Origin of the sequence: Paraburkholderia ribeironis (assembly GCF_900019265.1) — a bacterium.
GTDB lineage: Bacteria > Pseudomonadota > Gammaproteobacteria > Burkholderiales > Burkholderiaceae > Paraburkholderia > Paraburkholderia ribeironis.
Genome location: NZ_CYGX02000018.1, coordinates 1 through 56,758, shown reverse-complemented (window position 1 = coordinate 56,758; position 56,758 = coordinate 1). Strand labels below are relative to the sequence as shown.

At 62.2% G+C, this 56,758-nt stretch carries 52 protein-coding genes, 1 tRNA gene, 2 pseudogenes and 1 riboswitch (1 of these 56 cut by a window edge); of the genes and pseudogenes, 25 read left to right on the top strand and 30 right to left on the bottom strand.

Going from position 1 to position 56,758, the window contains the following annotated elements; all coding sequences use genetic code 11:
- A protein-coding gene (locus BN2475_RS09375; RefSeq protein WP_094779252.1) for a glycine betaine ABC transporter substrate-binding protein crosses the window boundary here: on the bottom strand, positions 1–554 show its 5' portion. 310 nt of this gene lie to the left of the window's left edge; the window shows 554 of its 864 coding nt (coding positions 1–554); its start codon is at positions 552–554; its stop codon lies off the left edge, out of view.
- 55 nt (positions 555–609) lie between these two features.
- Positions 610–1,866 carry a M24 family metallopeptidase gene (locus tag BN2475_RS09370; protein WP_094779251.1) on the bottom strand — a complete coding sequence of 419 codons (1,257 nt, stop codon included), beginning with the start codon at positions 1,864–1,866 and terminating at the stop codon, positions 610–612.
- Between the two features lie 160 nt (positions 1,867–2,026).
- On the opposite strand from BN2475_RS09370, the gene BN2475_RS09365 reads away from it, so the two are divergent.
- On the top strand, positions 2,027–2,941 hold the full coding sequence (locus BN2475_RS09365) for a LysR substrate-binding domain-containing protein (RefSeq protein WP_094779250.1): 915 nt from the start codon (positions 2,027–2,029) through the stop codon (positions 2,939–2,941).
- A 379-nt stretch (positions 2,942–3,320) separates the two neighbouring features.
- Here BN2475_RS09365 and BN2475_RS09360 read toward each other — a convergent pair whose 3' ends face one another.
- The gene (locus tag BN2475_RS09360; protein ID WP_094779249.1) at positions 3,321–5,210 is read right to left on the bottom strand and encodes a glycosyl transferase family 1; all 1,890 of its coding nucleotides are present in this window, start codon (positions 5,208–5,210) and stop codon (positions 3,321–3,323) included.
- Between the two features lie 282 nt (positions 5,211–5,492).
- Positions 5,493–6,512, bottom strand: coding sequence for a DUF3443 domain-containing protein (locus tag BN2475_RS09355; protein ID WP_245841230.1), 1,020 nt, complete (start codon positions 6,510–6,512; stop codon positions 5,493–5,495).
- Here BN2475_RS09355 and BN2475_RS35420 point away from each other — a divergent pair.
- Positions 6,490–6,825, top strand: coding sequence for a hypothetical protein (locus BN2475_RS35420; RefSeq protein ID WP_245841228.1), 336 nt, complete (start codon positions 6,490–6,492; stop codon positions 6,823–6,825). The genes BN2475_RS09355 and BN2475_RS35420 overlap by 23 nt on opposite strands.
- A gap of 8 nt (positions 6,826–6,833) precedes the next feature.
- Here the strand turns inward: BN2475_RS35420 and BN2475_RS09350 are convergent, their stop codons facing one another.
- Positions 6,834–7,304: a DUF2844 domain-containing protein gene (locus tag BN2475_RS09350; protein ID WP_094779247.1), complete on the bottom strand. Its 471-nt coding sequence runs from the start codon at positions 7,302–7,304 to the stop codon at positions 6,834–6,836.
- A gap of 486 nt (positions 7,305–7,790) precedes the next feature.
- On the opposite strand from BN2475_RS09350, the gene bamC reads away from it, so the two are divergent.
- On the top strand, positions 7,791–9,026 hold the full coding sequence (bamC, locus tag BN2475_RS09345; protein WP_094779246.1) for an outer membrane protein assembly factor BamC: 1,236 nt from the start codon (positions 7,791–7,793) through the stop codon (positions 9,024–9,026).
- 578 nt (positions 9,027–9,604) lie between these two features.
- Here bamC and BN2475_RS09340 read toward each other — a convergent pair.
- From BN2475_RS09340 to BN2475_RS09315, 6 genes are all read right to left on the bottom strand, one after another.
- Positions 9,605–10,531: a DMT family transporter gene (locus tag BN2475_RS09340; protein ID WP_094779263.1), complete on the bottom strand. Its 927-nt coding sequence runs from the start codon at positions 10,529–10,531 to the stop codon at positions 9,605–9,607.
- A gap of 353 nt (positions 10,532–10,884) precedes the next feature.
- A complete protein-coding gene (locus BN2475_RS09335) occupies positions 10,885–12,483 on the bottom strand; it encodes an L-lactate permease (RefSeq protein ID WP_094779245.1) in 1,599 nt (532 codons plus the stop codon).
- A gap of 426 nt (positions 12,484–12,909) precedes the next feature.
- Positions 12,910–13,389 carry a hypothetical protein gene (locus tag BN2475_RS09330; protein WP_094779262.1) on the bottom strand — a complete coding sequence of 160 codons (480 nt, stop codon included), beginning with the start codon at positions 13,387–13,389 and terminating at the stop codon, positions 12,910–12,912.
- 218 nt (positions 13,390–13,607) lie between these two features.
- Positions 13,608–13,820: a glycine zipper 2TM domain-containing protein gene (locus BN2475_RS09325; RefSeq protein WP_094779244.1), complete on the bottom strand. Its 213-nt coding sequence runs from the start codon at positions 13,818–13,820 to the stop codon at positions 13,608–13,610.
- A 276-nt stretch (positions 13,821–14,096) separates the two neighbouring features.
- A complete protein-coding gene (thiC, locus tag BN2475_RS09320; RefSeq protein ID WP_094779243.1) occupies positions 14,097–16,028 on the bottom strand; it encodes a phosphomethylpyrimidine synthase ThiC in 1,932 nt (643 codons plus the stop codon).
- Between the two features lie 90 nt (positions 16,029–16,118).
- Positions 16,119–16,237: riboswitch (TPP riboswitch) on the bottom strand.
- A 151-nt stretch (positions 16,238–16,388) separates the two neighbouring features.
- Positions 16,389–16,799, bottom strand: a complete 411-nt coding sequence (locus BN2475_RS09315; RefSeq protein ID WP_094779242.1) for a GreA/GreB family elongation factor — start codon at positions 16,797–16,799, stop codon at positions 16,389–16,391.
- 575 nt (positions 16,800–17,374) lie between these two features.
- Here BN2475_RS09315 and BN2475_RS09305 point away from each other — a divergent pair.
- From BN2475_RS09305 to BN2475_RS09285, 5 genes are all read left to right on the top strand, one after another.
- Positions 17,375–18,223, top strand: a complete 849-nt coding sequence (locus BN2475_RS09305) for a DUF1223 domain-containing protein (RefSeq protein ID WP_094779240.1) — start codon at positions 17,375–17,377, stop codon at positions 18,221–18,223.
- A 240-nt stretch (positions 18,224–18,463) separates the two neighbouring features.
- Positions 18,464–19,102, top strand: coding sequence for a cytochrome b/b6 domain-containing protein (locus BN2475_RS09300; protein ID WP_094779239.1), 639 nt, complete (start codon positions 18,464–18,466; stop codon positions 19,100–19,102).
- Between the two features lie 42 nt (positions 19,103–19,144).
- On the top strand, positions 19,145–19,936 hold the full coding sequence (locus BN2475_RS09295; protein WP_094779238.1) for a molybdopterin-dependent oxidoreductase: 792 nt from the start codon (positions 19,145–19,147) through the stop codon (positions 19,934–19,936).
- Positions 19,937–20,046: 110 nt separating this feature from the next.
- Entirely contained in the window at positions 20,047–20,295 is a 249-nt protein-coding gene (locus tag BN2475_RS09290; RefSeq protein WP_094779237.1) for a pentapeptide MXKDX repeat protein, read from the top strand.
- A gap of 390 nt (positions 20,296–20,685) precedes the next feature.
- The gene (locus tag BN2475_RS09285) at positions 20,686–21,615 is read left to right on the top strand and encodes an EamA family transporter (protein ID WP_094779236.1); all 930 of its coding nucleotides are present in this window, start codon (positions 20,686–20,688) and stop codon (positions 21,613–21,615) included.
- Between the two features lie 148 nt (positions 21,616–21,763).
- On the opposite strand, the gene BN2475_RS09280 is transcribed toward BN2475_RS09285, so the two are convergent.
- Complete coding sequence (locus tag BN2475_RS09280; protein ID WP_094779235.1) at positions 21,764–21,898, bottom strand: entericidin A/B family lipoprotein; 135 nt, start codon at positions 21,896–21,898, stop codon at positions 21,764–21,766.
- A 225-nt stretch (positions 21,899–22,123) separates the two neighbouring features.
- Complete coding sequence (locus tag BN2475_RS09275; protein WP_245841227.1) at positions 22,124–23,593, bottom strand: sensor histidine kinase; 1,470 nt, start codon at positions 23,591–23,593, stop codon at positions 22,124–22,126.
- 231 nt (positions 23,594–23,824) lie between these two features.
- Here BN2475_RS09275 and BN2475_RS09270 point away from each other — a divergent pair, with 231 nt between their 5' ends.
- The 5 genes from BN2475_RS09270 to BN2475_RS09250 all read left to right on the top strand — a co-directional run bounded on the left by BN2475_RS09270 (position 23,825) and on the right by BN2475_RS09250 (position 26,253).
- Positions 23,825–24,001, top strand: coding sequence for a DUF1328 domain-containing protein (locus tag BN2475_RS09270; RefSeq protein ID WP_094779260.1), 177 nt, complete (start codon positions 23,825–23,827; stop codon positions 23,999–24,001).
- 88 nt (positions 24,002–24,089) lie between these two features.
- A complete protein-coding gene (locus BN2475_RS09265; RefSeq protein ID WP_075643714.1) occupies positions 24,090–24,251 on the top strand; it encodes a DUF1328 domain-containing protein in 162 nt (53 codons plus the stop codon).
- Positions 24,252–24,362: 111 nt separating this feature from the next.
- A complete protein-coding gene (locus BN2475_RS09260; protein ID WP_094779234.1) occupies positions 24,363–24,935 on the top strand; it encodes a ferritin-like domain-containing protein in 573 nt (190 codons plus the stop codon).
- Between the two features lie 236 nt (positions 24,936–25,171).
- The gene (locus BN2475_RS09255; protein WP_094779259.1) at positions 25,172–25,804 is read left to right on the top strand and encodes a response regulator; all 633 of its coding nucleotides are present in this window, start codon (positions 25,172–25,174) and stop codon (positions 25,802–25,804) included.
- 20 nt (positions 25,805–25,824) lie between these two features.
- Positions 25,825–26,253: a response regulator gene (locus BN2475_RS09250; RefSeq protein WP_094779233.1), complete on the top strand. Its 429-nt coding sequence runs from the start codon at positions 25,825–25,827 to the stop codon at positions 26,251–26,253.
- 100 nt (positions 26,254–26,353) lie between these two features.
- Here BN2475_RS09250 and BN2475_RS09245 read toward each other — a convergent pair whose 3' ends face one another.
- From BN2475_RS09245 to BN2475_RS09215, 7 genes are all read right to left on the bottom strand, one after another.
- Positions 26,354–27,559, bottom strand: coding sequence for an MFS transporter (locus BN2475_RS09245; RefSeq protein ID WP_094779232.1), 1,206 nt, complete (start codon positions 27,557–27,559; stop codon positions 26,354–26,356).
- Positions 27,560–27,760: 201 nt separating this feature from the next.
- Positions 27,761–28,588 (bottom strand): phosphodiesterase, encoded by an 828-nt coding sequence (locus tag BN2475_RS09240; protein WP_094779231.1) that lies wholly within the window; start codon positions 28,586–28,588, stop codon positions 27,761–27,763.
- A gap of 54 nt (positions 28,589–28,642) precedes the next feature.
- Positions 28,643–29,689: an ABC transporter ATP-binding protein gene (locus BN2475_RS09235; RefSeq protein ID WP_094779230.1), complete on the bottom strand. Its 1,047-nt coding sequence runs from the start codon at positions 29,687–29,689 to the stop codon at positions 28,643–28,645.
- Positions 29,686–30,591, bottom strand: coding sequence for an ABC transporter permease (locus BN2475_RS09230; protein WP_094779229.1), 906 nt, complete (start codon positions 30,589–30,591; stop codon positions 29,686–29,688). Before BN2475_RS09230 ends, BN2475_RS09235 begins: the two co-directional genes overlap by 4 nt.
- 47 nt (positions 30,592–30,638) lie before the next feature.
- Positions 30,639–31,463, bottom strand: a complete 825-nt coding sequence (locus BN2475_RS09225; protein WP_094779228.1) for an ABC transporter permease — start codon at positions 31,461–31,463, stop codon at positions 30,639–30,641.
- Positions 31,460–32,551 (bottom strand): ABC transporter substrate-binding protein, encoded by a 1,092-nt coding sequence (locus tag BN2475_RS09220; protein ID WP_094779227.1) that lies wholly within the window; start codon positions 32,549–32,551, stop codon positions 31,460–31,462. Before BN2475_RS09220 ends, BN2475_RS09225 begins: the two co-directional genes overlap by 4 nt.
- Before the next feature lie 55 nt (positions 32,552–32,606).
- On the bottom strand, positions 32,607–33,677 hold the full coding sequence (locus BN2475_RS09215; protein ID WP_094779226.1) for a LacI family DNA-binding transcriptional regulator: 1,071 nt from the start codon (positions 33,675–33,677) through the stop codon (positions 32,607–32,609).
- Between the two features lie 218 nt (positions 33,678–33,895).
- On the opposite strand from BN2475_RS09215, the gene BN2475_RS09210 reads away from it, so the two are divergent.
- Positions 33,896–33,980 (top strand) — tRNA-Leu (locus BN2475_RS09210).
- Positions 33,981–34,152: 172 nt separating this feature from the next.
- Positions 34,153–34,497, top strand: a pseudogene (locus BN2475_RS09205) (Arm DNA-binding domain-containing protein); the annotation flags it as partial.
- Here the strand turns inward: BN2475_RS09205 and BN2475_RS09200 are convergent.
- Positions 34,498–34,893 (bottom strand): annotated as a pseudogene (locus BN2475_RS09200) (bestrophin family protein); the annotation flags it as partial.
- Positions 34,894–35,031: 138 nt separating this feature from the next.
- On the opposite strand from BN2475_RS09200, the gene BN2475_RS09195 reads away from it, so the two are divergent.
- From BN2475_RS09195 to BN2475_RS09185, 3 genes are all read left to right on the top strand, one after another.
- Positions 35,032–35,913, top strand: coding sequence for an RNA polymerase sigma-70 factor (locus BN2475_RS09195; protein ID WP_094779225.1), 882 nt, complete (start codon positions 35,032–35,034; stop codon positions 35,911–35,913).
- A 178-nt stretch (positions 35,914–36,091) separates the two neighbouring features.
- Positions 36,092–36,571 (top strand): carboxymuconolactone decarboxylase family protein, encoded by a 480-nt coding sequence (locus BN2475_RS09190; protein WP_094779224.1) that lies wholly within the window; start codon positions 36,092–36,094, stop codon positions 36,569–36,571.
- Between the two features lie 63 nt (positions 36,572–36,634).
- Positions 36,635–37,042: a cupin domain-containing protein gene (locus BN2475_RS09185; protein WP_094779223.1), complete on the top strand. Its 408-nt coding sequence runs from the start codon at positions 36,635–36,637 to the stop codon at positions 37,040–37,042.
- Between the two features lie 260 nt (positions 37,043–37,302).
- On the opposite strand, the gene BN2475_RS09180 is transcribed toward BN2475_RS09185, so the two are convergent.
- A complete protein-coding gene (locus tag BN2475_RS09180; protein ID WP_094779258.1) occupies positions 37,303–38,112 on the bottom strand; it encodes an SDR family oxidoreductase in 810 nt (269 codons plus the stop codon).
- A 613-nt stretch (positions 38,113–38,725) separates the two neighbouring features.
- Between BN2475_RS09180 and BN2475_RS09175 the strand changes: the two genes are divergently transcribed.
- Positions 38,726–39,934 (top strand): NAD(P)/FAD-dependent oxidoreductase, encoded by a 1,209-nt coding sequence (locus BN2475_RS09175; RefSeq protein WP_094779257.1) that lies wholly within the window; start codon positions 38,726–38,728, stop codon positions 39,932–39,934.
- Positions 39,935–40,050: 116 nt separating this feature from the next.
- On the opposite strand, the gene BN2475_RS09170 is transcribed toward BN2475_RS09175, so the two are convergent.
- The gene (locus BN2475_RS09170) at positions 40,051–40,551 is read right to left on the bottom strand and encodes an Ohr family peroxiredoxin (protein ID WP_094779256.1); all 501 of its coding nucleotides are present in this window, start codon (positions 40,549–40,551) and stop codon (positions 40,051–40,053) included.
- 778 nt (positions 40,552–41,329) lie between these two features.
- On the opposite strand from BN2475_RS09170, the gene BN2475_RS09165 reads away from it, so the two are divergent.
- The 6 genes from BN2475_RS09165 (at position 41,330) to BN2475_RS09140 (ending at position 49,308) form a co-directional block, all read left to right on the top strand.
- Positions 41,330–42,355 carry a LysR family transcriptional regulator gene (locus tag BN2475_RS09165; protein WP_094779222.1) on the top strand — a complete coding sequence of 342 codons (1,026 nt, stop codon included), beginning with the start codon at positions 41,330–41,332 and terminating at the stop codon, positions 42,353–42,355.
- A 1,197-nt stretch (positions 42,356–43,552) separates the two neighbouring features.
- Entirely contained in the window at positions 43,553–44,053 is a 501-nt protein-coding gene (locus tag BN2475_RS09160; RefSeq protein ID WP_094779221.1) for a lecithin retinol acyltransferase family protein, read from the top strand.
- Between the two features lie 90 nt (positions 44,054–44,143).
- On the top strand, positions 44,144–45,661 hold the full coding sequence (locus tag BN2475_RS09155) for an efflux transporter outer membrane subunit (protein ID WP_094779220.1): 1,518 nt from the start codon (positions 44,144–44,146) through the stop codon (positions 45,659–45,661).
- A 34-nt stretch (positions 45,662–45,695) separates the two neighbouring features.
- Complete coding sequence (locus BN2475_RS09150; protein WP_094779219.1) at positions 45,696–47,009, top strand: HlyD/EmrA/EmrK family protein; 1,314 nt, start codon at positions 45,696–45,698, stop codon at positions 47,007–47,009.
- A 105-nt stretch (positions 47,010–47,114) separates the two neighbouring features.
- Positions 47,115–48,665, top strand: coding sequence for a DHA2 family efflux MFS transporter permease subunit (locus BN2475_RS09145; protein WP_094779218.1), 1,551 nt, complete (start codon positions 47,115–47,117; stop codon positions 48,663–48,665).
- Between the two features lie 31 nt (positions 48,666–48,696).
- Entirely contained in the window at positions 48,697–49,308 is a 612-nt protein-coding gene (locus BN2475_RS09140; protein ID WP_094779217.1) for a YbhB/YbcL family Raf kinase inhibitor-like protein, read from the top strand.
- A gap of 190 nt (positions 49,309–49,498) precedes the next feature.
- On the opposite strand, the gene BN2475_RS09135 is transcribed toward BN2475_RS09140, so the two are convergent.
- The 7 genes from BN2475_RS09135 to BN2475_RS09100 form a co-directional block, all read right to left on the bottom strand.
- Positions 49,499–50,014 carry an Ohr family peroxiredoxin gene (locus tag BN2475_RS09135; protein ID WP_094779216.1) on the bottom strand — a complete coding sequence of 172 codons (516 nt, stop codon included), beginning with the start codon at positions 50,012–50,014 and terminating at the stop codon, positions 49,499–49,501.
- Positions 50,011–50,253: a hypothetical protein gene (locus tag BN2475_RS36505; RefSeq protein ID WP_174641905.1), complete on the bottom strand. Its 243-nt coding sequence runs from the start codon at positions 50,251–50,253 to the stop codon at positions 50,011–50,013. The genes BN2475_RS09135 and BN2475_RS36505 overlap by 4 nt, the downstream gene beginning before the upstream one ends.
- A 230-nt stretch (positions 50,254–50,483) precedes the next feature.
- Positions 50,484–51,509, bottom strand: a complete 1,026-nt coding sequence (locus tag BN2475_RS09125; RefSeq protein ID WP_094779215.1) for a LysR family transcriptional regulator — start codon at positions 51,507–51,509, stop codon at positions 50,484–50,486.
- Between the two features lie 422 nt (positions 51,510–51,931).
- Positions 51,932–52,936: a DedA family protein/thiosulfate sulfurtransferase GlpE gene (locus BN2475_RS09120; RefSeq protein ID WP_094779214.1), complete on the bottom strand. Its 1,005-nt coding sequence runs from the start codon at positions 52,934–52,936 to the stop codon at positions 51,932–51,934.
- A gap of 278 nt (positions 52,937–53,214) precedes the next feature.
- Positions 53,215–54,483 (bottom strand): DUF3734 domain-containing protein, encoded by a 1,269-nt coding sequence (locus tag BN2475_RS09110; RefSeq protein ID WP_094779212.1) that lies wholly within the window; start codon positions 54,481–54,483, stop codon positions 53,215–53,217.
- A 10-nt stretch (positions 54,484–54,493) separates the two neighbouring features.
- Positions 54,494–55,276, bottom strand: a complete 783-nt coding sequence (locus tag BN2475_RS09105; protein WP_094779211.1) for a 3-hydroxybutyrate dehydrogenase — start codon at positions 55,274–55,276, stop codon at positions 54,494–54,496.
- 15 nt (positions 55,277–55,291) lie between these two features.
- Complete coding sequence (locus tag BN2475_RS09100; RefSeq protein ID WP_094779210.1) at positions 55,292–56,071, bottom strand: acetoacetate decarboxylase; 780 nt, start codon at positions 56,069–56,071, stop codon at positions 55,292–55,294.
- Between the last annotated feature and the right edge of the window lie 687 nt (positions 56,072–56,758).

The following is a 56,758-nucleotide window of genomic DNA, read 5'->3' as shown; positions in this document are numbered from 1 at the left end:
ATCGCTCGTTCAAGCGACAGCACCATCGCAGACTCTGACGAAGACTGAACGTCATAGTCGAGCTGATAGGTCGTCTTCGCCTTTTCGGTCAACTGCATGAGGCTGCTGCCGGAATCGATTCCGACGATCTTGGCGCGACCACTGGAAGCGAAGAGACTTTTGTTCGCATTCAGCTGGTCGATGCTGTCGACTGCAACGTAGTCAGGCACCACGAGCCCCAGATTCGCCTCCTTGAACCACGGCCCAATCTGCACCACTCTGTCTTTGACCTTGTCGAACGCAGGCTTGTCGCCTGCAGGAAGCCAGACTTCGAAGGTCAGGTCGATCTTCCCCTGCGCGACGCTGTTGTAGATCAGCGCCTTGTCCGCGTTCTGTAACTGGACCTTGATGCCCCTCTCGTCGAGAAGGACCTTCCACATATTCGCGACGGCGATGTTCTCCGCCCAGTTGTTCACGCCGATCGTGATCGACTTGTCTTCTGCACGCACTGTGGCGCCCGTCAACAGAAAGACGACGGGCAGCAGCCACTTGCACAATCCCAGCAACTTGGTCATTTTCTACGCTTCCTTTTGAAGGTTGAAACCGTCCAGCACATGCCGAGCGTCTTGCTTATCGCAGCAGTGTTTCTTCGAACGGAAAAAGTGAAAGCAGGCGTGTTCCCGTCTCCGTCACGAGCAATTGCTGTTCGAGCTTCACGCCTTCCTGTGCGCCCTCTTCGCCGATGTAGCTCTCGACGCATAGCGTCATTCCCGGCCGGATCTCGCCGTCATAGCCGGACGCGCCGAAATCCGCGTGATGGTAGAGGTACGGATATTCGCCCGTCATACCGCAGCCGTGCGCCGACAGGTAATAGCGATTCGCGTGATATTTGTCCGGGATGTTCCAGGCCTTGTCGCTATACTCCCTGAACGTCATACCCGGACGAATGATCCCGATGTTGTGATGGACCTGCTCGTGAGCCAGCTTGTAAAGCGTGCGTTGGCTCTCGCTCGTCTTGTCCGGCCCGGCATGGAAGGTACGGGAAAAGTCGGAGTAGTAGCCATGACAGCCGACGACATCGGTGTCCAGCGCGATCAGCTGGTTTGGTTCGATGACATGGCTGGATGTTTCCTGGAACCAGGGGTTGGTTCGACGCCCGGCGCTCAACAAGCGCGTCTCGACGTAGTCGCCGTCCTGAGCAATAACCGATTGGTGCAGCACCGACCACAGCTCATTCTCCGTCATGCCGGGCTGGATCGCGTCCCGAAGCTTCCCGACGGCGACCTCTGTTGCCCGCAGAGAAGCGATGACGCATTTCAGTTCCTCGGCCGACTTAATGGCGCGTGCCATCTCGATCGGCTCCTGTGCATCCACCAGACGCACGCCATGCCCCGCCAGCGCAATCGCGGCTCCCGCGTTCATGCGCTCGATACCGACCGTGGGCTTCGGACCGACGAGTTCAGTCAGCGTGGCCGCCATGTCGGCCGCCCATGCCTTTTCGCGCGCCACTATGGCCGGGCCAGCCGCGACGAAACTGGCCGTTGACGATGAACGAACTTCGTCGATGGTCTCGAGGCCGTCGGCAAGGTGCTCGCAACCCGTGAACTCGAACAGAATCGTCCGGCTTTCCGTGACGATGAGATAGCGCGAAGGCGTGTTACGGGCGCAAAAAATCTGCATGTTGCGCGCTCCCGTGGCGTACCGGATGTTCACCGGGTCGCTGATGATCAAGGCCGCGATATCCCGCTTTCGCATTTCGGCCCGAACTCTGCCGAGGCGATACGCCCGCACCGACGGGAGGTCGATGTCGGAACTGGGAGAGATTTGATCGAGCGACTGAAGATCGGAAAGATCATGGCGCTCGCGGTGCCAATCTAGCGTAGTCATAAGGACGTCCGAATGGGAAAAATACCAACCTGGAGTTATGAACTGTGTGGCAGGAGATGACGCTCCGAATCGTCGAGCACCTCGCCTTTGAAAAGACTTTACGAGTTGCCAATTTCCCTGTACACAGATGAAATCTCATGTCCGTTGATAACTCCTGGTTATGAAGAGTCTGCGCCATCGCCTTCCGCCGCTGACGAGCCTGATGTTTTTCGAGGCCGCGGCCCGGACGTTAAATTTCACGCGGGCTGCCGAAGAGCTTCACGTTTCACAGGCGGCGGTAAGCAAGCAGATCCGCCAGCTTGAGGAGGGGCTTGGATTTGCACTCTTTGAACGGGTCGGTCGACGGGTACAACTGTCGCCGCGCGGAACGCAGCTTCATAACAAAGTCAGCGCGGCGTTCAATTACCTCGCTGATGCCGTGGACGAGATCAGCGACAAGCGGAACGCGAGTATGGTGACGGTGGCCGCAAACACGGCGATCTCGCATTTCTGGCTGAGTGAGGTGATGAGGGACTTCCGCGCCCGTAATCCGAGCTTCGCGGCGAGCATTCGCACAATCACGTCGGATCAGCCGTCTGATCTGTTTAACGACAGCGTCGACCTTGTCGTGGCCTATGACCCCGGTCAGCGAATCCACTGGACGGCGCAGTTGTTGTTCGAGGAAGAGATATTCCCCGTCGCGAGCCCTGCCTATATCGAGAGTCACCCGCTGCTCGGCGACGGTCCCGAAGCATTGCTATCGCAGGTGCTTCTCGAGTACGAACGCATCCAGCCAAACTGGATCAACTGGTCCATCTGGTTCAAGTCGCTGGGCATTGACCCGAGCCGCGTGAGGGCGACCGAGTACGGCAACAACTACAACGTGCTTGTCGATGCGGCCTCGCGAGGACGAGGCGTGACGTTGGGCACTCGCTATCTTCTTGACGCGGAAATTCGCAGTGGCAGACTGGCTCGCCTATCCTCGTTGAGCGTGCGTCCTGGTCGAGGCTACTTCCTGATGCGCAATGACCAGCGTCCACTCCGTCCTGAAGTCGAACAGCTGCATGGCTGGATTGCAGGCTACCGTGTGAACTAGGAATTCGCGAAGCACCTTGTCGATTCCGGGTCGCCGTTCCGATACGAGAGGCGTAGCAGCGATCGTCGAAATCACCCGACAAAGCAAAGCATCCACGGACGTCCCGGACTCATATTCGCCGTCGGTTCTGTTGCGTGAACCGGACGTTCGTTCCGCATACATCGCATGCGTGTGAATGGCGCCTTTTGGCCCGAACGCGGTCCGCGCGTTCCGGCGCCAGCGCGAGTTCGTTCGTGATTTTTCACTTTTCATGGCGCGAACTGCGCGCCTTTTCGCTTTCTCCGTCACGAGGACATCGCGACCCTGACGTAACGGTTGAAAGAGCCAAACGAAATCAGACGGCGAGTTTTCACTTTCTGTGGCACCGGACAGCTTGCGCTCAAACCACCTCCCGCACACGCCGCGTTCTTTTCTGCCGCAGCAGCTTCAACACACGTTCGCCGAACGCCTGAGGCCTCCCCTCGAAACATCGTTGCACCGCCTGTGTATCGATCAGCCGTTGCCGCAACGCGGTGCGTTCGGCGTGAGCGTCGATCATTCGCACGGCCGCGGCAATGTAAGCTTCGACACTGTCTGCGATAGTCCACGACGGCATTTGCACGCGCTCGAACAGCGCCCCGTCGATCCGCTCGAACACTTCCGGGCCGCGCTTGCAGATGCCGGGCAAGCCGAGCGTGAGCGCGTCGACGATACCGTTGGTATTGCCGAACGGAAACGGGCTCAGAAACAGGTCCGCCTGGTTGACGTGCGCCAGATAGCCCGCGTAATCGTGAAAGCCGTGCACGAGCGCGCCCGGCAGCGCCTGCACGATCACCTCGCGCATCCGTTCGAGCGGCAGCCCGGCCGGCACACCGCTCATGAAGTGAAACTCGATCGGCGTCGCCGCGTGCGTGACGATCTCGCGGCACGCGTCGAGAAAACCGGGATTGAGCTTCATGGCGCTGGCGGTGATCACGACGCGCAGCCGCTCGCGCGGTGGCGGCACCAGCGCGACGATGTCCGGCAGCGCCACCGACGGCCGGTACGGCTGACCATCCTGCGGCAGCATCATCAGCCGTTCGCTGAAACAGGCTGGGTTGCCGACATAATCTTCCTCGACGCTGATGCAGTCGATCCGGTCGGAATGCGTGGTGGCCGGGTGGCCGAGACCGGCGATCTGCAGCGGCGCGACGCGCAGGTTCGACATGAACACCGTCAGCACGAACATGCCGACGCTCGGCATATACAGCACATCCGGCTGCTCGGCCGCGGCGAAGTCGCGAATCGTCTTCAGACACTCGCCGATGTACTCCGGCTCTTCCAGTTCGATGAAGCGGTCGAACACCGCACGCCCGAGGTCGTCGACCGCGTAGCCGAAGCCGAAGCCCACCACCTCGAAATGCTCGCGTGCGGCTTCGAGCGTGCGCGAGTGCGTGCGGTAAATCGAATGGGCGCCGCTGAACCATTCCAGCACGACCAGCATCAGCGGCTTGCGGGCGCGCCGCCGCGTACCGCGCCCGCGTGGCGCCCCCCTGGCGTCCGGCTGCGGCGCCGCCAGGTCGGTCAGTCCCAACTGATCGAGCTTGCGGCGCACGAGCACGTTGATGTCCCGCTTGATCTCGTGGCGCCGCGGTGTGTCCGCGTAACTGCAGAACATGTAGGCGTTGTGCAGCAATGCTGTCGGCAGGTCGTCGAGATCGTCGATCTGCCGCAGCTTGCCGGGCAGCCATCCGATCAGCGCCTCGCGTTTGAGGTGCGCGTTCGCCGAGCCGTTGAAAGTCGGTGCCAGCAGGACGAGGGCGAGGCTGGCCGCGAGCACCTTGTCGTGCGTCCACAGCGCGGCGAAGTCGAGCTCCAGTTCGGACTCGGTCGAATAGAGCACGCAGAGTTTCTCGATGAAGCGGTCGCCGGCGAGAAACGCCGCGTTCTCCGGACCACGTGGATTCAGATGGCGAGCGACATGGTCCGCGTTGCCGAACGCGGTGCTCGAGAACACAAGGCCGATCCATTCATGCAGCGTTAGCAACAAGCGCAGGCACGCGGGCGCCAGCGTGAAATGCGGGTCGGCGAAGAGGGTGGAGATCGCGCTCGCGAGGCGCGTGCAGAAGCGCCGGCGCTGCTCGGCCGCAGGCAGATCGAGCATGCCCGACGCGCGAAAACTCTCGTCGAGCTTGCCGCGCTTCTGTTGCAGTAGCGCCAGTGCGTTGATCAGCTGGATTGTCGCCTTGACGTGCTGGCGCGTATGAACGAGCTGCTCGAAGTGATCGAGCGAAAAGCTGGGTTCTTCCATCGGGCGGTTCTGGCAAGATTGGCAGGACTAACTAACTTGAAGAGCATCTTGAAAAAGAAGTTAGCCAGAACCTTGGATTATTGCAGCCGCCTCATATCAAATTTGCCAGGGCGATGAGTTTGCGAATTTTCCGCCAGAAGGGGCGCGCACAAACCACGTACAACCCACGCACAACCCACGCACAACCCGCTCTCAAACCGCTCTCAAACCGCTCTCAAACCGCTCTCAAACCGCTCGCAACCCGCTCGCAAACCGCTCTCAAACTGTTCGCAAGCCGCTTGCTCAGAACGCGTAGTAAGGCCCCGCCCCAGCCGACGTATTGCGCGATGCGATCGCTGTGTAGACGCGTCGTCCGAAGAAGAACGGCAAGCCCCAGCCGAAGCCGCGGGCGCCAACCCCGGCGAGATTGTTGAACGCGTTGTTGGCCGACGCGAACAGTGCGCTCGAATTGCCGATCGCGAACGCGACGGTGCGCGACAGGCCATCGGCGCCGACGATTGCGGCGGTCGTCGTTTGCGTCGAACTTGGGCAATACCAGAAGCCGCACTGCGGAAACTGGCTATTGCGGAACAAGAGTCCGTTCGAGCCGCTGTCGAAATAGCTTTGCGCATAGGTCTGCCCGGCGGCGGTCGTGACCACGTAGCCATTGGTCGCATTGACCCTGATGACCCCCGCGCCGCCGAGTGTGTTGTTCGCCTGGGTGTCGATGCCGAAGATCATCGATCCCGACACGCTGGCCGCGCCGGCATCCGCGATGGCCGGCAGATCGATCACCACGCCGTTGTTGTCGAGTGCGAAGCGGCTGACCGGATTGATCACCTGCTGCGCGAGCGCCTGCGTGCTCGCCGCACATGCGCCGCTGGCGTCGCAGCGGTAGTACCAGCGCGGCAGCGCGGCGTTGGCACAGCCGTTGCCGCAATCGGCGGTGAACAGGCCGACGCCGAGAATGCCGTTCGCGCGCAGGCCCGCGCTCGTCATCAGCGCCGGGCCGGAGCCGGCGCAGTCGGCGGGCACGTCGGGCAGCGTCGCATCGGCGATCAGCTGGATCGGGATCGACTCGGCCAACTGGCCGGCCATGCGGACGTCCGCGTGGCGCACCGTCCCCCACGCGTAACCGCTGCCGAACACCGCGCATTCGCCAGTGACACCGCCGCCTGACGGCACGGCCGCCAGCGCAAGACTCGCCGGCAGCGCGGACGAAAGAATCCGCAAGCCGTTCGAGCCGGTGTCGACCTGAATGTCGTCGACGGTCGCGCAGTTGCTGGTGCCAGGCTGGCAAATGGTGACGCTGGTCGTCAACATGTTGCGCGTCAGCCCGGGCGCGCTGGTCACCGAGACCGGCTGCACGTTCGGCGTGGTCGACTGCGGCACGCCGGTCGTTGCGCTGGTCGTTGCACCAGTCGCCGTGCCGGCGCTGGGAGTCGCTGGACTCGCGACAGTCGCGGGCGGTGTAGCCGCTGCCGGTGCGCTGACGGCGCTCGTCTGCGAGGCCCCGGTTGGCGTGCTGCCGCCACCGCCGCCGCAACCGGCGAGAGCTGCGCAGACGAGCAACAGGATCTGGAGTCGAGAGCAAGGCTTCATGGTGGAGGGCGAACGTCGAGAGTTGTTGCGATGACGCCTGCGTTACTGCAGGTCGTCGGCCGTGACACCCGGCGGCAATGCGGCGGGCAGCCATGCGCGTCCAATGTAGCCGCGCATCGGGCCGCCGGACTCGACGACCACGTCCGGCCGCGCGATCCGCGACGCATGCAGGCCGCGGTGCGCGGCCGTCGTGACGGCTCCCGTGCGGTACGAGTCGGCGTACTTGCCGAGCAGCGTGAGCAGATCCGGCATAGTCGGGCCTTCCCACGCGTAGGCGATGATCTGGCCGGTGCTGGTCGCGTATTCGTTGATCGTCGTATGACCCGCATCGGTCAGCGTGCGCACGCGTAGCGCGCCATTGAGCAACGTGCGCGGCGCGGCGGTGTCCGCAGCCGGATCGGCCTCAGCCGGCATCACGCCGCCGAGTTCAGCATGCGCGCCGGCGCTCACACCGGACACCGCAAGCGCGATCGTCAAGGCGACGACGCGTGAGGAAAAGCGCAACGCTGACATGGCGGCCTACCTCCCGATCTGGCGTTAAAACTTTATTGAGACCTTTGATTTCAAGGTAGCACCCGGTTTTTCCGATCGTGGGTTGTGGCATTTTTTGCGGCGCGACGTAATCTCAAAATAAGCGCTGTGTGAACGAGAAAAATTCTTTTTAAAACAAAGATCTGACAAGTCTGTAGGGGATGTCTGGGCAGCGACTCGGAAGTGTTGGAAAGCGTTAAATGTGCCGGGGTTCAGGCAGTGAATTCACGTAGCGAATTCAGGCACCGAAGCGAGAGCGCTTGTCGCCAGCCCGGCGTCCGAGGAAAGAACATGTCCACGCGCTTGCCACGCTCGTCGCCGATGCGGCCACAGCGCGTTTTGGGCCCGCCGCGAGCCGCCCGATTCCCGGGCAAACCCCAGTTTTTGCACACGGCTCGCAGGGACCGGTAAAATGTTGGGTTGATCCACGGAAAACTTGCCGTGGCGTTGCGGAAGGATTCCCCGAACATGACTGATCTTCGTCTTACCAAGCGGTTTGCAGTAATGCTGATGGCAGGCGGGCTGGTCGCCGGCTGCGGCACCTCGTCGCCGACCAAAATCGACTACAAGAGCGACTCCAGGTCAAAGCAGGTATCGCTTGCCGTGCCGCCGAACATGATCGACGAAACGGCCGATCAGCGCTCGCTGCCCCCGCAAGGCGGCGAAACCTCGCTGTCCACGCTCAAGCAGGTCCAGGCGCAGGCGCCGTCGAACAGCAATGCGGTGGCGGTGGTGCCGCAGGTCACCGGCATGCATATCCAGCGCGACGGCACCGAAAGCTGGCTGGTGATCGACAACAAGACGCCCGACGAAGCCTGGGCGCAGATCCGCCGCTTCTGGCAGGAACAGGGCTTCCTGCTGGTGGTCGACCAGCGCGACAAGCGCGTGATGGAAACGGACTGGAACGAATCGCACGCGCAGATCAACGACGGCTTTATCCGCAGCACGCTGTCCAAGGCAATGGGCAACAGCTACGTGACCTCGGAGCGCAACAAGTTCCGCACGCGTCTCGAGGCGGCGCCGAACGGCGGCACCTACGTGTTCGTCAGCCAGAAAGGCATGCGCGAGGCGCTCACCGGCACCAACAACGAATCGAGCAAGTGGGAACCCAAGCCGAACGATCCGGCCCTCGAACAGGAATACCTGAAGCGCCTGATGGCGGCGCTGGCGCTGGCCGATTCGCGCACGAACGGCGGCACGCAAACCGCCGCGCCGCTGTCGCCGGCTGGCGCGCAGACGGCGCCGAATGCGGCGAGCGCGGGTGCGAAGTCGGCAGCGGCCGCCACGGCGGCGCAGAACGTCGCGTTGTCGGCGCAAACGCCGATGCCGGAGCCGGGTTCGGCGAACAACGCGGCGCCGTTCTCGTCGACCGAAGTCACGCTCGGCGAACCGTACGACCGCGCGTGGCTGCGCGTGGGCCTCGCGCTCGACCGCAGCAACTTCACTGTCGACGACCGCGATCTGAGCCGCGGCCTGTACTTCGTGCGCTACGTCGATCCGACGGATATGTCGTCGGCCGAACAGGGCTTCTGGAACCAGGTTTTCCACGGCAGGAAGGAAAAGGTCGCGAAGCAGTATCGCGTGAACGTGCGCGCGTTGACGTCTGACCAGACGCGTGTGGCCGTGGTCGACGACAAGGGCAACGTCGACGAAAGCCCGCAGGCGAAGCAGATCATGAGTCTGATGGTCGACCAGTTGCACTGAAGGCGCGCAATGCTGCAGGCCTTGACAGCCAAAGCGGCTGTCTGAAAAACCGCCCGGTGCGAACCGGGCGGTTTTTTTATGATCGCGCCGGGACACCAGTTGGTGGCGAGTCGCCGATCTGCGGTTTTCCATCCGACCCGGCACCCGCCGACGAACCGATGTCTGACACGATGAAATGGTCTGCGCGGCGGGCGCAGCCTGGGTGGCCTCGTGGCCTATCGCTCGTAGGTTGACGGTTCGGCCCTATTGCGACCGGCGCGCGGGCTAATTTTTCGTACGCGGGGTGAGTCGCGGCGCACCAGTTGGAGCGGCAGCGCGGCCGCCGCGGCCGCCGCTGCAGGGGCGCGGGGGCGGCAGCGGCGCAGGGGTGACAGGGGTGACAGGGGTGACAGGGGTGGCAGGGGCGCAGCGGCGCAGGGGCGGCAGGGCCAAAGTCCAAAAACCCAGGGGCCAAGCCCAATGCCCGAAGCCCGAAGCCCGAAGCCCGAAGCCCAAAGCCCAAAGCCCACCACCGGAACAGCAAGAAACAGCGCAGGACAGACGGCGGCGGCGCCGGACGGCGTCGCGCGAAATGGCTTTCAGGTGTCGGCCCGGCGCGTGCCGACCCACGGCCAACGCTTGATCACGCCGGTGGCGAGCGCGGTGCCGACCAGAATCACGCCGCAGCCTTCCAGCATGCCGGCCGACACCCCTTCGTCGAGAAACAGCGCACCCCACAGAATGCCGAAGATCGGAATCACGAACGTCACCGTGATTGCGCGCGCCGGCCCGGCCACCGCGATCAGATGGAAGAACAGCATGTACGCGATGCCCGTACACGCGACGCCGAGCGCAATCACCGCGCCCCATGCATGCAGCGAAATCGGCGCGGCCGGCCAGTAGATCACGGCGAGCGGCAACAGCACGATGGTCGCCCCGGTCATCGTGCCGGTCGCAACGGTCAGCGCATCGACACCGGTCAGATGGCGCTTGGTGTAATTGGCGGCGACGCCGTACAGCAAGGTCGCGCCGAGCGCTGCGGCAGCCGCGAGCGCGGTGGTCAGCGGGGTCGCGGCCGCGCCGTTCGGCGCGGCGATCTGGTCCCACACCAGCATCAACACGCCGAGAAAGCCGATCACGAGACCGAGCGTGCGCAGCGCGCTCAGACGATCGCGCAGCCACAGAAAGCCGACCAGCGCCCCCCACAGCGGTGTGGTCGCGTTGATCACCGAGGTGACGCCCGCCGACAGCGTCAATTCCGCATAGGCGAACAGGCAGAACGGCGCCGCCGAATTCAGAATGCCGACCACCAGCAGCGGCAAGGCGTGCGTGCGCAGAATCGCTGCCGACTGTTGCAGCGGCCGCCGCGCGATCAGCACGAGCGCGAGAAACGTCGCGCCGATGCCGACACGCAGCGCCATCAGCGGGGCCACGCCAAAGTCGGTCACGCCGACGCGGATAAACAGAAACGACGCACCCCACAGGGCGGCGAGAATCAGCAATTGCAGCAGGTTTTGAGGTTTCATCGAAGTGGCGTCCCGCGCGGTTGAGTCGAGACGCACGCGCATCGTAGCAGGACGATCGCGCGCAACGTTTCAGGCTGGAATGAAACCGCAAGAGTCGGGGATCGAAGCGTCTGATGGTGCTGATCGTAAGCGCTGAAGGGGTACACGCAAAACGAGCAATTCTCACGCTGATGTGAGAAAAATTGCGATGTGGCGCGACGCGCCGGAGTCAGCGCGCCGCGTCCAGTGAGAGGTGCCGGCTAGCTACGCCGGCTAGCCGGCAAGCAATGCCAACAAGCAACGCCAACAAGCAACGCCAACAAGCAACGCCAACAAGCAACGCCAACAAGCAACGCCAACAAGCAACGCCTACGTCAGTGCGGGATCATCCACTGCAGGAAATTCTGCTGCGCCCAAACCAGCACGCCAAGCAGCACCGTCAACAGAATCGAATGCTTGAAGGTTTTCGCGAACACCACGCCTTCCTTGCCTTTGAGTTCGGTGGTCGCGACGCCGGTCGAGATGTTTTGCGGCGAGATCATCTTGCCCATCACGCCGCCCGAGGAGTTGGTCGCCGCCATCAGCACCGGGCTGAGATTCAACTGATTGGCCGCCACCACCTGCAGATTGCCGAACAGCGCGTTACCCGACGTGTCGCTGCCGGACAGGAACACCGCGACCCAGCCGAGGAACGCCGACACCAGCGGAAAGAACGGTCCGACCGACGCGACGCCGAGGCCGAGCGTGTAGTTGAGTCCCGAGTAGTTCATCAGGAACGCGAGGCCGACGATGGTCGCCACCGTCAGGATGGCGATGCGCGTCTGCACCCAGGTGTCGCCGATCGCCTTGCCGAATTCGCCTGGGCTCAGGCGCACCACGAATGCGGTGATGATCGCCGCGACCAGAATCGCGGTGCCGGTGGCGAGCGGCTGGAAGTCCCAGATTGCGCCGTACGGCGCGTTGTACAGCGTGATGAACACGGCCTTGTCGAGCCCGGGCCACGACACCTTGACGTCGCCGATCGTGAATACCCGCGCGATGGTCCAGACGATCACCACCACCGACACGATGACCCACGGATACCATCCCTGGACGCCGGGGATCTTGCCGCGCACCTCGCCGACCCGGTCGACGTTGATCGCGAAACGGGGATCAGCGGCCGGTCTCCAGATGCGCAGGAACGCAATCGTCAGGATCAGCGACACCAGCGACGAGAGCACGTCGGTCAGGCTGTAGTTCACGTAGTTCGACGAGACGAACTGCGTGAGCGCGAAACTCGCGCCCGACACCAGCAGCACCGGCCATACGCGCAACATGTCGCGCAATCCCGCGTACACGCCGATCACGTAGAACGGCAGCGCCAGCGCGAAGAACGGCAGCTGGCGGCCGACCATTTTGGCGAGCAGGTCGGACGGCAGGTGCGTGACCGCGCCGAGTACGGTGATCGGCACGCCGAGCGCGCCGAACGCGACCGGCGCGGTGTTGAAGATCAGCGTGAAGGTGAGCGCTTCGAGCGTCGGAAAGCCGAGCAGGATCAACAGCGAACTGGTGATCGCGATCGGCGTGCCGAAGCCCGAAATGCCTTCGAGCAGCGCGCCGAACGAAAAGCCGACCACGACCAGCACGACGCGCCGGTCGTTCGGCAGGTTGTCGATCATCCACATCCGGAAAGCGGCGAAGCGGCCCGAGCGTTGCGCGATGTTGTACAGCAGGATCGCCGTGAACACGATCCACATGACCGGCCAGATGGCGAACACCACGCCGGCGGCCACCGAGTTGAACGCAAGCCCGACCGGAAACTGCCAGACGAAGATCGCCACCACCAGGCCGACGATCAGGCCCGCGAGCGATGCCTGCCAGGCCGGCCGGCGCGCCCAGCCGAGCAGGATCAACACGACGACGATCGGCAGCGCGGCGACGAGAAACGACGGCAACAGCGCATTGCCGACCGGAGTGAGCAATTGATGGAACATCACGTCTCCTTCTTGTTTGTCTTGTTTGATTCGACGCGCGACGGCGCAGGGTGCCGCGTCGTTCTGGCAGGACGGATGAGCATCGGCGGGACGCGTGGCACGGATCGGAATCGCGCCGCCGAGTTAAGCGGGTGCTGCATGAAACTTTCCAAGGATAGAGCGCCGGGCGGAGACGTCAAGACGGGAAACTACGGGCGCGGGCAAGCTGGGTGGGAAAGGTTTGCGTATTGCATATTGCACGACCCAGGGCGGCATGACCTTGGGCGGAACGCGGCGTTGCGCGCTGGAGATGTCATACGATAACGGCGGGTAACGACGGGTAACGACGGGTAACGACGGGTAACGGCGCCGCCGCGCTGGCGTGCATCCGTACTCGCGCCACCTCGCTTGGCGACGCAGGTGGCAAACGAAACGGCCTTGCACGCTTCAATGTCCGTGATGTCCCCCGCCATGTCCCCAATGGCCGCCCCAATACCCGCCGATCCCGATAGCGATCGACGGTCCATAGAAGCCGGGATAGCCGTAATAGGCGGGGTAGGCAGGGTAGGCAGGGTAGGCGGGATAGACGGGCGGTGGATAGTAGGCCGGGTAAGCTGGCGCCACGTAGACGGGCGGCGGCGCCGCAACCGCGTACGCAGCAGACGGGTCCTGCTGCGCGGATTGCGCTTGCGCCTGCTGCTGCGCATCCGTCGAATCGGCTTGCCCGACCGGCACGGCCTGCTGCGTAGCCATCGCCGGGTAGGCCGGGTAGTAGCCGGCCGGATAGTAACCGTATGGGTAGTAGCAGCCGGATAACGTCAGTGCACAGAGGCTGGCGCCGAGTGCGACGCCCGCATGGGATAGATCTGAAAGGCCGTGCGGCGACGGGCTCATCGGGCGAACGATGTTGACGACATGGGGCTTCATGACGCGCTCCTCGTTGAACCTGACGCCGTCCGCGGCGGCGTCGCTCTTCGAGCTTACGCCGTCGCCGCGCGAATGGGCTTGCGAAACGGTAACCGCGTATTTCACGTCATTGCGCGCCGTCTCAGCAATCAACGAACGCGAATCATGCATTCACATCAAGCTGATCGCGTCGATCCGAACGCTTATTCGCCAGCTTATTTGCCAGCTTGCGCGCCCGCTTACTTGCCGACCTGATTGCCGATGATGCCGCCCGCCGCTGCGCCGCCAATCGTCGACAGCGCATTGCCGCCGATTGCCGCGCCCGCCGCGCCGCCGACGCCCGCGCCGATTGCCGTATCCCGTTGTCGCGTGGTCATGCCCTCACATCCCGCAAGACCCGCAACAAGGGCAACGATGGTCGCGAGCGTACCGAGTTGGCGAATCGATTTCATGATGTTGACTCCGATTTATGTAGTGGGTGCCTGTCGTCGATATGGGGTAGAGATCCCCTCCCTGTTTTTTGATGGTAGCCGGGCAGTCCGTATCCGGATGTGTAAGCTTGTCAGCGGACTGACGGTTTCGTAATCAAATGTTTCGTTCTCCTAGCATGCGACGTGCCCGCCGCCGCGGAAATGCAAAAGCCCGCCGGGTGGCGGGCTTCGATGCTGCGATGCAGGAGCGGGACGGACTGGGCGCCGCCGATCAGGCGACCGGTCCGCGAACACCCCTTACTGCCGCTGATAAATTTCAGCGCCTTGCTTCATAAACTCGATCGACTTCACTTCCATGCCTTTTTTCAGCGCTTCGTCGTCGGAGACACCCTGTTGCGCGGCGAATTCGCGGACGTCCTGGGTAATCTTCATCGAACAGAAGTGCGGCCCGCACATCGAGCAGAAATGCGCGACCTTGGCCGAATCCTTCGGCAGCGTTTCGTCGTGGAATTCGCGCGCCTTGTCCGGGTCGAGTCCGAGATTGAACTGGTCTTCCCAGCGGAATTCGAAGCGCGCCTTTGACAGCGCGTTGTCGCGCACCTGTGCGCCCGGATGACCCTTCGCCAGATCGGCGGCGTGCGCAGCAAGCTTGTACGTGATGATGCCGGTCTTCACGTCGTCCTTGTTCGGCAGTCCGAGGTGTTCCTTCGGCGTGACATAGCAGAGCATCGCCGTGCCGAACCAGCCGATCATCGCCGCGCCGATGCCCGACGTGATGTGGTCGTAGCCGGGCGCGATGTCGGTGGTCAACGGCCCCAGCGTGTAGAACGGCGCTTCGTCGCACCATTCCAGTTGCAGGTCCATGTTCTCCTTGATCAACTGCATCGGCACGTGGCCGGGGCCTTCGATCATCGTCTGCACGTCGTGCTTCCACGCGATCTGCGTGAGTTCGCCGAGCGTTTTCAGTTCGCCGAGCTGTGCCTCGTCGTTGGCGTCGTAGATCGAGCCGGGACGCAGGCCGTCGCCGAGCGAGAAGGCCACGTCATAGGCTTTCATGATTTCGCAGATGTCTTCGAAGTGCTCGTACAGGAAGCTCTCCTTGTGATGCGCAAGACACCACTTCGCCATGATCGAGCCGCCGCGCGAGACGATGCCGGTCATGCGCTTCGCGGTGAGCGGCACGTATTGCAGACGCACGCCCGCGTGAATCGTGAAGTAGTCGACGCCCTGTTCGGCCTGCTCGATCAGTGTATCGCGGAAGATTTCCCAGGTCAGGTCTTCAGCCTTGCCGTTGACCTTTTCGAGCGCTTGATAGATCGGCACAGTACCAATCGGCACCGGGCTGTTGCGGATGATCCACTCGCGCGTTTCGTGGATGTGCTTGCCGGTCGACAGATCCATCACCGTGTCGCCGCCCCAGCGGATCGCCCACGTCATCTTGTCGACTTCCTCGCCGATGGAGGAGGTCACCGCCGAGTTGCCAATGTTCGCATTCACCTTCACGAGGAAGTTGCGGCCGATGATCATCGGCTCGCTTTCCGGGTGATTGATGTTGTTCGGGATGATCGCGCGGCCGCGCGCCACTTCCTCGCGCACGAACTCTGGCGTGATCTCGGTCAGGCCGTTCGGGCCGAACGCGCTCGCGCCGAACGCCTGGCCCGGGTGCTGACGGCCCATCATCGCGGCGAGCTTGTCGCCATTCGGGCCGCTCGCCTTCAGGTTCGCCAGATACTCGGCGCGGCGCTGGTTCTCGCGAATCGCGATGTACTCCATTTCCGGCGTGATGATGCCTTTTTTCGCGTAGTGCATCTGCGAGACGTTCTTGCCGGCGACCGCCCGACGCGGCGTGCGATGCAGGCCCGGAAAACGCAGCTGGGCGGTCGCCGGGTCGGCGGCGCGCTCGCGGCTGAAGTCGCTCGACAGGCCGGTGAGCGCTTCGGTGTCGCCGCGCTCTTCGATCCATGCCTGACGCAACGCCGGCAGACCGGCGCGGATGTCGATCTTCGCGTCCGGATCGGAGTAGGGGCCCGACGTATCGTAGACATAGACAGGCGGATTTTTTTCGCCGCCGAAGCTGTCAGGCGTATCGGCCTGCGAGATTTCACGCATCGGCACACGGATATCGGGGCGCGAGCCGGTCACGTAGACCTTGCGGGAATTCGGCAGCGGCGCGACGGCAGCTTCATCGACGTGAGCGTCGGCGGAAAGGAACTTCGGATTGGCGTTCATGCGTTATCTCCAGCAAGCAATGTGGGGCCGCTAAGCAGGAGACGAGACGGAAGTGATCGGAAATCGCGAGAAGTGAGGCGATGGAGCCGGGTGCGAAATCCGCACGCTTCCCTGCGCTGGCATTATCCAGATCAGGTTCAAAGGGTATTTCTCACCCGCGTGGCACGGACCTCCAACCCCCGTGCGACGCAGGACCCCCGCGTTAGCAGCGCACACGATACACCGGCCGGCCGCTGCTTGGCAACCCGTCGCGGCGAGTTGGACGGCGGGCTTGACAGCGGCGGCGATGCCCTATGTGAGGCGTGACACGGTGGTCAGGCGAAATGCGGCGCCGCAGTGCCGGACGCCGCTCGCGGGCGCTTACAGCGAAAAATCGTCGGCGGCTTCGGGCTGGTACAAGATCTTGTCGAGCTTCAGCACCTTCTGCGTGCCGCTCGGCGGCGTGAAGCGGATCCGCTCGCCGCGTTTGGCGCCCAGCAGCGCGAGCCCAGCGGGCGAGAACACATTCAGGCGGCCGTGCGCGAAGTCGGCGTTGGGCGGATAGACGACGGTCCAGGTCATCTGCTCGCCGCTCGCTTCGTCGATTAGCGTGGCTTGCGAGTTCATCGTGACGACGTTGGCCGGAATTTCGCGCGAATCGACGATCACGGCGCGTTCGAGGACCTCGTCGAGCATGTCATGCAGCTTCGCGTCGGCGCCGGGCGCGCTCGCATGCTTTTCGAGACGGGCGACATCGAGTTCGGTCAGATAACAGGATTTCGTCTTTGTCACGGCGGGTACTCCAAATCGATCTGCGTGTAAGGAAACAGCCTGCGAATGAGATCGGCCCGGAGCCCGCCGACGCGGCCCGGGCAATGGAGCGGGCAGTGTCAGGTCGGGCGCCGGGCGGCGCGAAGCGGGAGCGTTCGGGACGGCTCGGCGGCCGCACTTTGCGTAGCGTCCGCAGGCGCGCCACCGGTTGCGCTGCGAGAGCGCAAGCGGGTGAGGGCGGGCAAGGTCGGAACGTGCATGGGGTAGACGGCAGCTGCCGGAAAAGAATCAGGTGGTGACGCCGCCGCAAAGCGGCAAACGGCGCGATCGAAAGCTGAATGTTAGCATGCGGGCGCGCGCCTCGATTCGACCGGCGACGCACGGTCCACGCGATGCGGCGAGCCAACATCTCCTATTATCGCTGTCGCCGACGCTGGTCGACATGGATGCCCCCATGACGGTTGTCGTGAGCTACGATTGAAGTCACGATCCGCCTTCCGGGTATCGCTAAAAAAGTCGCTAAAAAAAGTAAAAAATCGGCTGTCATAACCGGCCGCGCGGTTCGACAAACGTGCAATTCCTGAGGGGAGCACGTCATGCAATCCGCGCGTACCCGCCGCTATCCGCGGCCTTTCATCCGAGCCTTCGCGCTAGTCCTGGCGCTGTGCGCCGGCGTCGCCAGCGGCCTTGCCAGCGCTGCCGCCGGTGTCTGCAGTGCGCGCAGCCCGGCGCACCGGGTTGCGCTGGTGGAGCTTTACAGCAGCGAAGGCTGCGATAGCTGCCCACCCGCCGACCGCTGGCTGAGCCAATGGAAAGACAGCGGCGCGACGCAAAACATCGTGCCGTTGGCGCTGCACGTCGACTACTGGAACAGCCTTGGCTGGATCGACCGCTTCTCGCAGCATCGCTTCACCGAACGCCAGCAGACGCTGACCCAGCTCGCGGGCGGCCACACCGTCTATACGCCGGAAGTTTTCGTGGCGGGCCGCGAGCTGCGCAGCTGGTCGCGGCGCGACAGCTTCCAGAGCCGCGTCGACCAGGTGGCCGGCGAACCCGCACAGGCGCACGTCGCGCTGCAACTGACGCCGCAGACGAAACGGGCATTCGACGTCGATGCGCAATTCAGCAGCCAGGCCGCGCAGGCGGCCGGCTCGCTGAACGCCTACCTCGCGGTCTATGAAAACTCGCTGAGCTCGCAAGTCGGCGCTGGCGAAAACCGCGGCGCGACACTGCATCACGAGCGGGTCGTGCGGCAATGGATCGGCCCCGTGCCGCTGGTCGCGGGCAATGCGCGGATCAGCCGCGCGATCCGCATCGACGATGCCGATGTCAATGCCAATCTGGACGCTGCCGGCTCGGCGGACCGGTTCGGCGTGGTCGCCTTCGTCGAAAACGACGCGACCGGCGACGTGCTGCAGGTGGCCGAGCTGGCCACGTGCCGATGACCGCGCTCGACTACGTAGCGTCTTCATCACAGCAATCATCTTGCATGGGACCAGAGTTGGCGCTTTAGCGCCAACTCTGGTCGACCGCTGAGGGCCTGGAGTAAGTGCTTTGCATGGGACCAGAGTAAGCGCTAAAGCGCCAACTCTGGCCGACAGCTGAAGCGCTAACTCCAGTCAGACCTCAGCATGGGACCAGAGTAGGCGCTAAAGCGCCAACTCTGGTCGACACCGGAGAGTCTCATGGCAACGCCTCATGCACTGCGCGACAGCGCGCCGCCGGCCACACCGAAGACCGGCGTGATTCATCCGCTGTGGGTGCGCGTCACGCATTGGCTCAACGCACTCGCCGCGATCGTGATGATGCTGTCGGGCTGGCGCATCTACGATGCGTCGCCAGTCTTTCCGTCGTTCCACATTCCGCCCGCCATCACCCTTGGCGGCTGGCTCGCCGGCGCACTGCAATGGCACTTCGCGGCGATGTGGCTGCTGGTCTTCAATGGCCTCGTCTATCTGACGCTGAATCTCGCGAGCGGGCGCTTCGTGCGCAAGTTCCTGCCGGTGTCGCCGCGCGCCGTGCTGCACGATCTGATCGCCGCGTTGACCGGCAAGCTCTCGCACGCCGATCTGCGCGTCTACAACTCGGTGCAGAAGCTCGCCTACCTCGTCGTGATCTGCGATCTGATCGTGCTGGTGCTGTCAGGTCTCGCGATCTGGAAGTCGGTGCAGTTTCCATTGCTGCGTGAACTGATGGGCGGCTACGACAACGCGCGCATCGTTCACTTCGCCGCCATGTCGCTGCTGGCCGCGTTCCTCGTCGTGCATCTGGCGATGGTGGCGCTCGTGCCGCGCTCGCTGCTGGCGATGCTGCGCGGACGTTGAACCCCGCCTGCATGCTTTTGAGAATGTTACGGATGCCGAATCATGAACAAGCCCACTGAAAGACCCGCTCAGCCAGGCGGCCCGAAGCTCGACCGCGAATCGATCCTGATCGACGCCCGCCGCGAACTCGCGATGCCGTCGCGGCGCCTGTTCGGCAAACAGCTGCTGACACTCGGCGGTCTGTCGATGCTGACCGGCTGCTCGCTGACCGACAACGATTCGGTGAACCGGTTTCTCACCGCCGTGTCGCGCCTGAACGACCGCGCGCAAGCAGCGCTGTTCGATCCCACACGACTCGCGCCGACCTATACCGAAGCGCAGCTCACCCGGCCGTTTCCGTTCAACGCGTACTACGGTATCGACGAGGTACCCGTCGTGGATGGTTCGGACTACAAACTGAAGGTGAGCGGCCTCGTCACCGGCCAGCGGATCTGGACGCTGCCCGAGTTGTACGCGCTGCCGCATGCCGAGCAGATCACACGGCATATCTGCGTGGAAGGGTGGAGCGCGATCGGCCGCTGGGGCGGCACGCCGTTCGGTGATTTTCTGCAGCGCATCGGCGCGGACACCAGCGCGAAGTACGTCGGCTTCAAATGCGCCGACGACTACTACGAAAGCATCGACATGCCGACCGCGCTGCATCCGCAAACGCTGCTCACGTTCACCTACGACGGTGAGCGCCTGCCCGCGAAATACGGCTACCCGATGAAGCTGCGCATGCCGACCAAGCTCGGTTACAAGAATCCCAAGCACATCGTCGAGATGTTCGTCACCAACACGTACCCCGGCGGCTATTGGGTCGATCAGGGCTACAACTGGTTCGGAGGCTCCTGACGCGCGGGTCGGCGCACGCGTTGGTCCGTGCGCGACCCGGGCGGCGGCAGCTTCGGAAATATGCCGGCACGCACCGGTTCTGCCTCATCCACAACCCAAGGAGTTACCTCATGAAAAAGCTCGTCGTCACAACCGCCGCAGCCACCGCGGCAATCGCCGTTGCCCTCCTGACCAGCGGCGGCGCCGCGTTCGCCCAGGCGAGCGGCGCGATGTCCAACGAGATGTCGAAAGACACCATGTCGAAAGATTCGATGTCCAAGGACACGATGAAGAAGGACACGATGAAACACGACAAGATGAAAAAGGGCGGCGACGCGACCGGCATGAAGCACGAAGCGTCGGGCGCGATGGCCAACTGACCAGGACCCAGCCAGCCGATGCCGGGCGCGTAGTTCGCGCGAGCCGGTGTCCGGCATGAAACATAAAGCCGAGCCGGGGATACGTCCCCGGCTTTTCTGTTGCAAGTACGCCAAAAAGTTACGATTCTCTCGCGCGGCGCGGTGGGCGCTTACTGCATAATGCGATGCGCGCCGAACTTCGACGCGTGTTCGCCGTGGCGAGATGTATCTTGCGCGCCGCGGCGTTGTGGCCCCGTTGTGACCCCATTGGCCATCAATCGTCTCTCCGTTTGACCGACATGCCCGCCAGCCTCGCCCATCAGACCGCATCGCCGATGCGGTGTCCGCCATCCCGCCACCGGGTCTTCAGCGGGGGCGCAGCACCTCGAGTGGCGCGGGCGGGTTGAACGCATGTCGCCAGAACGTCCCGGTCTTTTTTCGCGTGGTTTCCCAATCCGTTTGCCGCAGTCGCGCGGCGGCCGGATCGCGCTCGCGCTCGCCGTCGTCTATCTCGTATGGGGTTCGACGTATCTCGCCGTGCACGTCGCGCTCGGCTCGTTTCCACCGCTGCTGCTGTCCGGGCTGCGCAACCTGTTCGCCGGCATGGGGCTGCTCGTCTTCGCGGTGCGCCGCAAGCCGGTCTGGCCGAGCGTCGCCGAGATTCGCAATGCCGGGCTGGTCGGCACGATGCTGGTGGGGCTGTCGAGCGGCATGCTCGCCTACGGGATGCGGACCGTCGGCACCGGCACCGCGGCCGTGATGGTCGCGACCGTGCCGCTGTTCGCGACGGTGATCGCCGCCGTCGCGGGACGCAAGATCGGCCGCGGTGAATGGTTCGCGGTCGGCCTGGGTCTGGCCGGCATCGCGATTCTGAGCCACGGCGACAGCACGCCGGGGTCGGCGGGCGGCAGTCTGGCGATCCTGTGCGGCGCGCTGTTCTGGGCGGGCGGTGCGCATCTGGCCGGACGACTGAAGCTGCCGTCGGACCTGTTTCTATCCACCGCGCTGCAAATCGGCCTGGGCGGCGCGATGTCGACGCTGGTCGCGTGGCTTTCGGGCGAACGGATGCTCGACGTGCACTTTCTGCCCGTGCTCGCGTTTATCTACCTGATGCTGATCGGCACGATGGCCGCGTATGTCGCGTACGGTTACCTGATTCGCCATACGAGTCCGATCATCGCGAGCAGCTGCATGTATGTGAATCCGGTGGTCGCGGTGGCGCTTGGCGCGCTGCTGCTCGGCGAGCCGGTCACACGCTCGACCGTGCTCGCGACCGTCGTGATACTGGCGAGTGTGGGTTTGTCGTTCTGGTTCGACTACCGCAAGGAGCGGCTCGCTTGAGGGGCTCGCACCGCCCATAAAAAAGCCCGCCGCGGATTGCCGCGACGGGCTGTCGATAGCCGGCGTGTTGCGCGCCGCGAGGCGCGCGCCGGTCGATGAACCCGTAGCCGATCTCGTAGTTGATCTCTTGATTGACCTCGTAGCTAACCTATTTGGCCTTTTCGGCCGAGTTCGTGATGGCGTGCCCACCCTTCGAAATATCCTCGCCAGCACCGGCCATCGTGTTGCAGCCGGCGAGTGCGGCTGTGCCTGCAATGAGAAGCAAAGCGATCAGTCGATTCATGAGAATTCTCCTTGTCGAGAATGCATCGGTTGATGGGCCCGCGTTTCACGGCACGCGCCAGCTGTCGTTCGACCGGGGCTTACGCCAGTCGATCGGGTCTGATTGCATGGTAAAAAAAGTGCGAGGACGGCGCTGTCAGCCGCTCGGCGATTTTGTTGTCGGCGTGCTCCGGTGTTTGCGTCGGCGCACTCCTACACCGGTTGCCAATCGATGCCGGGAGCCTTGCTAGACGGAGGTTGGCGACGGCGTCGCCGGGGGCAGATCGACCGATGGCGTGGCGGTGCTGGCGCTCGGCATCACCACGTCGATCTCGGTGCCGTTCGGTACGCCGCGCCGGATATCGAAGCAGCCGCCATGCGCGGCGACCCGCTGGCGCATGCCGAGCAGCCCGTGCGTATGGGTGCGTTTCAGATCGGCCGGCGTGATGCCGACGCCGTTGTCGGCGATATGCAGCGTCACCTGGCCGTCGTCGACCTGCAGTGCGATCGACACCTTCGACGCACGCGCGTACTTTGCGGCATTCGTCAAGGACTCCTGCGCGACACGGAACAGCGCGATCTCGGTTTGCTCGTCGAGCTGGATGTCGTCGGCGGGCAGGTGCAGTTCGCGGGTCCAGCTGTTGCGCTGCGCGGCTTCGTCAGCGAGCGTGCGCAGCGCGGTAACGAGCCCGAAGTTCGCCAGCACCGTGGGCCGCATGTCTTCGATGATGCGGCGCTTGAGCGCGATGCCCTGGTCAAGATTGGCGAGCGCGCGTTTGAGTTTGTCGGAGATGTCGGGTGCGCTGTCCTTCAGTTTGCGGTTGGCCCACGCGACGTCCATCTTGCTCGCGGTCAGGATCGCGCCGAGTTCGTCGTGCAGTTCGCGGGCGAGCTGGGTCTTTTCGTTTTCGCTGACCGCCTGCAAATGCCAGCCGAGCGCTTCGAGCTGGCGGGTGCGTTCATTGACGAGCTGATCGAGCTCTTCCTGCTGCGTGATCAGTTGACGCTGCACGCGCGCTTGCCGATCGATCTGGATGCCGAGATTGCGAAACAGCAGAATGAACAGCACGATGTTCAGCGCCGACAGGGCCGCCGCGCACAGCGTCGAGATGCGTTGATCGGCGCGGCTCGCGGCAAGCGCGTGCTGCGCGCGACGCTCCTCGTTGTCGCGCAGCAGCGTGAGCGTGCTGTCGATCAGCGCGGCGTCGGCCGGATCGATCCGGCTCGTACTGCCGCACGCGCCGAGATCGAGCGGATGCGGCGCCGCGTGTTGCAGCGCGGCGGCACCCGCGCCGATGCGTGCATCGATCAGCGCGAGCACTTGTGTGAAGCTGGCGAGCTCGGCGCTGTCCGCCCGCCCGCTGCGATAGAAGCCGTCGAGTTGCTGTTTGGTCTGGCGAATCTGCGCGGCGGTCGCGCAAAAAGCATCGGCAAACGCGTCTTCCTTCGTCAGAAGAAAATGGCTTTGCTCTGCGCTCAGACGCGCGAGCTGACTCGCAAGGGTGCTCAATTGCACAGCGACACCGCGCGCTTCGAGCGCGGTTTCGTATTCAGCGGCAATGCGCTCGCGCGCCGTTTCGAGTATCACCAGGCCGCCCACGGTAATGACGATCGCGACCGTCATCGCGATCGCCCAGCTGCGATTGCGCATCCAGTTGCTCAGTCGCGCTGCGGCGCCGGGGTTGGGCGCGCTCGACAGGTTCTGGACATTTGGCACGTTCGACTCCTCGATGGGCTTCAGTGTAACGCCCGCCGCGTCCCGCGATGGGCAAGGTGGGAGATGACGCGGGATGGCGCGGGGTGGCGCGGGGTGGCGTGACGTAACGCTGCCGTAATCCAATGTAAGCGGATTCTCACACGAAAAACGGCATGCATCGGAATGCGCGCCGCGACCCCGCCCGATACGATGGGCTTGATCGTTGGTTCACTGTTGCGGCAGGAGGACATCATGTTGAGGTGGGCATTGTTCTTCGCCATCGTGGCGGTGATCGCCGGCGTGCTCGGCTTTACCGGCATCGCGGCAGGCGCGGCGGCGATCGCGAAGTTCCTGTTCGTTGTGTTCGTCATCCTGTGCGTGGTGTTCCTCGTGCTGGGCTTCGTAGCGATGAAAAAGATCATCGATTAGCGCCGCACGGCGAGCAGGTTGAGCGCCGCGTTTTTCCAGCGCGCGTGCGGTTCAGTTCAAACCGATGCCAACAGCAGGGAGAGTCGCCATGCTTCATTACGCCGTCGTCTTTTTCGTGATTGCGATCATCGCCGCCGTGTTCGGTTTTACCGGTATTGCGGCGGGCGCGGCCGAAATTGCGAAGATCCTGTTCTATATTTTCCTTGTCGTGTTCGTGGTCACGTTGCTGCTTGGCGTGTTCCGAACGTAGCTGCGCGAACGCCGGCGCGCCATGGTCGTCGCAGTCGTTCCCTCGACCGGCGCGTCAGGCGCGATTCATGCGTGATGCCCAAGGCCCACTACCGGATAAAGGAGAAACTCAATGCCGAAGCAACCTGGCGCCCAGGGCGCCGCATCCCGATCCAGCGATCCGTTCGTGATGGACATCAACAAGATCCGCGAGCAAGCGCGCAAGCACATGTCGGACGGTCCGGTCACGCAAACCTATGGCGCGGATCGCGAGACGGTGCTCAAGCTGCTCAACGACGCGCTGGCCACCGAAATCGTCTGCACGCTGCGCTACAAGCGGCATTACTTCATGGCGAAGGGCATCAACTCCGAGGCGGTGGCGGCGGAATTCGCCCAGCACGCGGCGGAAGAACAGGGCCACGCCGACAGCATCGCCGAGCGCATCGTGCAGTTGGGCGGCGCACCGGATTTCGCGCCGGACGGTCTGAAGATGCGTTCGCATTCCGAATACAAGGAAGGCACGGGCCTGACGGATATGATCAAGGAGAATCTGGTCGCCGAGCGCATTGCGATCGACACCTATCGCGAGATCATCCACTATCTCGGCGAGAAGGACGTGACGACGCGCCGCCTGTTCGAAGAGATTCTCGCGGTCGAGGAAGAGCACGCCGACGACATGGCGGATCTGCTCCAGGGTCGCGAATGAACAGAGCGCGAATGAAGGCAATCGCGACGACGATCGGGACGTCAATAGGGACGACAATCGGGACGTCGATCGCGACGACGGATCGGGCCATGCGGCCACGCGCGGGTGGGTCTGGAAGTGTCCCGCGCCGGCCTCGTCGCCCGTGTTGATGAATTTCAGCTGAGGCCGTGACGGCGCTCATTGCAATGTCGGCATTGGAGCGACTCCATGGCGCGGACTACGCGGACAACGTACCGATGATTCGAGTGTTGATAGCTGACGACCATGCGATCGTCCGAGGTGGATTCAGGCAGTTCGTCGCCGACGAGCCGGATATGTGCGTCGCCGCCGAAGCCGCCACCGGCGACCAAACCATCAGCCTTGTGCGCGAGCAGGCATTCGACGTGGTGCTGCTCGACATCGCGATGCCGGACAAGAACGGCATCGACACGTTACGCGTGATCAAGCAGGTGCGCCCCGAGCAGGGCGTGCTGATCCTGTCGGGCTACCCGGAGAGCCAATACGCGATCAACCTGCTGCGCGCGGGCGCGAACGGCTATCTGAACAAGGACTGCGAGCCCGATGAAATCGTGCGGGCGATTCGTGCGGTGGCGCGCGGGCATCGTTATCTGTCGGAGGCGGTGGCCGACACGCTCGCCGACCATCTCGACAAGCCGACTGTGGGGCGGCCGCACGAAGCGCTCTCCGAGCGTGAATTCCAGATCTTTTGCAAGCTCGCGGCGGGGCGGCTTCCCACCGAAATCGCCGAGGAATTGCATCTGTCCGTGAAGACGGTGAGTACTTACCGGGCGCGCGTACTCGAGAAGATGCAGTTGGCGAACAATGCCGATCTCACGTACTACGCCATCAAGAACGGCTTGATCGAATAGTGGACGATCGAGATATGCCAATGAACAGCGAATCGAATTCCATTGCCGACCGAGCCAGCCACGCGCCGTTGCGCGTATTGCTGATCGAGGATTCGCCGCTGATTCGCCGCAGTCTGGTGGAGGCGATCGACGCGTCCGGTTCGGTGCAGGTCGCCGCGTATGCGGATTGCGCCGATCAGGCGATCGCGCTGTTGAGCGACGAGCCCTTCGACGCGGTGATCGTCGACCTGCAGTTGAAGCAGGGCTCGGCCGTACCCGTGCTGGCTTATCTGCAGCGCGAAGGTTTGATCGACTCGGTGTTTGCCGCGGTGCTGACCAACCATGCGTTGCCGGCGTATCGGGCGCGCTGCGAACAGTATGGCGTGCGCCACTTTTACGACAAGTCGTTCGAGTTCGACCGGGTGATCGACGCACTGCACGAATATGCGTCCGCGCGTAGCGGTGGATGAGCGTGTGACGCCGCAAACGCAGCGGCGCAAAAAGGCAGCGCAAACGCAATGCAACCGCAATGCAAACCCAGTGCCAGGGCGACTGCAATTCAACCCGTGATCAATGCGCGGCGCGCGCCGGCAGCCGCAGATGGTTCCATGCCGCGAGTCCCACGAACGCGAGCCCCGCCACGCTGACACCGATCCACCCGAACGTCGGCCAGACGATCGCGCCGACTCCGGAGCCGAGCGCGCCACCGATGAAATACGCGACCATGTACACCGTATTCACGCGGCTGCGTGCTTCGGGCTTCAGCGCGTAGATGCGCGACTGATTGGATATCTGCGCGGCCTGCACGCCGATGTCGAGGATGATCACGCCGAGCACCAGCCCGGCAATGCTCTTCGCCGATGCGCCGAACACGATGAATGAAATGGCCACCAGCACGATCGATACCGTGATGATGGCGCGCGGTCCGCGCCGATCGGCAAACTTGCCGGCGAGCGGCGCGGCCAGCGCTCCCGCCGCGCCGACGATGCCGAATAGCCCGGCCGCCTGCGGCCCGAGATGAAACGGCGCGCCCGCCAGCAGCAACGCCAGCACCGACCAGAAAATGCTGAACGCCGCGAACAGCGCCGCACCGGTCAGCGATGCTTCACGCAGCGCGCGATGCTCGACCACCATATGCCACATCGACACCAGCAATTTGCCGTAGGGCAGTGCCGAAGTCGGCTGGCTCTTCGGCAGACGCAGGATGATCACGACCGCCAGCACCAGCAACGCGACCACCGAAGCGCCGAACACCGCGCGCCAGCCGAAGTATTCGGCGACGAAGCCGGCGGCGGTCCGGGCCAGCAGAATCCCCAGCAGCAAACCGCTCATCACCATGCCGACCGCGTGGCCGCGCTGGGCCGGCGGCGCGAGTTCGGCGGCGAACGGCACCGCCTGTTGCGCGATGGTGGCGAGCACACCGATCGCCAGACTCGCGAAGATCAGCACCGGCAGCGACGGCGCCGCGGTGGCCACGACCAGCGCGATGCACATGCCGGCGATCTGCAGCAGGATTAGCCGACGCCGGTCGAAGCGATCGCCGAGCGGCGCGAGCAGCAGCATGCCGGCCGCGTAGCCGAGTTGCGTGACGGCTGGCACCGCGCCGACCCACGACGCGCTGGCCGGAAACGACTGACGGAAGTTCGCAAGAAGAGGCTGATTGAAGTAGATGTTCGCAACCGCGACGCCGGCGATGGTGGCAAGCAGAAGCAGCAGGCCGCGCAACGAACGGTCGGCGGCAGTAGCAGCGGAAGTGGAAGCGTCGGAGGTGGACATGAGTAGGGCAGGTCGATGGACCGGCCCATGCGCGGTCCTCAAGCGTGCCGATCATACCGGAGCGGGGCGGATCGTGCTGACCGCCGCGACCGTGGTGAATCATCCGGAGCGTTAGCGGCCTGCTCGACACCGCGCCGCCAGGTTGAGATGGTCGGTCCCGGTGCGTGCGCGAGACCTTCATCAACGCATGAGCGAACGGACTCAGTCGATCAACTCGCCTGCGGGTTCGTAAAACGGATACGGTCCATCCGCTGCATCCACATACGCGTGATGCGTGACGATGCCCGTGGCCGGATCGTAGCGATGCAACGCGTACGCGGGCGGCTCCATCACGAATTCGGACGGCGCGTGCTCGCGCAGATCGAGCGCGACCTGGTGCGCGGGCGCCGGCACCGCGCACGCGATCGTGCCGGCAAAGCGCACGAACATCGGCCGATGCACATGTCCGCAGATCACCCGTTCCACATTCGGATGACGTGCGATCAACGCCGCCAGTCGGTCGGACGCGGCGGCATCGAGCCGCATGTCATCCATATGGCCGATGCCACAGGCAAAAGGCGGATGATGCAAGGCCACCACCGTCGGCTTGCCTTGGGTCGCGTCCAGTTGCGCCGCGAGCCACGCGAGCCGTGCCTCGCACAGCGTGCCGCCGCTCTCGCCCGGCACCACCGAATCGAGTGCGATCACGCGTAGCGCTCCGACATCGACCGCGTATTGCACGAACTCGCCGCCGCTTCGCAATTCCGCGCGCTCGGGAAAGGCCGCGCGCAATGCGTGGCGTTCGTCGTGATTGCCGACCAGCAGGAAGTACGGGATCGCGAGCGGTGCGAGCAAGGTCTTCAGGTGTTCATACTGTGCAGGGTCGCCCTGGTCGACGAGGTCGCCCGTCATGATCACCGCGTCGGGACGCGGTTCGAGCGCGTTGAGCGCGGCGATGCAGCGGGCCAGATAGGCGGCCGTGTCGACACGGCGGTAAGCGAGCGCGCCCGGCCGCTTGATATGCAGATCGCTAATTTGAGCCAGCAGCATGGGTACTCCGTTGTTATAGGGCGTCGATGGGGTGCGCAAAGCAGCGACGCGTCATTACGATAGCGCAATCAACGCGTCCTGCGCGATCGAGATGCCGACCGGCGTGCCGCGCGCCAGTTCGACGCGGCCCGCGACATCGATCAACAGCGGGTCCGGTGCGGCGCCACCGATCGTCAGACGCGTGCGTTCGCCGAGAAACGCACTGCTTTCGATGCGCCCGCGCAAGTGCGCGGTTGCTGGGTCGGCCAGCCACGCGTCTTCGGGGCGAAAGAAAATCTCGTGGGCCTCGTTCGCGCGGCCCGGGTTCGACGGCAGCGGCACGGCGCCGCCGGTCGTCGTCAGCATGCCGTCGCGCCGTTCGCCCGCGAGCCGGTTGATCGTGCCGACGAATTGCGCGACCGTCCGGTTCGCCGGCCGATAGTAGATGTCGCGCGGCGAGCCGATCTGCTCGATGCGCCCCGCGCTCATCACGACGATGCGATCGCCCAGTTCCATTGCTTCGGCCTGGTCATGCGTCACATAGACGGTCGTGATGCCCAAGTTGCGCAATAGTGCATTCATCTCGCTGCGCAAGGTGTCGCGCAATCGCGCGTCGAGCGCGGTCAGCGGTTCGTCGAGCAGCAGCACGCGCGGTTGCACCGCGAGCGCGCGAGCCAGCGCCACCCGTTGACGCTGGCCGCCGGAGAGCTGATCGACCGGTTTGTCGGCGTGTGCGGTGAGGCGCATCATGCCGAGCAGTTCGTCGATGCGTTGCCGCGCAGTGTCGGCCGGTACGCGCCTGATCTTCAAGCCATAGCCGATGTTGCCGCGCACGGTCAGATTCGGAAACAGCGCGTAGCTCTGGAACACCATGCCGACCTCGCGCTTTTCGATCGGCAGCGCGGTGACGTCGTCGTCGCCGAACGCGATGCGCCCGTCCGCGTCGGGCGTTTCGAGCCCCGCGATCAGGCGCAGCGTGGTGGTCTTGCCGCAACCGGACGGGCCGAGCAACACCAAAGTCTCACCGGCGGCGATCTGCAGATCGAGCGGTTCGAGCACGCGGGTGCCGCGAAACGTTTTTGCGCAGTGCGTGAGCGTGATCGGAACAGAGGCTAGTTTCATGGCTTCGTGATGGACTTCGAGGAAGAGCTCGCGACGCGCTTTTTCGTCGCGCTGCGCTGGCCGGTCGCATCGACGCCGAGCCATTGCATCGCGACGAGCAACGGCATCGTCATGATGAAGAACAGGATCGTGTACGCGCTGCCAATCTCGATGCGCAACGATGCATAGGTATCGGCGAGGCCGACCGGCAGCGTTTTAGTCTCGGGCGTGTGCAGCATCCACGTGAGGTTGAATTCGCCGATCGACAGCGTCAACACCGCCAGCGCGCCGGCGACGATGCCCGGCCGTGCATTCGGCAGCACGATGGTGACGAAGCGTGTGAAGAAACTTGCGCCGAGGCTTGCCGCGCCTTCTTCGAGTGTGCGCAGATCGCTGCTCGCGCATACCGCGGCCACCGCGCGCACCATGAAGGGCAGCGTAAACACCACATGCCCGGCCACGATGAACGCCACGCTCATCCGGAACCGCGTGAAGCCGCCGTAGACGACCAGCAGCGCAAGCGCGGACGCGAGACCGGGCAGCGCGATCGGCAGCACGAGAAACTCCTCGATGATGCGCGACAGCCGCGTGCGGCTGCGCGCGAGCACATAGCCCGCCGGCACGCCGGTCACGAGTGCGATGAGCAGGGTCGCCGCGGCCACTTCGAGCGAGAGCCACACCGAGCCGTGATACTGCGTCCACACTTGAATGAGCCAGCGCAGCGTGAGTCCGCTGGAGACGCCCTTGAAGTAGTTGACCGTCAGTCCGGCCATGATCGACATGACGACCGGCACGATCAGAAACGCGCACAGGAGTAGCGTGACGAGCCATTGAGCGGCGGCGAGCCACGTCCTCGCGTCCGGCCATCGGAGTCGCACGCGCGGCCTCGTGGCCGGCTGAGGCGAGGAGGTGATGAAATCCATAGGTATCCTGTCTTTCTGTCTGCTCAGCCCGGACCTGGGCGCATCGCTCACGCGCTCGCCGCCACCGCCGAGCCGCTCGCGCTGCGCGCAAGCGCCAGCACGGCCCACGTGACGATGCCGAGCACGATCGACAGACCCGCGGCCGTCACCATGTTCGCGTTGAGCGTGAACTCGGTGTAGATGGTCATCGGCAACACGTCGATGTCGGTCGCGAGCGTGAAGGCCGTGCCGAATGCGCCCATCGCGGTGGCGAAGCACACCGCGCCCGCCGCGATCAGTCCCGGCGAGAGCGCGGGCAGCACGATGTCGCGCATGATGCGCCACGGCGACGCGCCGAGCGAGCGCGCGGCTTCTTCGAGCGACGCGTCGAGTTTGGTCGCCGATGCCATCACAGTGACCACTACGCGCGGAATCGAGAAGTACAGGTAGCCGACGAAGAGGCCGCTCATCGAATACGCGAACACCCAGCGGTCACCAGCGAGATTCAGCGAGAGCGCGCCGATCAGCCCCTGGCGTCCGGCCAGCATGATGACCATGAAGCCGACCACCACGCCGGGAAACGCGAGCGGAAACGTCAGCAGCGCGAGCAGCGTGCGCTTGAACGCAAACTCGCGGCGCGCGAGCAGCAGGCCGGCGATCACCGACAGCACCAGCGTCGCGACCGTGACCGCCGCGGACAGCACGACGGTCGCGCCGAGACTCGCCATGTAGCGCGGATTCGTCAGCAGCGCGCGGTAGGTGGCGAATGCGTGGCCGTCGCCGCTCAACTGCGCGAGCGCGACCATCGGCAGCAGCCAGAACGCGATGAAGATTGCCAGCGCCGGCGCGATCAATGCGATGCGCCAGCGCAGCGGGAACGTGATGTCGTTCAATGCATCACCTGCAGATAGCGCTCGCCGAAGCTCGCCTGCTTCTCGGCCATCTTGCCGAAGTCGACCGGTTTTGCGCGTGCGTAGTCGCTCGCCGGCAGGAACTTCGCGGCGGTGTCCGCGTTCATCGCGCTCGCGCGCACCGGACGCAGATAGGCTTCGGCCCACAGCTTCTGGCCTTCGTCGGACAGCACGAAATCGAGCACCTTCTTGCCGTTCGCTTCGTGCGGCGCGCCTTTCACCAGACTCATCACATAGGGCACCGAGATCGTGCCTTCGCGCGGGATCACGAACTCGACATTGGCGTGATCCTTGTACTTCGCGCGGTACGCGTCGAAATCGTAATCGAGCAGGATCGGGATTTCGCCGGACATCACGCGCGCATAGGCGGTCTGTTTCGGCACGATCGGCGCGTTGGCTTTGAGCTTGCGAAACCAGTCGAGGCCGGGTTCGAAGTTTTCGAGCGTGCCGCCGAGCGCCTGGTTCACCGCGACCGCGCCCGCATAGCCGACGAACGCGCTCGACGGATCGAGGTAGCCGATCATGCCTTTGTATTCAGGCTTGAGCAGGTCGGCCCACGAGCGCGGCACCGGCTTGCCTTCGAGCGCGTCCTTGTTGACGAAAAAGCCCAATGTGCCCGAGTGGATCGTGAACCAGTAGCCTTGCGGGTCCTTCATGTTGGCGGGAATGTCGTCCCAGTGCGCTGGCTTGTACGGCTGGATCACGCCTTTGTCCTTCGCCTGGAAGGCCGACGACACGCCCAGATACACCACGTCGGCGACCGGGCTCTTCTGCTCGGCCATCAGTTGTGCTATCGATTGGCCGGAGTTCTTGTTGTCGAACGGCACGCGGATGCCGGTCTTCTGCTCGATCGCCTTGATCTGGCTCGCCCAGTCGGCCCATTCGGGCGGGCAGTTGTAGCAGATCGCAGTCGCGTCGGCGTGAGCGGCTCGCGGCGCGAGGGCGGCAAGCGCGGCGCCGGCGACGATCATGCCGGCCGGAAGCGCCGCCATGGTGGCGCGCACGAGCCGGCGCACGAGCGCGTCGAGTGAATCGAGCGACGAAGCGAAGCGTGAGGAAGAGCGGATCACTGCGGGTCTCCTGGAGAGGAAGAGAGCGGGTGGTTTGAATTGGAGTTTGTGCGTGTCACGCGAACGGCTTCCCGGAGGCCGCGGCGGCGAGTGGCGGCGACGCTTCGGCGCGGTTCGAAATCGCCGCGATGGTGGCGCCTTCGCGCAGGCTATGCGGCAAGGTCAACGCGAGCGATGTCTCACCGCATGTCGTGTAGTCGCCGGTGACGCGCGCCAGCAAACGCTGCCAGGCCGCGCAGCCGATTTCGCGGTTCGGTGCGCAGATGCTGGCGAGCGGCGGCGCGAGCAGCTCGCCCATCGCGAGGCCGTCGAAGCCGAGAATCGACATGTCGTGCGGAATCCGCAGACGCGCGCGACGCAGCCCGCGCATCACGACCATCGCCAGCAGGTCGTTACTGCAGAAGAGGGCGGTCGGACGATTCGGCCCGCTGGTCAGATGCGCGAGCACGGACGGCGCCAGCTCGTCCGCGTTGAAATCGACTTCGAGCGCCGGCGCGGGCGTGAGTCCCGCCTGCTGCATCGCTTGCGCGTAGCCGAGATGGCGCTGGCGCGCCCGGTCGGACGCGGCCAGCGTGCCGGCCAGCATCAGGATGCGGCGATGGCCGTGCGCGATCAGCTGGCGCACGCCGTCATACGCGGCGAGCCGGTTGTCGACCGAGACCGACGGACGCCGCACCGTGTCGTTGTGCATCAACACATAGAGCTGGCCGGCGCGGTCGAGATCGTCGAGCAGCGGGTGCGTGTCGGCATCGGCGACGGTCAGGATCAGCCCTTCGACGCGCTGTTCGTGCAGCGTTTCGATCGCGTGGCGTTCGCGGTCGGTGTCGTACTGGGTGGTCATCAGCATGAGCCGGTAGCCTTGCGCCGCCGCGAGTTCGTCGATGCCTTGCAGGCATTCGGCGAACACCGGGTTGGCAAGCGTCGGCAGGATCACGCCGATCAGGCGCGTGCGTTCGCCGCGCAACTGCCGGCCGAGCGGGTTGGGACGGAATTTCAGCGCGTCGATGGATTGCCGCACCTTGTCGAGTGTGACCGGGTTCACGGTGTGCGGCGCGTTGATCGCCCGCGAGACCGTGGCGATGGAGAAGCCCGCGTGGGCGGCGACATCTTTGATCGTCGGGATCATGGATTTCCGCTCTCAGCCGTAATCGTGGCTGTAATCGTTTTCGTGAGCGGATTATCGGCAAGGTTTGTGACCTCCGGATGACTCGGCTTGCGCCCGGTGTGCGGGCGAGCGAACCGTATAGGCAGGCAGACGGGTAGGATGGTTGCGCGGGGCTGCGCCGGTTTGGTGCGCTTGCCGGGCGAATGGTAGAATTCGCGGCCACGCGCGATTGCGCCCCAGCCGGGGTGATGAAATTGGTAAACATAGCGGACTTAAAATCCGCCGCTTCACAGCTTGCCGGTTCGAGTCCGGTCCCCGGCACCAGGAAGTATTCCGACAAATTCCGCTGAAATCCGTAAAGCCGCCGTGCCATAAGGCTCTGCGGCTTTTTTTGTGCCTGCGTGTTCCGGGATTATCGAGGTGCAGCCGACGATAAATGGTGGTTTTTTGGTGGTATCTGACCGAATCTTTGCTGCCTCGATCGGGAGATACCACCATGCCGCTAACCGACAAGCAAGTCAGGAACGCCCAATTCAATCCAGACGGTACAGGTAACCGATTGTCCGACAGCGGACGCATGTATCTGCAGATCGACAAGTCGGGCTCGAAATACTAGCGCCTGAATTTCCGCTTCGCGGGGCAGGACAAGACGCTCGCACTCGGCGTGTATCCTGACGTGTCGCTGGCGGCTGCGCGTAAGAAGCGCGACGACGTGCGTGAGAAACTGGCGGCCGGGATCGACCCTGGCGAAGCGAAGCGGCTGGAAAAGCGTGCGGTGCGTCTTGCCGCGGCCAACTCGTTTGAGGTGGTTGCGCATGGCTGGATGAACGAGCGCAAGACTCTATAGCGCAATGATTGTCTGGCGCGATGGATCGTCGGCATGTTCTCCGAGCATCTCTTTCAGATCGCGCTCGATGATGCTGCACAGCGTCGAAATAGGAACGTCATTTGCGCCGCCTTCAAACGGATTCTCCGTGCTTTCCCCAACCTGCTCGAGCGACGTGTACATCCACGATACTGCGACACTGCACGGCACCACCAGCCATATCATGTTGCCATGCATGAAGCCACCCACCCCATCATTCAGCTTATCGAATTCGTGAAGCAGCCCGAATGGGAAAAGCAAACAAAAAAACCTCACGAATAGCGAACTGACCGTTGCATATTGACGTGGATAAGGGAAATTCTTAAAACGTTCCGACCTTGACTGGAGATCAATGAAATCCCCAACCGCCTTTTGCCGGCGCCGCGATATGTTCGGACTACCCGTGCAACGTCTCGCACGGCGACCTCAATTCCATACGTGGCAATATCCTACTGTCAGAGAGTTGTTCGACTGGCGCTCATGTTTTCACACGGCTGGAGAAATCTGTTCATGAATGACGACGCGCGTGCCTTTAATGGGCTTCGCCCTCGGCTACACAAGATTGCGTATCGGATGCTGGGGTCAATTGCCGAGGCCGAAGATATCGTGCAGGACGTCTGGCTGCGCTGGCATGCGGCGCCCCGGGAGGCCATCGAAAATGTTGAAGCGTGGCTTGTCGCAGTTGCGACGCGCCTGTGCATCGACCGTCTACGTGCGGCAAAAATTCAACGGGAACATTACTCGGGTATATGGTTGCCGGAACCTGAAATGACCGACCCGTCTGCTACGCCAGAAGGGGTTAGAGAGCGCGCCGACGACGTCTCCGTGGCATTTCTGATGGTGCTTGAGCGGCTTACCCCGGAAGCACGCGCAGCGTTCCTGCTGCGCGAGGTTTTCGACGCGGACTATGACGAAGTCGCCGAAGCCATCGGCAAGACGGAGGCCGCGTGCCGCCAACTGGTCAGCCGTGCCAAAGCGCAGCTACGGGACGAACGTCCACGCTATGCCGTGCCGCGCGAAACCCATCTCCGCCTGCTGCAGACGTTCGCGCAGGCGCTGGAGCGCGGCGATTTCACTGCAATCAATGCCTTGCTGGCCGAAGACGCGATGCTGATCGGCGACGGCGGCGGCAAGGTGCCGAGCTTCCCGAAACCGATGGTGGGCGGACGGCGCATCGCACAGCTTTTCTATGCTTCGTGCCGGCGCTACGGCAGTGAACTCAGCGTCAAGCTCGTGGTGCTCAACGGTCAATGGGCGTTGCTACGCTTTGTCGAAGGTAAGCTTGAATCGGCTCAGTCATTCGAAACGGACGGCGCGCGCATCGTCCGTATTCTCGTGCAGCGCAATCCCGACAAGCTGGCGCGTATCGCCGTGGCACACTGCAACTCCTGAACGCTGATATTTCTCCGTCCTGCCTGCGCTCGCTTGTGTTTGATTGGTGCCAAAGGGGCAACACCGTGATCCCGTTTGCGCGTCTACCGCGCAACGTCACGTCGGCCTACGATGACTTCGTGCGGCGCATTGCCGCTAACGACATCCGCCAGGCGCGAGTGTTCACCAGGAGATATCAATGACGCAGCGTATCAACTACATTCAGCAATCGCCGGAGCTGTTCAAGAAGTTCCTTGAATTCAGTAATCAACTGAAGGACAGCACAATCGAAGAATCGATCCGCGATCTCGTTTCGATCCGGGCGTCGCAGATCAATGGCTGTGGCTTTTGCGTTGACATGCACGTTAAGGAAGCACGCATGCATGGAGAGCGCGAACTGCGCCTCCATCATCTCGCGATCTGGCGTGAATCGACGCTCTTCGCACCACGCGAGCGCGCCGCACTCGCGTGGACTGAAGCGTTGACCAAGCTTGCCGAGCTTGGTGTGCCGGACGATATCTACGAACGCGTGCGTACGCAGTTCTCCGAGAAGGAACTGTCTGACCTGACGTACGAAGTGATGTCCATCAACGGCTGGAACCGCGCGAACGTTGCGTTCAGGACCGTGCCGGGTTCGGCCGACAAGGCATTCGGCCTCGACAAGGCGAACCTCGCCTGAACCGTCCGGTTCTTCTCCACCTTCGTCCCGCACGTGCGGGACGCGTTATTTGGAAGGCACACCATGTTTCGACTGAGGAACACCGCAATCGCAATGCTTGCCGTCGCAGGCACGCATATCGGCGTGGCTTGCGCGACGGCTCCCGAAGCCGTCGTGACACCGCTGATGACAAAGCCGCTCGACGATTATCCCGGCAAGGAAGCGCTGATGATCACGGTGACCTATCCGCCGGGTTCCGTCGATCCCGTTCATCGACATCACGCGCACGCCTTCATCTATGTACTGGAGGGATCGATTGTGATGCAGGTCAAGGGTGGCAAGGAAGTCACGCTTACGCCTGGGCAGACCTTTTATGAAGGTCCGAACGATGTACATACCGTCGGGCGCAACGCGAGCCAGACGCAACCCGCGAAGTTCATCGTGCTTCTTCTGAAGGACAAGGGCGCGCCTGTTCTCGTGCCGGAGAAGTGAGCAGGTTCGTGTGGTGACGTTCTGGTTTTGCCCGTTTGGCTTGCCGCTGGCATCAGCGTTTGCATCTTCGCGGGCCGATTCCAGTTCCTGCGAATCTGCACAGCGAAAGCAGGCCCAGATGCATCCGTCACAGAGAAATGGAAGCATTCAGACGTTGCCATGCGTGGTGCCAACACACGCCAGCTTGCCTGGGTTGCGCTGCTCATGTGCTCTCCCGTAAGGCTGCGGCCATGCGTTGCGCAGCCCGGTCCATTTCATCTTCATTGAAGGGCGCGAAACCCATCACCAGGCTCGCTTCGATAGTCCGATTGTGAGCAAACAGCTTCAGACCGCTCCAGCCAGCCACAGCGCGACGTTGACTGAGTAGCGGTGAATGTCCCGCAGGGCTTGCTGCTCGGTCTGCATCCCGTTCCGCCGAAATATCGGGCCTTGGGGTCTCTCACAACCTCACGCCGATCGCCGGCGGCCTTCAGATAGCGGGCGATGATTTCGTTGAACGGCGCTCGTTCCGGGCCGGCGATCTCGACGATGCCGCTTCGCGGCGCCGTGAGCGCCACATCGGCAACGATCGCGGCAACATCGTCAGCCGCGATGGGCTGGAACAGGCCTGGTGAAACCCTGATTACGTTTCCATCCGCACTTGACGCGGCGATGCCGCCGAGGAACTCCATGAACTGCGTGGAGCGGATGACGGTGTAGGGGATGCCGGAGGTCTCGATCAGCTTCTCCTGCGCGAGCTTGGCGCGGAAATAGCCATTGTCGGGCGTCCGGTCGATTCCGACGATGGATAGCGCGACATGGTGCCGGACACCCGCTGCGGCCTCCGCCGCGAGAAGGTTGCGGCTGGAAGTCTCGAAGAATTCCAGCACCGCCTTGTCTTCAAACGATGGTGAATTGGCGAGGTCGATCACCGCTTGCGCGCCGGCCGCGGCTTCCTTTAGTCCTTCCCCGGTGATGCTGTTGATACCGCTTCTGGGCGAGGCGGCGATGACCTCGTGCCCGCCCTGGCGAAGAATTGCGACGGCCTTCTCGCCGATCAGGCCGGTGCCGCCGATGACGACAATCTTCATGGTGTGCAGTCCTTTGTCGATCACTCGAGACCCTTAACCGGGTTCGAATGCAGATGAGGAAGAAATCTGGACGTTTTGCGGGTCGGATGTGCGCTACGCTCGTTAAAGCACGTCGTCATCGTAGACGGGCGCCGCCTGTTGCAGTAGACACGCCGACAGACACACGGTGTTGCCCGCTCGACACCAATCAAAAACAGGCCCAAGTACTTTCACCCGGTGAAAGGCGCGGCCCTTTCACTGCGCACATCATCTACGGACAATTACCCACACTCACGCTCGGACATTCGGACATCGGCTCCGTTTCTGGCAACGGACCCGCGCGGGGCAATTGATACCGATGTCGTTCCGTCTTGTTGATTGTTGTCGTCGAGGCAACATGGTGAGTGCGCTCGCGGGGCTACTAGCCCTCGATCTCCGAGTCTACGATCTGTCCTGACGGTGCCGCGCAAGCGACGTCTGTGATGTCGCTTGCGCGCGCGGCCGCCATCGTTCTCCGAGTTCGGGAATCATGCTCAGCGATCTCGACACTCGCCGCTGAATAAAGCAGGCACCCGTTGCTATGAGTTCGGTGCTTATCGTCGACTTCGTAATTTTCCAACCGAAGGCAATAATCATGTCGCAGAAAATCCTGATAGTGGGCGCCGGCTTCGCTGGGGTGTGGGGTGCACTAGGCGCAGCTCGCGTGCTCGATGGTGCTGGCGTAAGGAAGAGTGACGTTGAAATCACCTTGATCTCCCCGAAACCGGAATTGCAGATCCGTCCGCGGCTGTACGAAAGCGAGCCACAGCGGATGGCTGCACCGCTGCGTCCGCTGCTGGACGCGGTGGGCGTGAATTTTCTGGAAGGCAGTGTCGAAGAGATATCCGTTCATGACAAGACGGTAAGTGTCGTGTCGGCTAACGGGTCGACGCGTTCGCTCGCCTATGACCGGTTGCTGTTGACCAGTGGCAGCAGGTTGAACAGGCCGCCGATTCCGGGTCTGGCAGAGTACGCATTCTCTGTCGATCGTATTGAGGACGCGGTAGCGCTCGACGACCACTTCAGAGAGCTGGCGAAACGGCCGGATTCGCCGGCACGCAACACTGTTGCAGTTGTCGGATGTGGCTTTACGGGTATCGAAGTCGCAACTGAATTGCCTAAGCGAATCCGCGAGTTGTTTGGCGCCGACGCGGCAGTCCGCGTGGTCGTGATCGGATCCCAGGACGATATTGGTCCCGATCTCGGCCCCAATCCTCGACCGTATGTATCTGAAGCCTTTGACTCGCTGGGCGTTGAGACTGTACTTGGATCTGGCGTGGTGTCGGTCGAAGCGGACGGGGTTCGCACTGCGGCGGGTACCCGTATCGAAGCCATGACCGTCATCTGGGCGGGTGGAATGCGTGCCAGCTCACTGACAGCGCAAGTTTCCTCGCATCTTGACCCACTTGGACGCGTCGAGGTGACACCTGATCTTCGCGTGGCAGAAGCACCTGCGGTGTTTGTAGCGGGTGATGTTGCGCGAGCTCTGAGCGACGACGACGGGCACTATGCATTGATGTCCTGTCAACACGCTATCGTGATGGGGCAATTCGGTGGGCACAACGTGGCAGCAGACCTGATCGGCGTCCCGACACTGGAATACAGGCAGCCGTTCTATGCGACCTGCCTCGACCTCGGCGAGTGGGGGGCTGTTTACTCGGAAGGCTGGGATAGACAGATCAAGCTGACGCACGCCGAAGGAAAGGCGCGCAAACAGATGATCAACACGCAGTGGATCTACCCGCCGGCGCCGAACCGTACCGAAGCGTTGGCAGCGGGTAACCCGCAAGCTTCCCTCGGCTAACCTGTTGGCGCCGCCCAAGCTGTTGCGGTGAGCGGAGTGCGTCAGTCACGGGCGGCAGCGGCAATGAACGTCTTCAACAGACAACTACGCGCTGCTGCCGCACGAAGGGCGTTGACTTAGTCAACAACGGTCACGATATTGACAGTCCCTTGTCTGGCCATCTTTGCATACGGGCACAGGCGTTCAGCTGTTCGAACCATCTCTTCCGCCACGCATCGGTCAATGCCCGGCATCCGGACCCGGAGATCGATAATCAATGCATAGCCTCCATCCATGGGATCACGGCCGAACGAAACCTGCACCTCCACAACAGCATCGTTGATCTCCATTGCGGCGCGTTTCCCGATCAGGTTCAGCGCCCCGTGAAAGCACGCCGCAAATCCCGCCGCGAACAACTGCTCGGGATTGGTCCCGTTACCGGGCCCGCCGAACTCGGTGGGCAGTCGCAGTTCCACGACAAGATTTCCGTCATCTGAACGGGCCACGCCAGATGCGCGGCCGTGTCCCGTCTCGCCGCCGGTAACGGTGACAGTCGTTGTGTACAGTGGATGAAAATCCCGGCCCCGATACCTGTCGAGGAGGGAAAGCGGGGGAGCTTGCAGCTTCTTGTCGTCCATAGTGCGGTCTCGAGTTCTGTGATGCGCGTTCCGGCTCTCAGTCGTCAATTTGTCGAAGCCTGCCTTACCAGGGCGGACTGCACCTGCAGGAGCAAGCGCGGTCTCCGGGACTTCGAGGAATTGCATGGAACGAACGATCGTATAGCAAATGGGGATGACCTCTCGCCCACCCCGATTTCTGGAAGGTGACGGACAACGCCGCCCCCATGGTAGATGAGCGTGGATGGTAACGGTAGAGTCGTCCAGGGAGACATGATGTTTCCAGTTTGGCGCCAATCCAGATGGCCACACGAAACCGGGGCACCCCGTCACGTGATCGAGGCGGCTGATTCCGTGCTCGTGCACGCACTGGCTAGATGAGAGCGGCCGCATTCAGCGATTTGTTTCTAACAAGCAGGTGCTAAACTGCTGCACGCCAGACTTCATTGTGACGGCACCGCATGCGGAATGCGGCCGCCTCGACGGGTATTGATATTCGGGCGTCAAGCTTCTGTGGCTGCACGAAGGTCGAGTGAGATAGAGCGAAATAGGAAACCCCTGTAGGGAAATCCTGACGGTCCTTGATGCAGTCGCTGGTATCTGTCCGGTTGGAGGCTGCGTCCCGGGCTGCGGCGCGACGGTCGTCCCGGGCTGCATTCACAGGCGTTTCCCGTCTCGCCAGGGCAGCGTCGATCACGGTCACTTCATAGCTGCAACACGATAGTCGTTGTCGGCGCCAGAACCCATGCTCGCGCCTCGGAGAGCTCACCCGTTCATGCGTCAGTAGTGAGGGCCGTCAATGGATCAATCGGATACATCGCCGCGAGGCTTTCGCGTTGGCTTGCCCAATAGCGCTGACGCCTTGTCGACCTGTTTTGCGACGAGCTACGCAGGGATCATCGCGTTCATGGCGGTCGCGACCGAGGGAAGCTTCGCCAAAGCCGGGGAACGATTGGGGATCGGACGCTCGGCTGTCTGTCGAAATGTTCAGAAGCTTGAAACACAGCTAAGCACTCGCCTTTTTCTCCGAACGACAAGGTCAACAAACCTGACACAGGAGGGCGAGAGGTTCTTCGAGAACTGCAACCAGGGCGTGACCCATATCGTCGAGGCAATGAACGACATGCTGGATCTCCGCCAAGGTCCACCTCGTGGCTTCCTTCGGGTCCGCTCGACAGTTGGATTTGGACGCAAAGTAATCGCTCCGCTGCTTTTCAGGTTCTCCGAGGCCTACCCCGATATCGCAGTCGACCTGCTTCTGGATGACAGGCCAGCCGATTTCGCTGCAGAACAGATCGATGTCGCGTTTCGCGATGGGTGCATCGAGGATTCCAGCATCATTGCAAAACAGTTGATTCCAATGCAGATGGTACTCTGCGCGTCCCGTACCTATGCCGAAGAGCGAGGACTGCCATCTACGCTGGAAGATCTGAGGCAGCACAACTGTATCAACTTGAGATCGAACGGTCGCGTCTTTGAGTGGGATTTCAAGGTCGACGGCCATATGCGAAAGTATCTGCCGACCGCCAGATTGGCTTTCAATGATGCAGACCTGGTATTGCAGGCAGTCCTGGAAGGTCGCGGAATCGCCCAGATGCCGGGCTATCAGATATGTGATTACATCGCGCGCAATGAACTCGTCATGGCCTTAAAGCGGTATGTGCCGGACGACCGGGGCCACTATATCTGCTATCTCTGCCGACAGAATTTGCCGTCACGCATTCGCGTGTTTGTCGATTTCATGACGGAGGAGATTCGGGCGCTCAACCCGTTTTGCCTGGGAGAATTCAATCTGGACTATTTGGAAAGCGGGCGTGAAGCGTGAAGCGGTTCACGGGCCCCATAGGTGGTGCGGTCGCATTGTCGATATGCATCGCGGTCACAAACCCCACCCACATTGCACAAAAATATTGACGGCGATGATGACCGGCTGGGGGCTTCAATCACTTTCCTCCTCAAAGAGCCATCATGGTCGACGAAATCGTACATATCCCGGCCCGCTCTGGAACCCTTGTGCGCTCTTCAAATGCTGCGTTTAAGGCCACCGTGCTCATATATCGTGGCGCTGCCTCAATTACAAACGTAGCCGCCTCAATTCCGTCAAGCGCGCACACGTCGAATGGACATTGCCGTCCGACAGCACCGCGTGCTCGGCATCCATCATCTAGTTTGCAAATCGGTCCATCAATTTGTGTGTGCACGCCCAGCCGGTCAGCTTCGGCGAGCTGAGTAACCGGTTCGAACCAGGTCTCAGTACCCACGTGGCGTTGCTCTCATTGGTTTTCGCCATCGTCTGCTCGAGCTTCCTCACGGATTTTTGTTGGCCATGCTTATTGTTGAGCGGAAGCGCAAACAACACAAATTGGCCGATACTCTCCTTTCAAGCGCGTCGCTGGTGGAAGGCTGCTCAGCCTCACCAGCTTCGGGAGCGGTACCGTGGCGGCGCTTATTGGTGTCTACGCGGCAACAGTGAGTGTTCTGATGCGTATCTACCGAGGTCGGGACTCGGCGCCTACTATTCCAACATGGCTTCGCGATTGACTCGACTGCGTTGACAGGTCGTTGAGGTCGTTAGTGGAGGGCGTCATGTTTCGTCTCGGACCCCTGTCGGTGTTTGTAGGCTGGATCATGCTATCTGCGATCAGTGTGGGGCTTGCAATTGCTGTCTCGTTCAGCGGTATTTTCTGAGTCTGATATCTGCCTCCCAGGCGCGATCTTCCATAGCCAGCGAGCATGAGGACTGAAAGACGCGGCTCGCAAGCGGACATCCAACTGGATTAGCAATCCGCATGGGTGTGATTGAGGCGACCGCGCCGCTCCATCTTCCTGGCCGCCCATTTGTCGGCGGCGGGTGAATGTAAATCCACTGTGATGAAGTGGCCACTTTTCCTGAGGGGAGCCTCCTCGGAAGGACTCGCTTTGCCTTCGGCCCCGGGGACGGGGAGTGGCTATTCGGTGTGCTTATGAAAGAGGTCGGCCGGTGGCACTGAACTCATCACGGCTATGACATTGGTAGCTCGCCATGGAAACTCCATACGTTGATTGGCTCGCAACTTCGCCGGCGTTGACCAGCACAGAACGCGTCATCGCAGTTGGTGCCCATCTTGTTAGTGAGCGGGAAGGCTACACACACCACGGAATTTATGCGGGGAATGGGCAGGTTATTCACTATGGGGGCTTTCATCATTCCGCGAAGCGGCGTCCCGTTGAATATATTCCGCTGCACGCTTTTGCAGTAGGAAAGGGAATAAAAGTTCAGTCTGAACCAGAGGCCATTTATATCGGAACTGATGCCGTGGAGAGAGCCAGAGCTCGCCTCGGCGAAGACCAATATCGGTTGCTGACCAATAACTGCGAACACTTCTGCACATGGTGTGTACTAGGCGTCGGGCGTAGTGAACAGGTACGCAGGTGCTTAAGGAATCCGTGGACAGGTATCAAGACGCTCCTTGCGCTGGCGAGGACGGAATGCATGCCCCCCATGACCGCGCGAAGCCGACTCGTCGGGACAGTCGCTGTTTAGGCCGCACTGCGTGTCGTCGAGGTCGCACCAGATGTGCATCGCGATTCTCTACGAAGAACTCTTTTACTCAACGATCTGATAGGTCAGAAAATGAACATTCAGTCACACACGGAACAGCGCGTATCACGCGCGCTGAAGCTGGGTGTCTCGGCGATGTTGGCGGCCGTGCTGTCGGCGTGCGTGAACTACGCCGGCATTCACAGCGACGCGAAAACGGCCGATCCGAAGCAGTATGCGACGCGGCAAAGCCTTCCCGCTGAACAAGGTCATTGGCCCAGCGCCAATTGGGCTGACCAGTTCGGCGACGCTCAACTGAAGGCGCTGATCGACGAAGCGTTGCAGAGCAGCCCGACGCTCGACCAGGCGCATGCCCGCGTTGCGGCCGCATCGGCCTACAGCGAAACGGCGAAGGCGAGCACGATGCCGCGCGTCGATGCAAGCTATTCGCTCACGCGCCAACAGTTCTCGAACACAACATTTATACCGCCTCCATTTGGCGGCTCGTGGCAGACGGAGAACAAGGGCCTGCTGAGCGCTTCCTATGACCTCGACCTGTGGGGCAAGAACCGTGAAGCGCTCAAAGCGGCAATCTCGCAACTTCAGGCGAGCGAGGCGGACGCGGAAATCGTCAAGCTGACTCTGACGACGTCGATTGCCCGCACGTACAACCAACTCGCGCGTCTGTATGCGTTGCGCGATATCGCACAACAGGAAATCACGCAGCGCGAGCAGATCGACCGTATTACTGCGGGCCGCATCGCGACGGGCCTGGAAACGGAAGTCGAACGCAAGACCGCACAGGCCAATCTTGCAACGAGCCGCGCCACGCTGAAATCGTTCGATGGGCAGATCCTCACGACGCGTTATCAGATCGCCGCGCTGCTCGGCGCGGGTCCCGACCGTGGCCTGCATATCGCACGGCCGACGCTTGGTATTGGCGACGAGGTGCGTCTGCCCAACAACCTGCCCGCCGATCTCGTAAGCCGCCGCCCAGAGATCGTCGCTGCGCGTTGGCGCGTCGACGCGATGACGCAAGGCGTGAAGGAAGCGAAGGCCGAGTTTTATCCCGACATCAACCTGAGCGCCGCAATCGGGTTCGACGCTTTCGGCTTCGGCCGCTTTCTGACGGCGGCGAGCCGCACGGCATCGGCCGGTCCGGCAATCCACCTGCCGATCTTTGACGCAGGCGAACTGCGTGCGCAACTGAAGGGCCGCTATGCCGATTTCGACTATGCCGTCGCGACCTACAACCAGGCTCTCGTGACAGCGTTGAGCGAAGTCGCAACGCAACTCGCCGACGTGCGTTCGACCGATGCGCAGCTTGTCGATGCGCAGACCGCGCAGGACGCCGCCCGCAAAGCCGCCGAACTCGCGCTTGTGCAATACAAGGCCGGTCTCACGAATCAACTGACCGTATTGAATGCCGACGTTAACGCGCTTTCCGCCAATCAGAGCGTCGCGAATTTGCACATGAACCGCCTCGACCAGCAGATTGCACTGGCTTCTGCGCTGGGCGGCGGTTTCGTCGACACGTCGAACGCAGACTCTGCAGCAGCGCCGCGCGCCGACGCGTCCGCACCCAACACGCCTGTCGTCGCCGCGCGCTGAGCGGCTGCCTACCGAATCTGTCTGGAGACTTGAAATGAGCGAAATCGATGCAACGGAGCGCCAGGAAACCCAAGCGGCAGGCGCGAAACATGATGCGGCACAGACGAAAGTTTCTGTTGCAAGCGAACCCAACACACGCAAGCGCAAGGCGCTGCTCGCGCTGCTCGGCGTGGCTGTCGTCGTGTCGGCGGCGGCTTATGGCGCGTATTACATGACCTATGCGCGCTACCATGAATCCACCGACGATGCGTACGTCAGCGGCAACCTCGTGCAGCTGACGCCGCAGGTGGCGGGCACCGTCGTTGCCGTGAATGCCGACGATACGCAGATCGTCAAGGCGGGCGACCGCGTCGTTACGCTCGACAACGCCGACGCGAAAATCGCACTCGGCAACGCCGAAGCGACGCTCGGGCAGACCGTGCGGCAGGTGAGCAGCCTGTATGTGAACAACGATTTCTATGCAGCGAACGTCACGCAGAAGCAGTCCGATCTGGCCCGCGCGCAGGACGATCTGCACCGCCGCCAGGCCGTCGCCGATACGGGGGCGGTGTCGGCCGAAGACATCGCGCACGCTCGCGACACCGTGACGGCCGCGCGGGCCGCGCTCGACGCCGCGCGTCAACAGGCGCAAGCCAACCGTGCGTTGACCGACCGCACGACGATCGAACAGCACCCGAACGTGCAAGCCGCCGCGTCGAGGGTGCGCGATGCGTATCTCGCGTATGCGCGCAACACGTTGCCCGCGCCCGTCACAGGCTATGTCGCGAAGCGTTCGGTGCAGGTCGGCCAGCGGGTGTCGCCGGGTACGCCTTTGATGGCGATCGTGCCACTCGATGGCGTGTGGGTCGATGCGAACTACAAGGAAAGTCAGTTGCGCAGCATGCGTATCGGTCAACCCGTCACGCTGACGGCCGATGTGTATGGCGGGAAGGTGAAGTATCACGGCCGCGTCGTGGGCTTCTCTGCGGGCACTGGCAGCGCATTCGCGAGCTTGCCGGCGCAGAACGCGACGGGAAACTGGATCAAGATCGTTCAGCGTCTGCCAGCACGTATCCAGCTCGATCAGAAGGAACTCGAAGCGCATCCTCTGCGCATCGGCCTGTCGATGGATGTCGATGTGGATACGCGCAACAACACCGGCCCGCAGCTCGGCGCGGCGATGAACACGTCGTATCGCACCGATGTGTTTGCCGAATACGGCGCGCAGGCAGATGCCGAGATCGAGAAGATCATCGCGCAGAACATTGTCCCTTTGCATGCTGGGTCCACGGGCAACGTCGTATCGTCGGTACCTTCCGCAAAGCGCGACGCAAGCGACAAGAGTGGCGCTAAACAGCGAGCAGGTTAAATCGCATCCCGGGGCGCACCTCGTGGCCGCGCCCTGGTTTATTCAATAGTCTGACAGGCCGGATCAATGCGCCGGATCTGTCGATAACTTCAGACTGGAAGCGAGATGAATTCCTCGACGCAACTTGCACCGCCTCCGTTGACAGGCGGAAAGCTGGTTCTCGCGACAATCGCCGTCGCGCTCGCGACGTTTATGAACGTACTCGATTCGTCTATTGCCAACGTTGCGATTCCAACCATCTCGGGCAACCTCGGCGTATCCGTCGACGAAGGCACATGGGTGATCACGCTCTTCTCGGCAGCGAATGCCGTCGCGATTCCACTGACGGGCTGGCTCACGCAGCGCGTCGGTCAGATCAAGCTGTTCGTGGCTGCAATCGTGCTATTCGTGTTCTCCTCGTGGCTGTGCGGCGTCGCGCCGAACCTGATCGTGCTACTCGCTGCGCGCGTATTGCAGGGAGCCGTCGCGGGCCCGCTGATTCCTCTCTCGCAGGCGATTCTGCTCGGCTCGTATCCGAAGGAAAGAAGTTCGACGGCGCTGTCGCTGTGGGCGATGACGGCGACGGTCGGACCGATTGCAGGTCCTGCGCTGGGCGGCTGGATCACCGACAGCTATAGCTGGTCGTGGATCTTCTATATCAACATTCCCGTGGGTCTGTTTGCCGCGGCCGTGACGTGGATGATCTACCGCGACCGCGAGACGCCGGCGCGCAAACTGCCCATCGACAAGGTTGGCCTGATGTCACTCGTCGTGTGGGTCGCGTCGCTGCAAATCATGCTCGACAAGGGCAAGGATCTCGACTGGTTCAGCTCTCCCGTGATCTGCATTCTTGCGATCGTCGCGGCGATCAGCTTCCTGTTCTTCCTCATCTGGGAGTTCACGGAGAAGAACCCGATTGTCGATCTTCGCCTCTTCGCAGGACGCAATTTCCGCGGCGGCACGATTGCGATCTCGGTCTCGTATGCGGTGTTTTTCTCGAACCTCGTGATCTTGCCGCAGTGGATCCAGGGCTATCTCGGCTATCGTTCGGTGGATGCGGGTCTCGTGACCGCGCCGCTTGGGATTTTCGCCGTGCTGCTCGCACCCGTGATGGCGAAGATTATGCCGAAGTCCGATGCACGGGTGCTCGCGACGCTGGCCTTCCTCGGCTTTGCAGGCGTGTTCTTCATGCGCTCGCACTACACGACGGGCGTCGACCCTTATACGCTGGTGCTGCCAACGCTGTTGCAAGGCATTCCCATGGCGCTCTTTTTTACCCCCCTTACCGCAATCGTCCTGTCAGGGCTGTCACCCGACAAGATTCCGGCGGCCGCCGGCCTGTCCAACTTCGTGCGCGTGTTCGCGGGCGGCGTCGGCACGTCATTGATCTCGACGGGCTGGAACGACCGCACTATCCTGCATCATGCGCAACTCGCCGAACAGTCGGACGTGACCAACCCTGACTACATGAGCGCCATCGCGAACCTCCATGCGACGCTCGGCGGCGGCATGGACCAGGCCGCCGCATTTTTCGAACGCTCGCTGAATGCGCAGGCTGCGATGCTCGGGCTGAACGACATTTTCTGGCTATCATCAATGATCTTCATTGTGATCATTCCGCTGGTCTGGCTCACTAAGCCCGGCAAGGGCGGCGGTGGGGCGGCGGGTGCTCACTGAGTAAGACCACTTCACATACGCGAGGAATTCAATGAAGCTACTGTGCGGTCTTTTGTCTGCCACAAGTCTGTCCATCCTTCTGGCTGCGTCGGCCGTTGCGCAGCCGCCGACCGACTTCAAGCTCTCGAGCCCCGACATTGCTCCGGGCGGCAAGATCGATAACAAATTCGTGCTCAACGCTTTCGGTTGTACCGGTGGAAACGTGTCACCCGCACTTGTCTGGAAAAATGCGCCGGCGGGGACGCGGTCGTTCGCACTACAGGTATACGACCCGGATGCGCCGACCGGTAGCGGTTGGTGGCACTGGACGGTCTACAACATTCCCGCAGCCGCTGCACAACTGCCGCGAGGTGCCGGCAACGATCCGTCCCGTTTGCCCGTCGGCGCCAATCCTGGCATGAACGACTTCCAGGACACTGGCGCGGCAGGAGCTAACGGCAACTATGGTGGCCCCTGCCCGCCGGTGGGCGACAAGCCCCACCGTTATATCTTTACGCTGTATGCATTGTCGGTCGACGATCTCTACGCCGCAGCGGGCATTCCAAAGACGGGCACCGCGGCCCTACATGGTTTTGCACTGAACAAGGCGTTGGGTGACAAGGTGCTCGGCAAGGCGTCTTTTGCTGCCTACTATGGCCGGTAACGTACGGCCAGACGACCGACCGGGCACGGTCGCGGTGACGGAGGAGCGCCCCTCGCGGGCGCGTCACACGCAGTTGGCAACGAGAGTTTCAGTCGTTCATGTCGGTTAGCTCATCATAGCGGACCGCCTTACTGCGACAGGACCGATTTCGTTCATGTTCAGGTTTCCTCAAGACGTCAGGCACGCGGCGTTATGAGTTGCTGTCGTCGTCCGGTGGCATAAGCGCGACGACGTTCTCAATTCCATGCCGTGCCATCTTGGTGTAAGGACAAAAGCGTTCCGTGTTGCGCACCAGTTCCCCTGCGACGGCGCGCTCGACACCGGGCAAACGGACACGGGTGTGCGCCGTCAGCTTGAACAAGCCATCGATCGGGTCGCGGCCGAAGTCGACCGTGACGTGCACGGAGGCGCCGGGAATCGGAATGCCCGACCGGGCCGCAAGCAGACTCATCGCGCCATGAAAGCATGCTGCGTAGCCCGCTGCGAATAGCTGCTCCGGATTGGTGCCGCCGCCAGGGCCGCCTAGTGCCTCCGGTATTCGCAGGTCGACTACGAGCTGGCCGTCCTCGGAGCGGGCAATGCCCGACGCGCGTCCGTGACCCGCGTCGCCGCCTGTTACGGTGACGGTGGTTGAATACAGCGTTTGCGCGTCTTGCCCGTAATACTTGTCGAGCAATGTCAGCGGCGGTGGACGCAATGTTGTCATGGTGTGCCTCGTGGATGCTTGCCGCTTATCGCGCGGCGTGCGTCTCTTTTAACGACGTCGAAGTTCACGGTGCCAAGACGTGCATTGGTGACCGTCAGTGCTTCCTTCAGGCCTTCGCCCGTCATTGCGTTGACACCCGATGTGGGCGAGGCCGCAACAACGGCGTGACCGCGTGCGCGCAAGTCCGTGGCGACTTTACCGCCGGTGAGTTCCGTGCGACAAATCACGACAATTCTCACGATGTCTCTCCATGAGCACGTGCGCGGCTGTCAAACCGCTGGCAATTTTTAGAATCCGGCTTGCATCAGATTGCGTATGTACTTTGCGGTGTTTCGCCGGAGGCCGCGATTGGCGCGCCGTCTGTACAGGAAGCATCTTAGGCGTGCGCTACGTCATGCGGTAGGGCCGCCGAGGGATCCGCTGTGTTGCATCAGAAACATCAGTCAACGCAGCGTCGTTCTGAGGGAGATCATTCGACGGACGATAACGTCGTCATCGTCGTCAGACACTGCAGATCGAGTGCTCTCGTGTGCTCGGTCATGTAGTCGATGAACACACGGATCCGGGCCGGAAGATGCTTGCGGCTGAGATAGCAGAGGTAGTGACCACCGTCTTCGGGTGCATGCTGCGCGAGGCAGCGCAGGAGCTGCCCGTTGCCAAGCAGATCGCAAACCTCATAGGCCGGCAACTGCGCGATGCCCACCCCATCGAGCACCGCCTGCAGGATCAGATCCTCGTCGTTGAACGTATGCAACGCGACAGGCTGGCGCCGCTGCACGAGACCGTCGACCTTGAATTCCCACGCCCGGACGCGGCCAGACGCCGTCCGGAAGTTGATGCAGCGATGATCCGCCAGTTCATCGACATGCCGGGGCATGCCGTGAATTCGCGCATAGGCGGGCGACGCACAGACGATCATCTGCATCGGAATCAGCTGCCGCGCTACGATTCCGCTGTCCTCCATGCGTCCGTCGCGAAACGATACGTCGACGCGATCGGCAGTGAAGTCGGCGGGGCGATCGTTCAGCAACAGTTCCAGAGCGATCTCGGGATATTGCGTGTGAAAGCCTCGCAGCAGCGGCGCGACAATCTTGCGGCCAAAGCCGGGCGTCGAGCCGATGAGCAGATGGCCGCGCGGCGGCCCGTTGCGCAGCTCCCGCATGTCTTCCAGCGCCTGGGTGATGCGCTCCATACCCGGCTGACAGTTCTCATAGAAGAGTTCGCCCTCGCGCGTCAGCGACGTGCTGCGAGTCGTGCGCAGGAAGAGACGCGTGTTGAGCTGCGCCTCGAGTTTCTGCACATTGCGGCTAACCGAGGAACGACCAATGCCGAGGCGATCGCCAGCACGGGCAAAGCTGCCTTCGCTGGCAACGGCCAGAAAAGAAACGACGCCAGCGTAACTGGTCGCAAATCTGCTTGCAAACGGATCGTCGGCGCCAGCGGCGGGGCAGCGTGAAGGGAAAGCTGAGATGGGGGCGCGGGTCGGGGAGTCCATGCTAGGCCAGACGTGTCAGCACTGCCATTTGTGACATCGTGCGCTGTTTTTTTTGGGGCGGTGGATGTGTGGGCGTGCTGACGGCGTTACTTTCCCGGTACGAGGAGTGGCCAAAGTTTTCGATTGGTCAATGGGCCGGAGATGGTTGAACGCGGTCGTCCGTGGATTCTTGTGGCGTCGAAGCGACAGATTTGACTCCGGTACAGGTCGGGAAAGTCAAGCAACAGGAGCGGGCTCGCATTCTGAGGGAGCGGCGTGCCTGACGAAGTCCCGGCGTGGATCGTTGCCGTGGTAACACCGGGCGGATGGATAGCAGGGCAGGTCACCCCGTGGAAGGTGGCCTCGGCATTAGCTAACGGATCGTCATTCTGGAATGACCATCGCCGCCAGAGCGCCTCGCGTGGGCCGGTTGACGCCTGTAATCAATGCGCGAAAAGTTTTCTCTCTTCTTCACTGATTGCAGCGTCGCTCATCGCTATTATCGGCTCGACGTCGAAGCCCGCCACACGCCATGCATCGATACCGCCTGTAAGCGGCAATGCAAGCTTGACGCCGGCCAGTCGCAACCGCTTGGCCATCCACGCAGCAGAGACTTCGTTTGGACATGAACAATAGATGACGAGCGTCCGGTTCGCCCCGTAGCGCTCCACGATCTGCGGCAGTTTCCGTTCATCGGCAAATACGGCGCCTGGAATGACAAACGGATCGAGCATTCTCCGCTCGGCGGAGCGGATATCGAACAGGAGTGGCCGCGGATTGCTCGCGAGCAACGCATGCAATTCGTCCACGCTGATCCGCGCCTTTTCGAGCGCTTTTGCCAGCATGATTCTGCGGCAGTATCGATACAACACGTAAAGCACCAGTGCGATGCCGATCACGATCAACGCCTGCCAGCCGAGATGGGAGATAAGTACGAAAACCACGTCGATCTGCAACGCGAATAGCGCACCGATAGCCAGCCCAACGGATGCCCACAGCGCAACGCCCGCGCAATCATGCAAGACAAAGGAGCGCAACCTGACCGCCATCGCACCGCACAGCGGCACGGCAACGAGCGACAAGCCTGGTACGAAGCGCGCAACGACCAGCACGCGCACTCCCCAGCGCCCAAAGAAGCGCTCCGTCTTCCTGACGCACGTTTCACGCGAGAGCGACAGTTTGCAAACGGTATGGAGCGTGCGCTCGCCGTATCGTTTGCCACCCTGAAACCAGACCAGGTCGCCCAGCACACCGCCAATCACAGCGGAGCCTAGTATCGTCGCGAAATGAAACAACGTCGATGACGCAATGTGTATGGCGAGCGCAGTGCCTGCTCCAACGGTGATCAATGTCGGTAAGACAGGCAAGGGCAGGCCAAGCGAGGAACCAGGCACATTCAGGAATACGACTAACATTCCGTACCGCGCGATCAATTCATGGGACATCATGGTGCTCTCCTTGTGGCTTGCATGTACCCGTCTTGAAGATCGTTCATCGCGCCACCTGAACCGGGCCGCCCAACGCTTGCCCCGCCCTGACCGCCGTATTGACGCTGCAGCAACGAAGAACGCCATCGTCCGACCACAACTCGCTGCAACGCCAATACATAAACAATGCGGCAATCTGCATGTCGCTGAAGTAGCCCTGCAAGCTCGGCCACACTGCGTCAGGAACAGACTGCCGGACCATAGCCACAAGATGTTCGGCCCAGGAAAGCACCGCTTTCTCACACGGAGAACGGTTCTTCTTCTGGCAAGCGTTTCGATGGCGGCAAAGCTTCCTTGCCCAGCCCGGCGATTTCGTTGACCTCCTGTCGATAGCGGTGCACGTCCCGCGTGACGAAACCGATTTCGCGGCTCGGGATATCGAACCACTCGGGGTGTCCGAACGAACGGCGAATATCCTCGAGGCCGCTCGCCCAATGCTCGCGCATCGTATCCTTGCTGAATTCATAATCCTTGTAGTGCCCCTCGAACGATTTGTTCTTGTAGATCAGGTGCACGACATTCACCGCACTGCCATCCGCTGTTTTCTGCGCCTCCCGCAACAACGGGTGCGCAAGCCGCACTTTTTCGGGAATGTGTTCGAGCAGCGCCTTGATCATCTGCGCGTGTTTCTGGTTCTGCGACATGAACGCGGTGATCGCTCGCGTACGGCTTGAATATTGAATGTCCTTGGTGCGCTCGCTGACGTCGAGGAAGTCGCTTGGCAGCTTGCCTCGCGAGCTCCACAAGTCGATCTGGAAGACGAGTGTGTCCTTATGCTGGCTCTCCTTGATGATCTCGGTAAGTGGCGTGTTGGAAACCAGCCCGCCGTCCCAGTAGAATTCTCCATCGATCTCGACGGCCGGAAATCCCGGTGGCAGCGCGCCGGATGCGATGAAATGCTCCGGTGCCAGACGCATTGTCGAATTGTCGAAGTAGACGAGATTGCCCGTTCGCACATTGACCGCCCCAACGGATACGCGAATGTTCCCGTCATTGATGCGATCGAAGTTTGCGTACTGCAAAAGCGTTTTGCGCAATGCCGACGTGTCGTAATAGCTGACCTGGTCAGGACGTTTCCTGCCGAGCCCTGCGAGAGGCATAGGCGTGCGCGGGGAGAAGAACCCGTCCTGACCTTCCACCAGCGTGCGCGTCGCAGCCCATGCGCTCGACCACCTGCGCCCCATATCTTCAAGCCCCGGCCACGCTGGAATGCGCGCACCGACATGTGAGAAGAAATCCGCAGGCTGACTGATCGTGTTCCAGAAGCCGCGCAGTGCCTCCACCCGGTCCGCAGGCGCATTGCCGGCGATGATCGCCGTGTTCAGCGCGCCGATTGATACCCCGGATATTCGCGTCGGTTCCACGCCGACTTCGGCCATGCCTTCATATACGCCGGCCTGATATGAGCCCAGTGCGCCGCCACCCTGCAGCACGAGTCCGATTTCGTCGTAGGCGGGGAGCTTGATGCGATGGGGATGCAGCAGCTTGTTACGCTGGCTCGGATACATTGTCGTCTCCTTACTGCATGAACCAGCCGTGGCTGACCACAATCGATTGTCCGGTGAGCGCGTTCGACTCGAAGCCGGCGAGGAATGCAACCGTGTTCGCGACATCGGCTAGCGACGTGAATTCGCCGTCGACCGTCTCCTTTAACATTACGTCCTTCACGACCTGCTGCTCGGAGATTCCCAAGGCTTTCGCCTGCTCGGGGATCTGCTTGTTGACCAGCGGGGTTCTGACGAAGCCCGGACACACGACATTGGCGCGCACTCCACGCGGTCCGCCTTCTTTCGCGACGACCCGTGCGAGACCGAGCAGCCCGTGCTTCGCGGTCACATACGCTGACTTGAGCTGCGACGCCTCGTGCGAGTGCACCGAGCCCATGTAGATCACAGCGCCACCTTTGTTCGACGCGTACATATGCTTGATGACGGCCTTGGTCGTCAGGAACGCACCATCGAGGTGAATGGCCAGCATCTTCTTCCAGTCGGAAAATGCGTAGTCCTCGATCCGGTTGACGATCTGGATGCCTGCATTCGACACGAGCACGTCGATGCCGCCCAGCTGGTTTACCGTGTCGGCCACACCCGCATTGACCGCTTCTTCGCTGGTTACGTCCATCGCAACGGCGACCGCTTTCCCGTCATTAGCAACGATATCTTCAGCGACATTTTGAGCGTTCGCGAGATTCAGATCCGCAATCACGACCGTCGCGCCGTCTGACGCGAGCTTGCGTGCACACTGCTCGCCAATACCGCTTGCTGCACCCGTAACGAGCGCGACCTTATCATTCAATGCCATACGTCCTCCGAGAGCTTACTGGTTGACTGCGAGTTTCAACGACTCGGCAGGGGCGAGATAGTCATAGACCACTTCGCCGACATCGAGCGTGAGATTTGCAATGATGTGGCGTGCGCCGATCACCTTGCGAACCGGTAGATCTGCAACTGATGCGAGTGCGTGCGGATGCAGCTCAAGTGCTGCAGGCCCCTCCCACGCACCTATCACATCGACATCGCGCAGGAAGAAGCGCACCAGTTCGCAAATGCGGACCGAGCCATCGACGTGCGGAATGACCTTGAGCAGATAGTTGGGCGTGTCGGTGAGCTTGCGGCGCTCGGCCGCCGTCTCGAGTGCGCGATACTTGTAGCCCATCGTTCCGGTGGCGATGCGCTGCGTTCCGTAGTCGAGCGTGCCGAGCAGCGTGTCCTTGCCATCGACGCAGAGCTTCGGCGAAGCCAGCTTTTTGGGAAACCCCCAGATTTCGCGTCCGCCCGCGATCGGGCCTTCGTCGTCCAGGTACATCGCGTGCGTGAAGTTGGCGCGATTGCCGTCCTCATCTCGCACCGAAATCACCTGGCCGCTTTCCGTGTAGTCACCGAACCCCGACGAATCGGGCATGCGGATAAACTCGTAGTGGACGATTGCGTTGTCGACCGTCAGCGGTTCCGGAACGACGGCCTTAAGCGCATCCATGTCCGTTTCATACGAGATGATGAAGTATTCCCGATTGATGAAGCGGAAGGGCGGGCGTGGATACGCCGGATTGTGCACGGGCATCGCAAACGCGTTGTTGCGGATATCTTCTTCTGTCACGGATCGTTCCTCGGATGGTGAGGGGTTGCGTAACGCGCATCGCAACAGCTTTTGCTGCCGCGGCCAATGACGTGCGCGCGCAAGGCAGTGAAGACTTGCTGTGCGCGTTTGCACGTTTCTTTTACAGTGTTGTGTTTCACGGCTTACATCAGGCAGCGTATGCCGTCACCGTCAGGACAAAGCGTAAGCGTGCTCGTCTTGCGGCAGTAGCCCTGCAAAGGAGCTCACCGTGTTGTCTCTGCGACAACAATGAACGGCAGAGGGGCAGGTGCAAAGCGTGTTGCGCTTGGTGGTATTTCTGGTGGTATGTTTTTCCGCGTAGAACCGCAGATGCCTGTTGGTGAAGGATGACGCGGCAGTATTCGAGTCCGGTCCCCGCACCACTTCCCCACAGCCCCCAAAAAGCCCCCCGCACGGCCCGCTGAGATCGAGCGGCCAACCATTCAAGAAAAGGCGCACGGTGACACCGCCCGCTATTGGTCGTTGATCTCACCGTAGACCCGGTGCAATAGCCTGAAAAGCCGGATACGCAGTGATGAAATCCGCCAAAAAAAGCGGCCCGCTTGAGAGGCGGGCCGATACGAAGCGCCAGGAAACCGCGCCACAAGAGAGAGCGCGAGCAAATCAAGCCTAGGGAAACGCTGATTAATGAATCTCGGCGGTCATCGCTGACGCAGCCGAGGACGT

Bases quoted from the DNA above. Each gene is read 5' to 3' on its own strand.
- BN2475_RS09160 (WP_094779221.1), top strand. From the start codon at position 43,553: ATGGAAACTCCATACGTTGATTGGCTCGCAACTTCGCCGGCGTTGACC.
- BN2475_RS09280 (WP_094779235.1), bottom strand. From the start codon at position 21,898: ATGAATCGACTGATCGCTTTGCTTCTCATTGCAGGCACAGCCGCACTC.
- BN2475_RS09360 (WP_094779249.1), bottom strand. From the start codon at position 5,210: ATGGAAGAACCCAGCTTTTCGCTCGATCACTTCGAGCAGCTCGTTCAT.
- BN2475_RS09250 (WP_094779233.1), top strand. From the start codon at position 25,825: ATGAACAGCGAATCGAATTCCATTGCCGACCGAGCCAGCCACGCGCCG.
- BN2475_RS09185 (WP_094779223.1), top strand. From the start codon at position 36,635: ATGTTTCGACTGAGGAACACCGCAATCGCAATGCTTGCCGTCGCAGGC.
- BN2475_RS09325 (WP_094779244.1), bottom strand. From the start codon at position 13,820: ATGAAATCGATTCGCCAACTCGGTACGCTCGCGACCATCGTTGCCCTT.
- BN2475_RS09300 (WP_094779239.1), top strand. From the start codon at position 18,464: ATGGCAACGCCTCATGCACTGCGCGACAGCGCGCCGCCGGCCACACCG.
- BN2475_RS09295 (WP_094779238.1), top strand. From the start codon at position 19,145: ATGAACAAGCCCACTGAAAGACCCGCTCAGCCAGGCGGCCCGAAGCTC.
- BN2475_RS09260 (WP_094779234.1), top strand. From the start codon at position 24,363: ATGCCGAAGCAACCTGGCGCCCAGGGCGCCGCATCCCGATCCAGCGAT.
- BN2475_RS09350 (WP_094779247.1), bottom strand. From the start codon at position 7,304: ATGTCAGCGTTGCGCTTTTCCTCACGCGTCGTCGCCTTGACGATCGCG.
- BN2475_RS09170 (WP_094779256.1), bottom strand. From the start codon at position 40,551: ATGGACGACAAGAAGCTGCAAGCTCCCCCGCTTTCCCTCCTCGACAGG.
- BN2475_RS09285 (WP_094779236.1), top strand. From the start codon at position 20,686: ATGTCGCCAGAACGTCCCGGTCTTTTTTCGCGTGGTTTCCCAATCCGT.
- BN2475_RS09340 (WP_094779263.1), bottom strand. From the start codon at position 10,531: ATGAAACCTCAAAACCTGCTGCAATTGCTGATTCTCGCCGCCCTGTGG.
- BN2475_RS09165 (WP_094779222.1), top strand. From the start codon at position 41,330: ATGGATCAATCGGATACATCGCCGCGAGGCTTTCGCGTTGGCTTGCCC.
- BN2475_RS09145 (WP_094779218.1), top strand. From the start codon at position 47,115: ATGAATTCCTCGACGCAACTTGCACCGCCTCCGTTGACAGGCGGAAAG.
- BN2475_RS09330 (WP_094779262.1), bottom strand. From the start codon at position 13,389: ATGAAGCCCCATGTCGTCAACATCGTTCGCCCGATGAGCCCGTCGCCG.
- BN2475_RS09120 (WP_094779214.1), bottom strand. From the start codon at position 52,936: ATGATGTCCCATGAATTGATCGCGCGGTACGGAATGTTAGTCGTATTC.
- BN2475_RS09125 (WP_094779215.1), bottom strand. From the start codon at position 51,509: ATGGACTCCCCGACCCGCGCCCCCATCTCAGCTTTCCCTTCACGCTGC.
- BN2475_RS09135 (WP_094779216.1), bottom strand. From the start codon at position 50,014: ATGACAACATTGCGTCCACCGCCGCTGACATTGCTCGACAAGTATTAC.
- BN2475_RS09150 (WP_094779219.1), top strand. From the start codon at position 45,696: ATGAGCGAAATCGATGCAACGGAGCGCCAGGAAACCCAAGCGGCAGGC.
- BN2475_RS35420 (WP_245841228.1), top strand. From the start codon at position 6,490: ATGGTGACGCTGGTCGTCAACATGTTGCGCGTCAGCCCGGGCGCGCTG.
- BN2475_RS09230 (WP_094779229.1), bottom strand. From the start codon at position 30,591: ATGGATTTCATCACCTCCTCGCCTCAGCCGGCCACGAGGCCGCGCGTG.
- BN2475_RS09270 (WP_094779260.1), top strand. From the start codon at position 23,825: ATGTTGAGGTGGGCATTGTTCTTCGCCATCGTGGCGGTGATCGCCGGC.
- BN2475_RS09175 (WP_094779257.1), top strand. From the start codon at position 38,726: ATGTCGCAGAAAATCCTGATAGTGGGCGCCGGCTTCGCTGGGGTGTGG.
- thiC (WP_094779243.1), bottom strand. From the start codon at position 16,028: ATGAACGCCAATCCGAAGTTCCTTTCCGCCGACGCTCACGTCGATGAA.
- BN2475_RS09240 (WP_094779231.1), bottom strand. From the start codon at position 28,588: ATGCTGCTGGCTCAAATTAGCGATCTGCATATCAAGCGGCCGGGCGCG.
- BN2475_RS09255 (WP_094779259.1), top strand. From the start codon at position 25,172: ATGATTCGAGTGTTGATAGCTGACGACCATGCGATCGTCCGAGGTGGA.
- BN2475_RS09180 (WP_094779258.1), bottom strand. From the start codon at position 38,112: ATGAAGATTGTCGTCATCGGCGGCACCGGCCTGATCGGCGAGAAGGCC.
- BN2475_RS09290 (WP_094779237.1), top strand. From the start codon at position 20,047: ATGAAAAAGCTCGTCGTCACAACCGCCGCAGCCACCGCGGCAATCGCC.
- BN2475_RS09370 (WP_094779251.1), bottom strand. From the start codon at position 1,866: ATGACTACGCTAGATTGGCACCGCGAGCGCCATGATCTTTCCGATCTT.
- BN2475_RS09245 (WP_094779232.1), bottom strand. From the start codon at position 27,559: ATGTCCACCTCCGACGCTTCCACTTCCGCTGCTACTGCCGCCGACCGT.
- BN2475_RS09365 (WP_094779250.1), top strand. From the start codon at position 2,027: ATGAAGAGTCTGCGCCATCGCCTTCCGCCGCTGACGAGCCTGATGTTT.
- BN2475_RS09265 (WP_075643714.1), top strand. From the start codon at position 24,090: ATGCTTCATTACGCCGTCGTCTTTTTCGTGATTGCGATCATCGCCGCC.
- BN2475_RS09155 (WP_094779220.1), top strand. From the start codon at position 44,144: ATGAACATTCAGTCACACACGGAACAGCGCGTATCACGCGCGCTGAAG.
- BN2475_RS09105 (WP_094779211.1), bottom strand. From the start codon at position 55,276: ATGGCATTGAATGATAAGGTCGCGCTCGTTACGGGTGCAGCAAGCGGT.
- BN2475_RS09305 (WP_094779240.1), top strand. From the start codon at position 17,375: ATGCAATCCGCGCGTACCCGCCGCTATCCGCGGCCTTTCATCCGAGCC.
- bamC (WP_094779246.1), top strand. From the start codon at position 7,791: ATGACTGATCTTCGTCTTACCAAGCGGTTTGCAGTAATGCTGATGGCA.
- BN2475_RS09140 (WP_094779217.1), top strand. From the start codon at position 48,697: ATGAAGCTACTGTGCGGTCTTTTGTCTGCCACAAGTCTGTCCATCCTT.
- BN2475_RS09215 (WP_094779226.1), bottom strand. From the start codon at position 33,677: ATGATCCCGACGATCAAAGATGTCGCCGCCCACGCGGGCTTCTCCATC.
- BN2475_RS09335 (WP_094779245.1), bottom strand. From the start codon at position 12,483: ATGTTCCATCAATTGCTCACTCCGGTCGGCAATGCGCTGTTGCCGTCG.
- BN2475_RS09110 (WP_094779212.1), bottom strand. From the start codon at position 54,483: ATGTATCCGAGCCAGCGTAACAAGCTGCTGCATCCCCATCGCATCAAG.
- BN2475_RS09195 (WP_094779225.1), top strand. From the start codon at position 35,032: ATGAATGACGACGCGCGTGCCTTTAATGGGCTTCGCCCTCGGCTACAC.
- BN2475_RS09235 (WP_094779230.1), bottom strand. From the start codon at position 29,689: ATGAAACTAGCCTCTGTTCCGATCACGCTCACGCACTGCGCAAAAACG.
- BN2475_RS09355 (WP_245841230.1), bottom strand. From the start codon at position 6,512: ATGTTGACGACCAGCGTCACCATTTGCCAGCCTGGCACCAGCAACTGC.
- BN2475_RS09190 (WP_094779224.1), top strand. From the start codon at position 36,092: ATGACGCAGCGTATCAACTACATTCAGCAATCGCCGGAGCTGTTCAAG.